Raw genomic sequence first — 57,374 nt, forward strand, 5'->3', positions numbered from 1 at the left:
GGGGGGGGCCCCCCGGGCCCCCCCCCCGGGGGCGGGCCCCCCCGGGGGGGGGGGGCGCCCCCCGGGGGGCCCCCCCCCCCCCCCGGGCCCCCCCGCCCCCCCCCCCGGGGGCCCCCCCCCCCCGGCTGTCCGTCGCGATGGCGGGACGTCGGGCGGTGGCGCCGGGATCAGGTGGCCCGACTGCGGTTGTACAGCGACTTGGCCCAGAAGAAGCAGCCGACGGTGATGACGACGCACCAGACGACCGCGATGATTCCGTTGGCGCCGATCCCGCTGCCGAGCAGCAGACCGCGAAGGGTCTCCATGACGGGCGTGAAGGGCTGGTAGTCGGCGAACCACCGGACCGGGGTCGGCATGGAGTCGGTGGGGACGAAGCCGCTGCCGAGGAACGGCAGCAGGATCAGCGGCATGGGCAGGTTGCTGGCCGTCTCGACACTCTCGCTCACCAGCCCGAGGGCCACCGACAGCCAGGTGAGCGCAAAGGTGATCATGGCGAGGACGCCGATCGCCGCGAGCCATTCGACCGGGTTGGCCGTGGGCCGGAACCCGACGAGCAGCGCCACGCCGATGACGGCTGCGAGGCTGAGCAGGGTCTGCACCAGGCTGCCCAGTACGTGGCCGGTGAGCACCGACGGTCGGAAGATCGCCATCGTCCGGAACCGGGCGATGATGCCCTCGGTCATGTCCATCGCGACCGAGATGGCGGTGCCCTGCGCCGCGCTGACCACCGTGATGAGCAGGATGCCGGGGGTGACGTAGTTGGCGTACTGGGAGCGGCCGCCGGACGGGCCGAGGCCGGCGCCGAGCGTGCCGCCGAAGACGTAGACGAAGAGCAACAGGATGATGATCGGGATGCCGATGAGCAGCATGGTCATCGACGGGTACCGCCGCATGTGCAGGAGGTTGCGTCGCAGCATGGTGCTCGAGTCGCGCACGGCGAGGGAGACGGTGCTCATCGCGCTGGAGCCCTTTCCTGGTCGGGTCGGCCGGCGCGGGAGTCCGGCTGGCCGGTGAGGGTGAGGAAGACGTCGTCGAGGTCGGGGGTGTGCACGGAGAGCCCGGCCACGCTGATCGAGGCACGGTCGAGGTGGTCGAGAAGCGAACGCAGCGACCCGACCCCGCCGTCGCTCGGCACCTGCAGGGTGAGCGCCGCGTCGTCCCGCTTGCCGGCGGCGAACGTACGGGCCGCCGAGTCGAGCCCGTCCTGGTCGGCGAACTGCAGCACCACGTGGCCACCCGGGATGAGCCGCTTGAGTTCACGCGGGGTGCCCTCGGCGATCAGCCGGCCATGGTCGAGGAACGCGACGCGGTCGGCGAGTTGGTCGGCCTCCTCCAGGTACTGGGTGGTGAGCAGGATGGTGACGCCCTCGGCGGCGAGCGCGCGGATGATGTGCCACATGGCCCGGCGGCTGCGCGGGTCGAGACCGGTGGTCGGCTCGTCGAGGAAGATCACGCGGGGCGCGCCGACCAGGGTCATCGCGAGGTCGAGCCTCCGCCGCATGCCCCCCGAGTACGTCGAGACCGGCTTGCCGGCCGCCTCGGTCAGGTCGAACTGGTCGAGCAGCTCGGTGATCCGTCGCCGGCCGGCACCCTTGTCCAGGTGACACAGGTCGGCCATCAGGTTGAGGTTCTCCCGGCCGGTGAGCAGGTTGTCGACGGCGGAGAACTGGCCGGTGACGCCGATCAGTTCGCGTACCGCGTCGGGCTCCCGCGTCAGGTCGTGGCCGAAGACGCGGGCGTGACCGCCGTCGGCGTTGATCAGGGTGGAGAGGATCTGCACAGTGGTGGTCTTGCCGGCGCCGTTGGGGCCGAGCAGCGCGAAGATCGTTCCCTCGCTGATCATCAGGTCGATGCCGTCCAGCACGACCTTGTCACCGTAGGACTTCCGCAGGTCGGTGGCGACGATTGCGGGCTTCGTGGAGCTGGTCATGGTCTCCTCTTTTGTGGTCGCGGTGCGGCGGGTCAGGCGCGGCGGATCATGATGTCGCCGTAGGAGGTGTTCGCCCGGACCTCGACCGTCTCGTCGGTCTGCGCCGGGCCGTCGGTCGTCTCCAGGGCGTTGTGGACGCGACCGTGCTTGGAACTGACGTCGAGCCAGGCGGCGGTCCCACGCCGGATGCCGACCTCGATCGCTCCGTAGGAGGTGTTCAGCTCGATCGCCCCCCGGACGACCTCACCCAGCCGGACGTTGCCGTAGGCGGTGCGGGCCGTCACCGAGGCCAACGGCGCGTCGAGGGTGATGTCGCCGTACGCGGTGTTGACCCGGACGTCGCCGCCACTGCGGCCGATCCAGCAGTCACCGGAGGAGTTCTTGATCTCGGCGGATCCGTCGACCGCCCCGATGCGGACCTTGCCGGAGGAGACCTTCACCCGGGCCGAGCCCGTGACCCGCTCCACCGCGACCTCGCCGTGGCTGCTGTCGATGTCCAACGGCCCGGTCTCGTCGAGCCGGATCCCGCTCCCGGTCTTGATCCGGCACTCGCCCAGCCGACCCTCGCAGCGGAACGCCGCCCAGGACGACTCGCCGTGCACTCGCGACCCGGCCGGCAGCTCGATCAGGACGTCGACCGACGGCCCGGAACCGAAGCCGTAGCGGCGCCAACCCTTCGACACCCTGATCAACAGTTGTCCTGCGGCGTACTCAACCGTGGTCTGTTCGGCGGCGCTCACGTCGGCCTTGCTCGACGGGTCGCGGGGCCGCACCGTCACCACGGTGTCGGTGCGGTCGGTCGCCTTGATCCAGACGTCTCCCACGGGCAGCTCGACCCGGACGGCGATGGGTTCTGGTGTGTCGAAAATTGGCATGGTGGTCTCCCGGAAGGTGGTCGGCGACTGTCGCCGCTGGTCAGCGGCGGGAAAACAAGGGGGTACGGAGAGTCAGCGGGCCCAGCCGGTGATGTGCTGGCCGGAGCGTGGCTCCACCCGGCGGGGCGGGCGACGCTCCGTCTCGCCGGCGCTGACGGCACCGGCGACGGCGCGCACCAGCCAGGCGTTGACCGAGAGCCCGGCCCGCCCGGCGGCCTCCTCGACGCTTGCCTTGAGGTGGTCGGGGAGTCGGAGGTTGATCCGCGAGGTGCCACCGTCCTCCCCCTCCGGCGCGGGGGCTGGCGTGGCGAGCGGCGGCGGGCCGCTGGCCTCACTCACCTCGTCGACGAGCGGGCTGGCCGGCGTCACCACGAAGTCCGGCTCGCGCCCGCGCAACCGGACGTGCACCGAACCCGGCGCGAGATCGCGGGTGATCTCGTCGGCGGCGTCGGACAGGGCCTCGAGCAACGTGAGACGGGTCGCCGCCTCCAGCTGGGCGAAGAGCCGCTCGGCCAGCATCCGGGCCTCGGGGTCGACCCCCTCCGCAGCGATGGCGAACTCGTCTCGCAGGTTCTCGACGTATGACCTGAGCTCCATGGCACCATCATGGCACCACTTTGGCTCAGAATGCAACAGGCGTGGCTCACAATGGTGCCGACCGATCAGTCCCGCCGCAGCACGCCGGGTGCTTCCAGCTCGCCGAACGTGCCCCGGACCAGGTGATTCGCCTCTGCCTGAGTCAGCCCGGAGGCCACCAGCAGGTCGCTGACGGTCGTCCGGACCTGCGCCACCACCACCGCCCCAGAGAAGCCGACCCCCTCCCGATAGGCCTCACCGGCCGTCCGGACCGCCCGCAGGGCCTGCTCACGTGCCCGGTTCGGCTCGACCGCGGCGGCGAACTGCCGCTTGAGCAAGCGGACGGCCTCGGCGAGATCGGCCACCGCCCTCGGCAGCGCGTCCGGGACCGGTTCACCGTCCTCGATCAGCGTCACCGACCGGCGGATCAGGGTCCCGCTGTTGCGCATCGCCCGATCGATCGGCTCTGCCGCCTGGGCGTACCGGCCCACCGGACCGTGCCGCTGTCGCCAGTGCACCGGCGACAGGACGCTGGCCTCCCGGGCGCCCTGGGTCGCCTCGACGAACGCCTGCAACCGGCCCTTGTTCTGCCGCAGTTCGCTCCGGGCGGTGCGGGCCCGATCAGCGTTTCGCTCGGCCAGGGCGCCGGCGGTCGCGTCGAGTTGGGTGAAGAGGAGATCCAACGCCGGCCGCGCGGCCCGGTTGAGCACCCGCAGCGGGTTCAGCGGCAGCAGCACGGTGGTGATCAGCAGCGCCAGACCGCCCCCGACGAGCGCGTCCACGAACCGAGGGATCTCCAGATCACGGATGGACGGACTGAGCGTGGCGATCAGCACCGCCGTCGCTCCGGCCTGGACCACCACCGCCGCACTACCCACGAGGAACAACGCGACCACGATCGCGAGCACGACGATCAAAACGAGTTGCCACCACCCGGTGCCGATCAGCAGGAGCAGCAGATCGCCGATCAGCACCCCCACGGCGACACCGATGATCAGCTCGACGGTACGGCGGAGCCGTTGGCCGACGGACGCGGCGAGAGTCGAGACCGCAGAGATCGGTGCGAAGATCGGCTGCGACACGTGCAACAGTTCGTGCGCCACGAACCACGCCAGCGCCGCGGCCAGACCGGCCTGCACAGCGAGCCCGGCGAAGGCCCGTACCCGACGCATCCGGTCGCGCAGCGTGGCCGTCGCGCGGTCCCAGAGCCGGACCACGATCGGAGCGCGGCCGTCCGCTCCGTGCCGACCGGCAGCGACCATGGCGGCACCTACCCCGCCAGCACCCGATCAATCCCCGAGCCGGTACGTCGACATCCCCGCCCGAGCGTGCGGTGCGCGGCGTCCAACGGCGCCCCTTGCCGACCCGGACGAACGGCGGCAAGCCCGCCGGAGAGTTCCACGGTGCGCGAGCGTCGACCACGACGAATGCCGTGGCCCCCTCGTGGCGCAGGCGGGCCGCGATTGAGGTCGTCCGGTTCGGGTAGACCGCGGTCTGCCGCCGTCCGGGTGGCGGCCCCGGCACGGCGGGCTGGCAGAGCTGGCCTCGGGTGGTTCGTGTGCCAGGGGGCTGCCGAGACGCCTCGGGGGGAACATTCGAATGGACCAGCGCGGTTGAGCGGGCCAGACACCACCGGCGGCTTCGTGGAGCTGCGGGTGCATGGCGTCTCCGGGGCGAACGCCGAAGAGGTGCTGGAGTTGCGGCAGGTCTCGCAGGTGGCGGGTGACCGCAACGGAGGCTTCTACCGGCCGCGCCCCCGGTACTCGGACACCACCGGCGCGCACGGGGTGACGCTTGAGGCGTACCGCTGGGGTGATCTGCCCTCCGGGACCGTGGTCCGCGCACTGGGGTTGGTCTTCCTGCTGCCGTTCATGCTTGTCAACGTGGCGATCTGGATGCGCCCCGCGAACTCCGGTTCCGAGGCGACGGTCCGGTCGCTGTGCCGGTTGCTGGCGCTCACGCTCACCGTGCTCTACGTGCTCGCCATCGCTGGCGTCGCCCTGGATCTCGTCGGCTGGAAGTGTCTGAACTCGGCGAACTGCCTCGCCGGACGCAGCTGGCTGTCCTGGTTGAGCGGCCGGTCGGTCGGGGTGCGACTGGCGGTGCTCGCGCTGGTCCCGGCCACCGCGATCGGCCTGATCTGGCGGATCAGCAACCGGCCGGGGCGGACGTTCGAGGCGTTTCGCGCACCCGAGCAGGTCTCCGGGCATCGGCTCGGCGCGGTCGGTCAGTGGGACGCCGAGCCGCTGGTCGGGCGGCTGCGCTCGATCCACGTCGCCGCCGCGTTCGCGACGCTGGACCTCACCCTGCTCCTGGCCCGGGTCGCCAGCGGTGCCAGCGCCATCGGCGTCGCGTTGACGGTGGCCACCGTGGCGGTCCTGGCCGCCTGCGTGGGATCGCTCTGCACTCCCCCGCTGATCGACCGGGCCGCGAGGGATCGGTTCCTCGACGGGATCACCCACGCGCTACGGTCCAGCGCCATCGTCCTGACCGTCCTCGTGTTGGTCTACGTGCTGGCCAGTCCGCAGTCGTGGGACGGACGCCGCGAGCTGCCCGGCTACGACCTGACCCTGGCCGGGCTGTTCCTCGCACAGACCACCCTGCTGGCCGCACTGGCCGTGGTGCTGCTCCGGCGCCGGGACCGGCAGCGAGGTGCGACGCCGCTGTTCGGGATGGGTGGGCTCGCGATCGCGGCCGCCGGGATCAGCGTGGCGGTGGCGTACTCCGCCGAGGTGGTCTACCGGGCGGCGGACTTCCTCGACCGGGACACGCCAACCGGTGCGGGCATCGCCGCCGGTCCACCCCGCGCGTACACGTGGGTGATCTTCGGCTTCCTGCGCGCGATCGTGGTCACGCTGGTCGTCGCCGGTCTGGTCGTCGTGATCTCCCGCCGGGGCCGGCGTCGCGACGCCGCGGCGATCGTCGCCCACGACTACCCGGACCCGCCGCCGGAGGCCAGGACCCGACTGCGGCAGGTCCGCGACGCGATAGCCCGGGCCCGGTTCACCGAGAAGCTGGTGCCGCTGGCGGTGCTCTTCGGCTGCCTCGCCGGCCTCGCCACGGCCAACACCACAATCGGTCTGCTGGGACAGTTCCCGAGCGACGCCGTCGAGGGAAACATCGGGTTGCCCGCGGACGTGGTCACCTTCGCCATCGCGTTCGGCAGTTGGCTGATCGCCGCGATCATCCTCGGCCTGATCGTCGGCAGCGTCTTCGCCTACCGGACCATCCCGTTCCGGCGGCACGTCGGCGTGCTCTGGGATCTCGGCACGTTCTGGCCCCGAGCCGCCCACCCCTTCGCACCGCCCTGCTACGCCGAACGCGCCGTGCCGGAGCTGACCCGCCGGATCACGTACCTCGTCGAGAGCGGCCATGCCGTGCTGCTCACCGGGCACAGCCACGGCTCGGTGCTGCTCGCCGCGACGGTGCTTCAACTGCCGCCGGAGGTCGGCAGCCGGGTCGCCCTGCTCACCCACGGGTCACCGCTGCGTCGCCTCTACGCGCGACTCTTCCCCGCCTACATCGACGATGCGGCACTGCACGACATCGGCCACCGGGTCGGTTGGCGGTGGGTGAACCTGTGGCGCGACACCGACCCGATCGGCGGCTGGGTCTTCTCCCCCCACCGGTCACCCCGGGCGGCTGCGGGAAGCGACCCGGCAGACCACGTTGATCGTCGACAACGCGATCCCCGGGACGTGGTGACGCCGGCCAGCGACAGCGTTCCCCCTCCGATCCACGGCCACTGGCCGGACGAGGCGGACGAGTCGTTCACCGCTGCGGTGCGGGAGTTGGTGCGGCGTCTCGGTGGACGGGCGGACCCACCCGTCGCGGCCGGGTAGCGGCCGGGTCACCCGGCCCGGGTACGCCAGTCGTCGAGGCTGGTGGCGGCGATGCGGACGCCGTCGCCGGGGACCAGCGAGCGTTCGCCGAGCGTGGCACCGAAGTACCGGGCACCCGGGTCGGCCACCACCGACCGGCGATCCTGCTGGGACGCGAGAATGGATCGGCCCAGTTCGTCGAGGCGGAACTGCTCCGGGCCAGCGATCTCGACCACCGCGTTTGTCGGCGCGTCGACCACGACCCCGGCCACCGCGGCCGCGACGTCGTCCGCCGCCATCGGTTGGATGAGGACCGGCGCGAGGTGCACGGTGTCGCCGTCCGTGGCGGCGTCGATGATCCCCTGGAGAAATTCGAAGAACTGCGTGGCGTGCACCACGGAGTACGGGATCCCGGCCGCGACGATGAGCTTCTCCTGGGCGACCTTCGCCCGCATGTACCCGCTGTCCGGGATCCGGTCGCACCCCACGATCGAGAGCGCCGCGTAGTGGCCCACCCCGGCCGCCGCCGCTGCGGCGAGGAGATTGCGGGTGGACGTCTCGAAGAACTCCAGCACGGCGGCGGCCTCGAACGACGGCGAATTCGACACGTCGACCACGACATCGGCACCGGCGAGTGCCTCGGCCACTCCCTCGCCGGTCAGTGTGTTGACGCCGGTCTTGGGTGACGCCGGCACCGCTTCGTGCCCCTGGGCACCGAGATTGTCCACGAGCTTGGAGCCGATGAGGCCGCTGCCACCGATGACGACGATCTTCATGGTCGAACACGTCCTGTCTGTGCTGGGTCTGCAACCGCTGCCCACCAGTAAGACGGAAACCGTGCACCGATGCAGGACAATCGCTTAAGAACAGTGCGACGAGAATCAGCCGGTTCCCCTGGAGGTCTGACGTGGCCGTGGTGTCCCATCCGGTGTTCGCGCGGGTGTACGAGAGGCTCAGCGTCGCCATGGACCGCGCCGGCACGGCGGAGTTCCGACGGGACCTGGTCGCTGGCCTGTCCGGCCGGGTGATCGAGATCGGCGCGGGCAACGGCAGGATGTTCGCCCACTATCCACCCGCGGTGACCGAGGTGGTCGCGGTCGAGCCGGAACGTCGACTGCGCGCCGCCGCCGAGCGGACGGCACCGAGCGCGCCGGTGCCGGTCACCGTCGTCGACGGTCTGGCGGACGCCCTGCCGGCAGGTGACGGCGAGTTCGACGCGGCCGTCGTCGCGCTCGTGTTGTGCACCGTGCCAAATCAGGCGAGCGCGCTCGCGGAGGTCAGCAGGGTGCTGCGGCCCGGCGGCCAGTTGCGCTTCTTCGAACACGTCGCCGCCGGGCAGGGCAGCCGCCTGCACCGGACCCAACGCCTGCTCGACGCGACACTGTGGCCCACGTTGTTCGCCGGCTGCCACACCAACCGCGACACCGTCGCCGCCATCGGTGCCGAAGGGTTCGTGATCGAGGAGCTGCGTCGGTTCCGCTTCCCGGCCACCAGCAACAGCCCATCCTCACCCTGCGTGCACGGCCGGGCGATCCGGCCCGCCGTAACGCATCAGCCCTGAGAACGACCGCCGGACTGCTGACGAAGACGGCTATCGATCCGACGCCATTCGTCCTCAGGCGACGTCGGGCGCATGCGGCAGCTGGCCGGTCACGCGGTTGAGGTCAACGTGAATGCGAATGAGTAGCACCGTTCCGCCTGTTCCTAATATGCCGTTCTGTACGCATGCGTGGCCCTGACGTGATGTGGTGGTGACCGCACTTTCTCAGTGCCAACCAGGCCGTATTCACGCAGGCCGTGGCCCCACCTGGCCCTCCTGCGAAGTAGTACCCACGGAGGGTGTTCTGTGACAGCAAAGCCTAATCATCATCGTCTTCGCCGACGGCTGCTGCCCGCGCTCGCGGCGTCCGCGGCAGCCGCCGTCGCCGTGGCCGCGACCCTCCTGCTGCTCGGCTCGACGCCGGCCAGTGCCGCCGATGCACCGGTAGGCCTGGGAACAGCGGGCAACTTCTCCGTCCTCGCCGGAGCCGAGCCGACAAACACCGGCCCGAGCTTTCTGGGTCAGAGCCTTGGACGATTCCCGGGAAACACCGCAGCAGGCTTCGGCACGGCAACCATCGGCGGTGAGGTCCACCTCGGTGACGCGGTCGCTCTCCAAGCCCAGAGTGACCTGACCATCGCCTTCAACGACGCCGCCGGGCGGACACCGTTCACCAACCTGCCCGCGGAGCTCGGCGGCAACACGCTCAACGCAGGTGTCTACCGAATCGGGGCCGCACAGCTGACCGGGGCGTTGACGCTCAACGGCCAGGGCGACCCGGCGGCCGTGTTCATCTTCCAGGTCGACTCCTCGCTGACGACGGCGTCGAACAGCAGCGTCGTCCTGATCAACGGCGCTTCGGCCTGCAACGTGTTCTGGAAGATCGGCAGTTCGGCGACGATCGGCACGGGGACCACATTCGTGGGCACCGTCATGGCCCAGGCGGCGATCACGATGGCCACGGGCGCGACCCTCCAGGGTCGTGCGCTGGCACGTACCGCCGCCGTCACTCTCGACACCAACGTCATCACCGCACCACTGTGCGCCGGGCCCACCGGTCCACCCGGACCGACCGGCCCTGCCGGACCGTCGGGACCGCCCGGCAGCCCCGGCGCACCCGGCAGCCCCGGCGCGCCCGGCGGCCCCGGCGCACCCGGCAGCCCCGGAGCGCCCGGCAGCCCCGGCGCACCCGGCAGTCCTGGCGCGCCCGGCGCACCTGGCCGACCGGGCGGTGGCGGCAAGCATCCCGTCCTGCCGGTGACCGGCGGTGGGGCGGTCCCCGCCATGACGGGCATCGGAAGTGCGCTTGTCGTGCTGGGCGCGTTCGCGTTCATCCTCGCCCGGCGGCGCACCCGCGAGTCCTGATCGGAGGCCCGACCGGTGAGCTGCCGGTCGGGCACCTTCGGGACTGACCGTGCACACCAACCGGCGGCCCACTCCCCAGCGGGGTGGGCCGACGGTTGGTGTGCCGGGTCAACCGGTCCGGACGCCGAGGGGACTGGGTCAGTCGGGGCTGCGCGACGACCAGCGGCGCTCAGACCAGTGATTGTGCACTGGCCTGGACGAGGCTGACGTGCCCAGAGGCTCTACGATGATCGGCTGAGCGGGTGACCTGGTCGAGTGGCCGTCACCGGGTCGGCAGGCCCGCCACCCAGTCATCCAGGCCCGCCGGGCCCGCGAACAGCACCACCGGCGGCCCGGCCGGGTCGGCCTGCCAGGCCCGCATTCGCCGCCGTTCCCGGCCGAACGCGGCGGCGTGCCAGACCAGGATCGAGTCCGGGGACAGCACACTGCCCAGTGATTCTCGGTTTCCGTTGCAGATCACCTCGCCGGTGCCCAGGCGACGCAGGGTGCGACGAAGCAACCACCAGAACGAGCGCCACCACGGGTAGTCCAGGGCCACCACCAGGTCGGCACGGGCCAGCGGCACGTCCCGCCATCCGTGGTACGCGCCGTCGAGGATCCAGCTGTCCCGCCGGCAGATCTCCTCGATGCGCCCGCGCTGCTGCGCGACCGGCACCTCGACCCACCCCGGCAGCCACAACAGGTCGTCCACCGGATACCACGGCAACCCGAGGCGCTCGGCCAGGCGCTCGGCGAGAGTGGACTTGCCCGAGCCGTGCACCCCGTAGACCAGGATGCGACGCGGTGCGGTCATCGCGGCAGCGTACGCCGCGACCGAAAATCGTTTGCCGTACGGGACGGGCTGCACGAGAGTGACGTCCATGACGTACTGACGGAACCACCCCGCGCACTCGCCCCCGGTGACACCTCCCGGAGGGCTGTGCTGTCGTCCGTTCCCGCGTCTGCGTGCGAAGTGAGTCTCCTTGTTGCAGCACCACTCCCCTCGGGAGTCCCTACCCCCGTCCACCCCGGCCACCGTCACGGTGTTCGCCTCACCCGCGAGCTGGATCGAGTCCGCCGCACTCGACCAGTGCCAGCAGGTTGCCGCCCTCGACGGCATGATCCACGTCGCGGCGATGCCGGATCTGCACCCCGGCAAGGGCGCGCCCATCGGTGCGGCCATGGCGTCGACGCTGCTCTACCCGTTCCTGGTGGGCTCCGACATCGGCTGCGGCATCGCCGTGTTCCCCATCAAGCTCAAGCGTGCCGTGCCGGAGCGCCTCGCCGCCCGGTTTCCGGACCTCGACCGCGCGTTGGACCGGGATCAGGACGCCGACGACCCGGCCTGGGCGGTCGTCCAGGGTGATGTTCCGGCCGGTCATCTGGACGGTCTCGGGACGGTTGGTCGTGGCAACCACTTCGTGGAGCTGGCCCGAGTCGACACGGTCCTCGACGTGCGCCACGCGAGTCGTCTCGGGCTCGACGCCGGCGATCTCGTGCTGATCGTGCACAGCGGTTCCCGTGGTCTGGGTGAACGGATTCTGCGGGCGCACACCGAGGTGCACGGCGCCGGGGCCGCTCCCGATCCGGCCGCCTACCTGACGAGGCACGACGACGCCGTGCGCTGGGGATCGCTCAACCGGCGGCTGCTGGCGGCCCGGGTCGCGTACGCGTTGGGCGCCGAACCCACCCCGCCGATCGTCGATCAGTGCCACAACCTGGTCGAGGTCTCCGACGGGGTCTACCTGCACCGCAAGGGCGCGGCGCCGGGCGACGGACGCGACGTCCTGGTCGCCGGCACCCGGGGCACGCCCTCCTACCTGGTGGCCGCCCACGCCGGGCCGGAGGCGAACCATTCGGTGGCGCACGGCGCCGGTCGCAAGATGTCGCGCGCCGACGCCCTGCGGCGGGGCCGGGCCAAGCACACGGTCGAGGAACTACGTCGCACGCCCGTGGGCTCGCTGGTGGTGTGCGGCGACCGCCAACTGCTGTTCGAGGAGGCGCCCACGGCGTACAAGCGCATCGAGCAGGTGATCGCCGATCTCGTCGAGCACCGGCTGGCCACCCCGGTGGTCAGCACGACTCCCCTGGTCAGCTACAAGACGCCCGATCTCGGGTCCGCCTCCCGCACTCAGCGGCGGGGTCACCGCGACGGACGGGGCCGGTCGTGAGCGTGCTCCTGCTGTTGTCCGCCGGGCGCGGCCCGAGTGAGTGCGCCTGGGCGCTGGCCCAGCTCCTGCATCGGCTGACCGGAGCGGGCACTCGCCAAGGTCTGACGATCGAACAGCTTCAGGTGACAGCCGGCGATCGGCCCGGCACCTACCGCTCGGCGCTCATCCGGATCACCGGCGCGGACGCCGAAGCGTTCGCAGCCTCGTGGACCGGCACGCTGTGCTGGCAGGCCCCGAGTCCGTACCGGGCGAGCACGGGCCGCAAGAACTGGTACGTCACCGCGCAACCGCCGTCACCCGACGCGGCGCCGACGCCGTTCGCCGAGGCGGACGTCGACATCGTCGGTTGCCGTACCGGCGGTCCGGGTGGTCAGCACCGCAACAAGGCCAGCACGGCGGTCCGCGCGACGCACCGCCCTTCGGGCCTCGTCGTCGTGGTGGACGAGGAGCGGCAGTTCAGCCTCAACCGCCGGATCGCCCTGCAACTGCTGCGCCAACGCGTCGAGCAGGGCGACGCGGCGGCCCGGAGTGCCGTCACCACCGCCCGGTGGCGGGTGCACGACGCCCTGGTGCGCGGCGACCCGGTGCGGATCGAGCGTCCACCGCCCCCGCGCCAGCGGGGGTAGCGCAGCCGATTCAGACCTCCAACACCGCCTTCGCGAAGGCTTCGGGTGCCTCCTGCGGCAGGTTGTGCCCGACCCCGCCGCCGACGGTCCGGTGCTCGTACTGCCCGGCGAACTGCTTGCCGTAGGTGGTCTGCGGCAGATGCGGCGCACCGTTGGCGTCGCCCTCCATGGTGATACTGGGGACCGTGATCTTCGGTTGCGTGGCCAGGCGCTGCTCCAGTTCGGCGTACTGCGCCTCCCCATCAGCGAGGGCCATCCGCCACCGGTAGTTGTGGATCACGACCTCGAGGTGGTCGGGGTTGTCGAACGATGCCGCGCTGCGGTCGAAGGTGGCGTCGTCGAACTTCCACTTCGGTGACGCGGTCTGCCAGATCAGCTTGTTGAAGTCGCGCCGATTCTTGTCGTAGCCTTCCCGCCCGCGTTCGGTGGCGAAGTAGTACTGGTACCACCACGCCAACTCCGCCTTCGGCGGCAACGGAGCCTTACCCGATTCCTGGCTGGCGATCAGGTAGCCGCTCACCGAGACCAGCCCCTGGCAGCGCTCGGGCCACAGCGCGGCCACGACGTCGGCCGTACGCGCACCCCAGTCGAACCCGGCCAGCTTCGCGCTGTCGATCTTCAGGACGTCCATGAGGGCGATGAGGTCGAGTCCCAGGGCCGCCGGTTCGCCGTTGCGCATGGTGTCGTCGGAGAGGAACCGGGTCGTGCCGAAGCCCCGCAGGTACGGCACGACGACCCGGTAGCCGGCGTCGGTGAGCAGCGGCACGACGTCGGCGAAGCTGTGGATGTCGTACGGCCAGCCGTGCAGGAGGATCACCGCGGGACCGTCGGACGGCCCAGCATCGACGTACCCGATGGTCAGGACCCCGGCGTCGACCTGTCGCACGTCACCGAACGATGCCCCCATGCCGGACCTCTCCTCGCGTTCTCACCCTCGGATGTGCTGACCACGCCCCAATCTAGGGACCCGCCGGCTGGCCGATCAGGGTTTGCCGGTGATCGGCCCCGGCCCGATCCGGACTGGCTAGGATGCACACAGCGTCGCCCCGCGCGACTCCGGGTGCGGAAACGACCGTAGGGTGATGGTATGGCTGAGCGACCTCTGACCCTGATGGCGGTGCACGCCCATCCCGACGACGAGGCGACGAGCACCGGTGGCATCCTTGCCCGCTACGCCGCGGAGGGGATCACGACGGTGCTGGTGACCTGCACCGACGGGCGGTGCGGCGACGGCCCGGGTGGGGTCAAGCCGGGTGAACCGAAGCACGATCCCGCCGCTGTCGTGGCGATGCGCCAGGCCGAGTTGGAGGCCAGCTGCGCGGTGTTGAGGGTCAGCCACCTGGAAACCCTCGGTTACGCCGACTCCGGCATGATGGGCTGGCCGACGAACGACCAGCCCGGCGCGTTCTGGACCACGCCGGTGGCGGAGGCGGCGGACCGCCTCGCCGAGCTGATCCGGCAGTACCAGCCCGACGTGATCGTCACGTACGACGAGAACGGCTTCTACGGCCACCCGGACCACATCCAGGCGCACCGGATCACCATGGCCGCCGTGGAGCTGACGGACACCCCCGCGAAGGTCTACTGGACCACGGTGCCGCGCACCGCGTTCGAGCAGTTCGGCCAGATCATGCAGGAGCTCGGCGTCGAGTGGGACGCACCGGCCCCGGGGGCGGAGCCGGAGCCGATGCCGCAGCTCGGCCTGCCCGACGACGAGATCAGCACGTGGGTGGACACGAGCAGCTTCGGGGCGCAGAAGTTCGACGCCCTGGCCACCCACGCCAGTCAGACCGAGAACATCTTCTTCCTGCAACTGGGTCGGGAGCGGTTCACGGAGCTGATGGGGGTGGAGACCTTCGTTCGGGTGCGGGACCGCACCGACGCGCCGATCCCCGAGGACGACCTGTTCGCCGGCCTGCGCTGACTGTGCGGCTGGCCTGGTCGGTCCGTAGGTGATGGGCTGATGTCGACGGCGGTGAGGGCTACCGACGCTCGGCGGCTCGCAGGCGGTCAGAGCACCTCGGCGCGGCGGGGTCGGCGGGAGATCGACAGCCACCCGAGGAAGCGGAGGTGCAGCGCTCGTACGTCGGGACGTGCGCCGAGGGCGTACAGGTCGTCGATCGCGTCTTGCAGGTTCGACGCCAGGTAGAACGAGAGGGCGATCGAGTGGCCGTAGAACTCGGTCGCGAGGTGTAGCTGCGCCGGGTTGCACGGCCAGGGCGCGGCGCAGTTGCGGCACAGCCACGCGGGGCGCATCGGGATATGGGCGCGGGCGACGCGAGAAGTCCAGCGGCGGGCGCGGCGATCGGCCGGTGACGGCAGGTTCGCGGCCGCCGACGGGCGACTACGCCATAGCCATCGATCGAGCGCTGAAGACCGGAGGAATATTCGGTCGGCTGCTCGATCGGCTCGCCGACCTTGACGCCGCGCCGCTCTGGCTGCGTGAGTGGATCACTTTCGAGCAGCAGGCCCGCACGTTGCGATGGTGTGAGGTCGCGTGGGTGCCGGGTCTCTTGCAGACCGAGGCGTACGCCCGTGCCGTGTTCGCCAGCGACGGCAGGGTTAGCGCCGAGGAGGTCGAGACGCGGGTAGCTGGAAGGCTTGCCCGGCAACAGATCCTCACCAGTGACGACCCACCGCACCTCGTCGCCGTCCTGGACGATGCCGTCCTTCGGCGTCCCGTCGGCGTCCCGTCGGCGGCGCGGCTGTGATGCGTGAGCAACTGTTCCACTTGGCGCAACTCAACCAGGACCGGCGACGGGTGAGAATCCATGTCGTTCCACGCGGGGTCGGCGCGTACGCTGGCCTCGACGGGCCCTTTGTCCTCGCGACCCTGCCGGGTTTGGTTGATGTGGGCTACCTCGACAACCGGCTCCGGGGTCAGGTGGTCGAGCGGACTGCCGAGGTAGCGGCCCTGCGTGAGCAGTGGGAAGCCATCCTCGCCGCGGCGCTGACCCTGCAACAGTCCACCGAGCTGATACCGGAAGTGGCAAAGTCATGGACCTGACCGGCGCACGCTGGCACAAGAGCACCCGCAGCGGCAGCAATCAAGGGGCCTGCGTAGAGGTCGCCGACAACCTTCCCGGCATTGTCGGCGTACGGGACTCGAAGGATCCGGCCGGGCCGGCGCTGGTCTTCGCGCCGGAGTCTTGGCGGGCCTTCGTTGGTCAGGTCGCCGAGAGGTCGTAAGCAACGCCAGACGACGACGCGCCCGCCCCCGATATCGGAGGCGGGCGCCTTACGTTGTGCGGAACGACGCGCCAGGCACAGCGCTATGTGTGCCCGAATCTGCACAGTCTGTTTGGCGTTCGGGTGAGTGGGCTCATCCGCCGAACGGATAGATCGACTGCACCGACTGGCATAGGCATGCACAGCCGGTCTCCGGAAGTTTCGCGGGCGTCTCCGGCGAGCCCCCGCAGGTCATATGACGAATTTCCGGAAGTTTTCAGCGTTGACGTCCAGACATCGACGGCCTTAACGTTTCGAGCAGGTTTCCGGTCACCGGCCGGAACTACCGACCCCCGGCCCCGAGCCGGGGCGCTCGATCGCCAACCCCGCTCTCCATCCGCCAACACCGGACCCGCACCTTGTTGATCGACACATATCGATCAAGGTCTGGAAAGGAAGGCACATGAAGCTGAGACAGTGGACCACCGTCGGCGTGGTCGCCGTCCTCACCGTTGCGGCGCTGAACACGGTGCCCGCCACCGCGAGCCGGCCGTACGACCCCACGGCGCAGAGCCTCGGCGCCCTCGGCCTGCGCCACGGCCTCCAGGTCGGCACCGCGGTCAACATGGATGCCCTCAACGACGCCGGTGACCCGCAGTACCGCGCGCTGGCCTCCTCGGAGTTCACCTCCGTCACCGCCGAGAACGTGATGAAGTGGGAGGTCCTGGAGCCCACCCGCGGCACCTACGACTGGGCCGCTGCCGACCAGCTCATCGATTTTGCCAAGCGCAACCGGCAGAGCGTCCGCGGCCACGTGCTGGTCTGGCACAACCAACTGCCCGGCTGGCTGACCAGCGGTGTCGCCGACGGCTCGATCAGCAAGCAGGAGCTGCGTGAGCTGCTGCGCAAGCACATCACCACTGTCGCCAACCGGTACCGGGGCAAGATCTGGCAGTGGGACGTGGTCAACGAGGCGGTCAGCGACCCCTGGGACACCCCGTCGACCCTGCACTACAAGGGCTTCTGGGCGGAGAACCTCGGGCCCGGCTACATCGCCGACGCGTTCCGCTGGGCGCGGGCGGCCGACCCCAAGGCTCTGCTGTTCTACAACGACTACAACATCGAGGCGTTCGGCTCCGGCAACCCGGCGGACGACAAGACCCAGTTCGTCTACGAGATGACCAGGGGGCTACTCGCCCAGGGTGTGCCGATCGACGGTGTCGGCGCCCAGGGTCACCTGGGCACCCAGTACGGCAACTTCGACACCCTCCAGGTGACCGCCGCGCTCAAGAAGTTCAGTGGGCTCGGCGTCGCCACCGCGTTCACCGAGGTCGACGTCCGCAGCCAGATGACGGCGGGTGTCCAGGCCGGCAACGCAGACGAGATCAACCCCCGGTTGCAGGCCTCGGCGGCGAACTCCAGCGTGCTGATGAAGGCGTGCCTCGCCGTCCGGAGCTGCCTGTCGTACACGGTCTGGGGCTTCAGCGACAGGCACTCCTGGGTGCCGGACTGGTTCGACGACCCGCCGGAGGGCCTCGCCACGATCTACGACGAGGACTACCAGCCCAAGCGGGCGTACCAGGAGCTGAAGTCGGACCTGATCCTCGCTGGACCGCCGTACGTCCAGCCGCGCAGCACTCCCCGACCACGCCGCTGACCCTCGGGTCGCGGCTCACTCGACGGCAGGTCCGTCGGCGTAGGGCCGTGTGGGGCACGGCGGAGCCCCACACGGCCGATACGTCACCACGGTCGTCGACGTTCGACTCACGTTCAGCCGCCTTGAGTGGCCGTACGGACGCCATTGGAGTATTGATGCCGGTTCTACCTGCTTATTGATGGTGTTGGTGTAACCATAGTGGGCGTGGGAACTGCGAAAACTGCCATGCCTGCGATCTCGCCGCTCACCGGCGATCCAATCAAGCGGGCCGATGCCGAAAAACTCGCGGGGGTGCTGAAGGCCTTCGCCGATCCGGCGCGACTGCGACTGCTCAGCCTGATCCAGTCCGCGCCCGAAGGTGAGGCGTCCGTCAGTGACCTCACCGGGGCGCTCAACCTGTCCCAGCCGACGGTGAGTCATCACCTGCGGATCCTCACCGAGGCCGGCCTACTCGAACGCGACAAGCGGGGGGTGTGGGCCTACTACCGCCTGGTGCCCGCCGCTATCGCACAGATCGCCGACCTGTTGACGCCGCCCCGAAAGCGAGCCACGAAGAAGACCCGCTGACCCCTCACATCCGCTCCGGGCAACGGACGCCGAGCAGGTGCAGCCCCTGCCGCAGCGTCCGGGCCGTCAACTCGGCCAGCAGCAGCCGGCTCTCCCGCAGCTCGTCCGGGGCCCGCAGCACCGGGCAGCGCTCGTAGAACGCGTTGAACGCGGTGGCGAGCCGGTGCAGGTAACCGGCGAGGTGATGAAACTCGAGGCTCCGCTCCACCTCGCCGACCACCGCGGCGAAGCCGAGCAGCTCGACCGCGAGCGCCCGCTCCGCCGGAGCCGTGAGCACGATGGGCGTGTCCGGCCGCGCGGTCGTCCCGGCGCGCCTGCACATCGACCGGATCCGGGCGTACACGTACTGGAGGTACGGCGCGGTGTTGCCCTCCAGGGCGAGCATCCGCTCCCAGTCCAGGACATAGTCCTTGGTCCGATCGGTGGACAGGTCGGCGTACTTCACCGCGCCGATCCCCACCGCGCGACCGATCTCGGCCGCGGCCTCGGCACCCAGCTCCGGGTTTCTCCGCCGGGCCAGGTCGGTGGCTCGGGTGACCGCCTCCTCCAGCAGGCCGACCAGCTTCACCGACTCGCCAGCCCGGCTGCGCAGCATCCGCCCGTCGGCGCCGAGGATCGACCCGAAGCCCAGATGCTCGGCCCGCACCGGCGGACCCAGCCAACCGGCCGCCCGGGCGACCGCGAACACCATCGCGAAGTGCTGCCGCTGCGGCAGCCCGACGACGTACAGCAAGCGGGTTGCGCCCAGTTCGCCGACACGCTGCCGTAGCGCGGCCAGATCAGTGGCCGGATAGCCGTACCCCCCGTCGCTCTTGCGCACGATGAGCGGCGTCGGCTCGCCGTCGCGGCCGCTGAACCCGGCCGGAAAGACGCAGTCGGCCCCGCCGCTGGGCGCCAGCATGCCCAACCGGTCCAGGTCGTCGACGACCCCCGCCAGCAGATCGTTGTAGGCGCTCTCGCCCCGAAAGTCGTCCTCGGACAACGTCACGTCGAGCAGGTCGTAGACGGTCAGGAAGTACCGCTCGGACTGCGCCACCAGCAGCCGCCACCACCGCAGCGTCTGCTCGTCGCCGCCCTGCAAGGCGACCACCCGCAGCCGCGAGCGGTCCCGGAACGTCTCGTCGGCGTCGAACTGCGCCCGCGCCGCCCGATAGAAGCCGTCCAGGTCACCCATCGACAACTCGTGCGCCGCCCCGGCCTCGCCGAGGTCGACCAGGTGCTCGATCAGCATGCCGAACGGTGTCCCCCAGTCACCCAGGTGGTTGACCCGCACCACCCGGTGCCCCAGCCAGTCCAGCAGTCGTACCGCCGCGTCGCCGATGACAGTGGAGCGAAGATGCCCGACGTGCATCTCCTTTGCCACGTTCGGCGCCGAATAGTCGACAACCACGGTCTGCGGGGCCGCCGTCACCGGCACGCCGAGCCGGGCGTCGCCGGCCAGCCCGGAGACCAGGTCGGCAAGTGCCGGGTCGGCGACGGTGAGGTTGAGAAACCCCGGCCCGGAGACCTCCGCCGACACGCAGACGTCATCGAGCACCGCGTGTGCCAGCACCTCGGCGGCGATGTCGCGCGGCGGACGGCCGAGCCGTCGGGCCAGCGCCAGCGCCGCGTCGGATTGGAAATCCGCTCGCGGGGAGCGCCGCACGAGCGGGTCGACCGGTCCGCCGGCCACCGCCGCGAACGCCGGTGCCAGTCGGTCGGACAACAATCTTTCAAGATCCATGAGTACGCCGATCTCACTCGGACCCGCGCTGTCAGGCGGGCCTCAGACGACAGGAGATGCGGGCGGACCGAGGACGACCAGCGCATGACCGGCGGCTCGATCCGCCGGTCGCAGGAAACAGGTCAGCGCGGGCGGGCGACGGATCGCCGGCGTCGCCGCGCACCGACCTGGACGTCACACGACGCTCCGGTGCACTTGGCGATCACGCTGGTCATCCGGGCAGCTTAGCGGGCCGGCGGGTGTGTCGACATCCCGATTACCACCGCTTAGTTCAGCGTCCGGCGCAGCGGACAGTCGTTTGGGACGGTGCGCCCCAGGGAACTGCCCCGACATCAACGAAGGGTGATCATGAGCCGACACACACCGCCACCACCGGCCCGTATGCGACGCGTGCCTGCGCTGATCCCACTCCTGGGCAGCATCGCACTTGCCACCGCCTGCACCACCACCGCGGACCCGCCCGCCTCGGCCCCGTCGAGTGCGGCGCCGACATCCGCGGCGGCAGCGGTGGACCCGACGGGCCAGCCCTCGCCGAGCGCGAGCGGCCCGACGACCATCCCGACGTCGGCCTTCGTCGAGCTGCCGACCGAGCTGCGGAAGTCTCCGCGCCGGACGGTGCCGGTCGAGCAGGCCCTGCCGAAGTTGTGTGCCGACGAGTTTGGCACCGGGGGCCGCCAGGTAACGGCGAGCGCCGCGATGACCGTCACCTACAAGGAGGCCGACGACAATCCCTCCAACACGCCACAGGGCATGATCCACCAGACCATCTTCACGTTCGACGGCACCGGCGCTGCGGACTACCTGGGGCGTCTCCGCACCGCCTTGGAGGCGTGTCCGTCCTACCAGCACGACGGGAGCCGGGCGACCGCCAAGAGCGAGGCTCTGCCCGGCGTCGGCGACGAAGCGCTGCTGCTGAACCTGACCTGGCCCGCGACCAGCATCGGCGGAGAACACACCGGCGGCAACGAGTCCAGCCAGATCGCGGTGGCCCGCGTCGACACGGTGGTGACGGTGTTCAACGACCAGGGGTGGGAGGGTTCCAGCGGGAATCCCGCCATCCTGGACCGCGTCGTCCGTGACGCTGTGCGGACCATCGACGCCTGGCAGGGGTAGTCCCACCACGGGCGCCGCGGCGCGGGGTTCGGCCCCCGGGTCTTCGGCGCGTTCCGCATCGTGACACGTTCGGTCGTGGCGATGCGCGCGCCGAAGACCCGTCGCCAGAACAAGCGCCAACTCCCCCGGTGCGATGATGCGGCCCGTGACCTCCGCACCCGCCGATCCGCTCGACCTGCACGGTGTGCGCCGTGCCTACGACACCGTCGCCGAGGACTACGCGACCCTTCTGCCGGACACCCGCGCCGAGACCCCACTCGACCTCGCCATGGTCGACGCGTTCGCCGAGGCAGTGACGTCGGGCGGCGACACCCGGGTCCTCGACGCCGGGTGCGGCCCGGGCCGGATGAGCAGGTACCTCACCGCTCGTGGGTGCCTGGTGCACGGGGTCGACCTGTCGCCGGGCATGATCGTCCGAGCGCGCCGTGACCACCCTGGCCTGATGTTCACCGTGGGCTCGTTGACCGCACTCCCCTACCCGGACGCCCAGTTCGCCGGCGTCCTGCTCTGGTACTCCACCATCCACACACCCCCTGCCGGGCAGGCACGCGTCTTCGCGGAAGCGGCCCGGGTCCTCCGACCCACGGGCCACCTGCTCGTCGGCTTCCAGGCCGGCGAAGGAACGCGTGACCTGTCGGCGCCCTACCGCCGCCACTTCGGCCACGAGATCCGCCTGGAGCGACACCGGTACACGGCGGACCAGGTCGCCGCCGAGATCGAGGCTGCCGGCCTGCGGGAGGAGTGCCGCCTGGTGCGACGGGCTCGGGGCACCGAGCGGGACGATCAGGCGTTCCTGCTGGCCACGGCACGTCGCGTCAGCGGGTGAAGGCCACGTACAGGCCGAGGGCGAGGTTCACCACCAGGATGATCGCGCCGACCACGGCGAACCAGCGTCGCCAGGCCGTGCACCGGACCGTCCGCTGGGACTCGGCGATGCCCGCTTCCTCCAGCCGGACCTCGGCGATCCTGTCCCGTTCCCTGGTGTCCCGACGATCCGTGGTCACACCGGCACTGACCAGGGCGACGTTGGCACGTAGTTCCTCGGTGAACGCCCGGAGTGCCGAAGCCATCGGTACGCCGAAGCCTAGCCCCCCGTTGGCCTACGGACGATCGCCCGAACCGGCGGGCACCTGCTCGGCGCCGGTTCGCAAGCTCGCCCTGATCAGCAGGCCAGCCCCTGAGCTTGCGTACTCCTCTCCGCGGTGCTTGATGCCCTCAATCCTCGTGCTGTTCGTCGAGGCGCGCTCGCAGCGCCGCCGCGATCTGGCCCGCCGCGACGATCTGCTCCGGCGTGAGGGCGTCGACGAAGAGCTCTCGGATGGCGCGCAGGTGGGGAAGTGTCGCGTTGCCGAACGCCTCGGCTCCGGCCGCGGTGAGCAGCACCTCCGCTCCCCGGGGGACGGTCGGGCACTCCTGGCGGCGGATGAGGCTGCGCCGCTCCATCCGCCCCAGGTGGTGGGAGAGCCGGCTGCGCTCCCAGCCGATGTGCGCCGCGAGCGCGGACGAGCGCATCGCCTGGTCCGGCGCCTCGCTGAGAGCGAGCAGGACGGCGTAGTCCCCGGTGGAGAGGGAGGAGTCACCCTGCAGGCGGGACTCCAGCCGGGCACTCAGCGCCGCCGTCGTCTCGATGAAGTTCCGCCAGATCCGCAGCTCCTCGGCCGTCGGCAGTTGGCGTCCTCCCCGCCGGGCAGGTGTGGTCTCCGTCATCTCATTCTCCCGGGAATTGACGTGTCAATCGCCAAGTTAGCATCATTGACACGTCAACCGGTAGGTCCGCTCCCGCGGGTCGCCGGCGGAAGCACCGAGGAGGACACGATGACAGCTACCGGATTCGAACTGGGGCTCAACTCGTTCGGGGAGGTGGCCACCGACGGCGACCGGATCCTGAGCGACGCCGAGACCGTACGACTCCTCGTGGACGAGGCACGACTCGCCGAGTCGGTCGGACTCGACGTGTTCAGCCTCGGCGAGCACTATCGGGAGGGCCACAACGACTCGGCGACGCCGGTGTTGCTCGCGGCGGCCGCGACGGCGACCGAGCGGATCCGCCTCGGCACCTCGGTGACCGTGCTCAGCACGAACGACCCGGTCCGCCTCTACCACGAGTTCTCCACGCTCGACGCCGTGTCCGACGGCCGCGCCCAGCTCGTCCTCGGACGCGCGTCGGCGACCGAGTCGTTCCCGCTGTTCGGCTACGACCTGGCCGACTACGAGCGGTTGTTCGAGGAGAAGCTCGACCTCTTCCTGCGGCTTCGGCGTGACGAAACGGTCACCTGGTCCGGAACTGTGCGAAGCCCTCTGACCGAACAGCGCCTGCACCCACGGATGCGGCCCGGTGGCATCCCGACGTGGATCGGCGTCGGGGGCAGCCCGAACTCGGTGGTCCGCGCCGCCCGGCACGGCCTCCCGCTCATGATGGCGATCATCGGTGGACGACCCCAACGGTTCGCCGGCCACGTCGACCTCTACACCAAAGCGCTCGACCAGTTCGGGCATACCCCGCAGCCAATCGGGCAGCACTCACTCGGCCTTGTCGCAGACACCGACGAGGAGGCGGTGGAGACGTGGTGGCGATACTGGCAGCCGGTCGCGGCGGCGCTCGCCGCGGAACGCGGCTTCTACAAACCGGACCGCGCACGCTACGAGGCCGAAATCGACCACGGGGCGCTCTTCGTCGGGTCACCCGAGACGGTGGCGCAGAAGATCGCCACGGTTGCCCGCGACCTGCGGCTGAACCGCTTCGACCTGAAGTACGACATCATGCACCTGCCCCGCGAGGCACGCGCGCGCACCATCCAACTGCTGGGCAGTGAGGTCGCGCCGCGGGTCCGGGAGCTGCTGGCGAAGGAGCCCACCCATGTCTGACCTCTTGTTCGGCCTCGACACGTTCGGCGACGTACCGTCCGACGACGCCGGCAAGCTCGTCTCCCACGCCGCGGCGATCCGTCAGGTGGTCGACGAGGCGGTGCTCGCCGACCAGCTCGGCGTCGACGTCATCGCGCTGGGCGAGCACCACCGGCCGGAGTACTCGGTGTCGACGCCGGAGACGGTGCTGGCGGGCATCGCCACCCGTACGTCCCGGATCCGGTTGGCCTCCGGGGTGACCGTGCTGAGCTCGGACGACCCGGTCCGGGTGTTCCAGCGGTTCGCCACGGTGGACGCGCTGTCACACGGCCGGGCCGAGGTCATCCTCGGTCGCGGCTCGTTCACCGAGTCGTTCCCCCTGTTCGGCTACGACCTGCGCGACTACGACACGCTGTTCGAGGAGAAGATCGAGCTGTTCGTCAAGCTGCTCGACGAGAAGCCGGTCACCTGGAACGGCACCCTGCGTGCCTCGCTGGAGAACGCCGACGTCTTTCCCAAGACCGAGTCGGGACACCTGAGCACCTGGGTCGGCGTGGGTGGCTCACCGCAGTCGGTCGTCCGCACCGCCCAGTACGGGCTCCCACTCATGCTCGCCATCATCGGCGGCGCCCCCGAGCGTTTCGCGCCGTACCTGGACCTCTACCGCAGGGCGGCCGAGCAGCTCGGTACGACCGCACACCCGGTCGGCATGCACTCGCCGGGCTTCGTCGCCGACACCGACGAGGAGGCGAAGGAGGTGTACTGGCCGCACTACCGGGTGATGCGCAACCGCATCGGCGCGCTGCGGGGCTGGCCACCGATCCGTCGCCAGGAGTTCGACTCCGAGGTGGAGAACGGCTCGCTCTACATCGGCTCACCCGAGACGGTGGCCCGTCGGATGGCACGCGCGATCCGCAGCCTCGGAGTCGGCCGGTTCGACCTCATCTACTCCGCCGGAGCGCAACCGGTGAGCGCCCGGATGCGAGCCGTGGAACTGTACGGCTCCCGGGTGATCCCCATGGTCCGCGAGCTGCTGGCCTGATCAACACATGAACCGAGAGGACGACATGTTCGACAACGACCGGCCCCAGACCCTTGGTGTGCTCGGGGCCGGCAAGGTGGGCACGGTGCTCGCCCGGCTCGCCGTCGCCGCCGGCTACCGCGTGCTGGTCGCCGGCTCCGGCGATCCGGCGAAGATCGCCCTCACCGTCGAGGTGCTCGCCCCGGGGGCGGCGGCCACCACGGCGGCCGACGCGGTGGCCGCCGCGGACATCGTGATCCTGGCCCTGCCGCTGGGCAAGTACCGCAGTGTTCCCGCCGAGGCGCTGCGCGGGAAGCTCGTCGTCGACGCGATGAACTACTGGTGGGAGATCGACGGCATCCGGGACGACCTCACCGACGCGCGTACCTCGTCGAGCGAGATCGTCCAGGCGTTCCTGCCCGGCTCCCGCGTCGTCAAGGCGTTCAACCACATGGGCTACCACGATCTCGAGGACGGGTCGCGGCCGACCGGAACGCCGGACCGCAAGGCCATCGCGATCGCCGGCGACGACGTCACGGACCTCGCCACGGTCGCGACTCTGGTGGACGCGCTGGGCTTCGATCCGGTCGTCGCCGGCCCTCTGGCCGAGGGCGTACGACTCGAACCCGGCAGTGAGTTGTTCGGGGCCAACGTCAGCGCCGACGAGGTGCGGGTCATGCTCGACCGCTTCGGAGAGTCCGAGCGTGGACGGACCATCGCCGCTGCCCGAGCGTCGGCATAACCGATCAGGAATCGAGAAGCCCGGCGGGCGTCGTCCGGCCTAACCTTTTCCCAGGTCGCGGCATGGTGCCGCACCTGATCGAGAGGGAGCCCGCGCATGTCCGCGAAGACCACCACGACCACGTCCGACGGTTTCAGCGCCGAGGAGCGGGCCGCGATGCAGGAGCGCGCCGCCGAACTGCGCGCCGAGGGCAAGAAGGGCGCGAAGAAGGCCGACGGGCTTCAGGCGCTCCTCGACCGGATCGCGCAGATGGAGCCGGACGACCGCGCGCTCGCCGAGCGCGTCCACGTGGCGGTGACCGCTGCCGCGCCTGAGCTGTCCCCGAAGACCTGGTACGGGATGCCTGCCTACGCGAACGCCGAAGGCAAGATCGTCGTCTTCTTCCAGGACTCCGGCAAGTTCAACTACCGGTACTCGACCCTGGGCTTCCAGGACGCGGCCAACCTCGACGACGGCGACCTGTGGCCGGTGGCGTACGCGCTGCAGAAGTGGAGCCCCGCGGTGGAGAAGAGGGTCGGCGAGCTGGTGCGGGCCGCGGTGTCCTGACCGTCGCCACCTATGGTTCGGGTATGTCGAGCACCGATCACGCGCTGGCGATCGCGGCGGTGGAAGCCGGAGCCGCGGTCGTCCGCTCGCACTACGGATCATCGCTGGCCCGTTTCATGAAGACCGCGGATGACTTCGCCACCACTGCGGACGTCGAGGCCGAGAAGGCCATCCTCGACGTCCTGCGCGCCGGACGTCCACACGACGGCGTGCTGGCGGAGGAGAGCGGGCGCACCGGCACCGGCGAGAACGGGCGTACGTGGCTGGTTGACCCGTTGTGCGGAACGTTGAACTATGCCGTGCGGACCATGCTGACCTCGGTCAACATCGCGCTACGGGCAGGGGCACGGGTCCGCGTGGCCGCCTCGGCGGACCCGTTCACCAACGAGGTGTTCTGGACCGACGGCTTCGCCGCGTATGCCCGGCGTGGTGGCGTCGACGAGCCACTCACCCCGTCGGCGGAGTCACGCCTTGTCGACGTCAATCTCGACCCACCGTTTCCCAACCGGCACGTCTTCCTCGCCGCCCGGATGCTCGCCGACGAGGGGTTCATCGAACAGTTCCGCCCCCGCGTCGTCTCCACCACGCTGGCCGTGGCCTGGGTGGCTGCCGGTCGCCGCGCCGGCTACGTGACGGATGGCGAGCACCTGTGCGACAGCGTCCACTTCGCGGCCGGAGTCGCCCTCGGTCAGGCGGCAGGTTGTGTGGTCACCGGGATCGACGGCAGGCCGGTTCACCCCGATGGGAGGGGTCTTGTCGTCGCCGCCGACGAGCGGACGCACGCTGCCCTCCTGGCTCTCATCAGGAACCAGCGGTGACCACCGGCCCGGCGGCCACCGCACGGCTGCCGACACGCCCTTGACCTGAAGCCGAGTTCAGGCTCTAGCGTCGCCCCTGTCGATCACGTTGCGGCCCGGAGGACGCACGGGCGGCGGAGTTTGTCCGGCCGGACGTTCGTCACCTCCGCACCGCTGTCGGAAGGACTCTGATGCACCTGCCACGCCCCCGTCGCCCACGCATTGTCGCGAGCGCACACTGCGATCTCCCCTGCGGCGTCTACGACCCGGCCCAGGCCCGGATCGAAGCCGAGTCGATCAAGGCGATCGCCGAGAAGTACCAGGCCAGCACCGATCCGGAGTTCCGGACGCGGTCGCTGATCATCAAGGAGCAGCGCGCCGAACTGGTCAAGCACCACCTCTGGGTCCTGTGGACCGACTACTTCAAGGCACCACACTTCGAGCGCTACCCCGAGCTGCACGGCCTCTTCAACGAGGCCACCAAGCTGGCCGGCGCCGGCGGCGCGAAGGGAAACGCCGACCCGGCGGCCGCGGAGCAGTTGCTCGGAAAGATCGAGGAGATCTCGAAGATCTTCTGGGAGACCAAGCAGGGCTGACCAACCGCCGAGGTACGCGGCGGAGGCTCCCGCATGGGCGCCCTGCCGGCGCTCGCGGGCGGGCTGGAGCGGCAGGGTTTCGCCGCTCCCGCCCGCGCCGGCTGCTAGCTGGCGTACAACTCGAACTCGCCGACCCGCGCTCGTTGGCTGGCCGACGGTGCTGCCGGTCCGGCGGCGGGTTACCGGCGGGCGTCGCCCGGGTCGGGTTCACCGTCGGCGGGGCCGCCTCCGACGAGCACCGACTCCTGACCCTCCTGCCGACCCTCCTGGCGGGCGCGGGCGAGCAGCCCGGCCAGCCGACGTCGGCGGTGACGGACCGCCGCCCGCAGACCGACGAGCAGTACGGCGAGGAGACCCAGCAGCGCGAGCTGTGCCCAGGGGACGACCCAGGTGGTGACGGTGGCCGACACCGGTCGGAGGTCCGCGCCGGCCTGCCCGTCGCCGAGCAGGGCCGGTGACGTGGTGACTGTCGTGCGGAGGCGTCCCAGCGCCCAGACGCCGTCGGCGCGGGTCGCCATCTCCCGGCTGCCGCCCGGAAGCAACTCCTCGACCGCACTTGTGGCGTCGTGGCTGGTCCGGCCGAAGAGGTTAGACACCGCCACCCGGCTCGTCCCGCTGACCCAGACGTTGCCGTCGTTGCCGACGGTGTAGCGGACCCGGAGCGTGCCACCGCCGAACGGATTCCACGACGGCGTGTACCTCGCGGTGAGGCCCTGAACGGGCAGGGTCGCCTGGACGGTCCCGTTGACCCGGACCATGACCCGGAAGCCCACCCGGCTCTCGACGTTGACCGTGCCACCGGTGCTGGTGACGGTCGCCGCGATGCCGGCCGGGTGGTCCCCCGGCGCGGCACCCTTGGGCACCGTGATCGTGAACGGCACCACCCTCGTCTCGCCGGGGCCGACGGTGACCTTCTGCTGCACATCGATCCAGGTGCCACCGTCGACCGAGGGGCGGTCGGACGAGAGCATGTTGAAGCGACCCTTGTCGGTGAGGTAGCCGTCGGCGGCCTTCAGCGAGAAGGCGACCGCGTTCCGGCTGAAGTTGCGGACCGCCAGATGCTCGGTCACGACCTGCCCCGGGTCGAGGCTGGCGTTGATCCACCGGCGTTGGTCGGGGCCGCTCGGGGTGGCCGGCTGGACCGTCCAGGTCAGCGCCTTCGGGTCTGGTTCCGCCGCCGCCACGGCCGGCGCGGCCGTCACCGCGAGGGTCACGACGGCGAGGACGGTGAGCACCCGGCGCAGCGGGGGAACGGTCATGACGATGAGCCCTTCGGCAGGGGGTGTGGCGGGGGCCCGGTCCGGACCCCCGCCACAGCACTACTCGAACAGTGAGAGCGTGAGCGTCGAGCTGTACGCGCCGGCGGCGACCTCCGCCGGGGTACGCAGGTACAGGTCGGCGTTGACGGAGTACGAGTCGCTGGCCACGGCCTCGGAGTCGAAGGCCGAGACCAGCAGCTCCTGGTCGACGAGGCCGACGTTGTTGCCCGGCTGAGTCGCCTCGTCCAACGCGGTCACCACCTCCTCGCCCTCAGTGACCAGGCCGGTCTCCCCGCCGTCGAGCAGCCGGGGCTTCCAGCCGAGGTGGTCGGCGGTGATCGGCGCCTGGCCGGAGCTGCCCGCGAAGTCGGTCGCGCTGCCGAGCACCGCCCAGCTGGCACCGTCAGGAACCTCGTCGGCGACGCGGGTGTCGGTGACCGTCACCGTCGGCAGCGTACCGACGAACTGGCGCACCAGCAGGGTCGAGCCGTCCTCGGACAGCGCGACGGCGTCGCCTGCGACGGACAGGGCGAGGACGCCCGGTTCCCTGATCTCGTCGATGTCGACAGTGACCCGCACGCTGGCGTCGTCGTCCGGCTCGGCCAGGGCGGGCGACGGCAGCACCGCGGCCCCGACCAGCACCGCGCCGACGGCACCGGCCGCGAGCAACTGCCGCCGTTTGTCTGTGTTCATGTGGTCTCCGTTCTCAGCCATCAAGGGTTATCCGCCGCAGGTGCCGGCGGGATGTTGCACGGTGCGGACGGTCGTCACGTCCTGTCCACCCACCGCCCCGGTCACCCGGACCGTCGCCGAACCCGCGGGCACCGAGACGGCACGCGTGCTGAACGACTGGTACGCGTTCGCATTCGGCGCGACGGCCGCGAACGAGCGCTCGCCGTACGGGGTCTCCAGAGCGATCGCCACCGGCGCGTCATGGTCGTTGCGGGCCTGCACGGCCACGTGGACCTTGCCGCCCACGCACCGCGCCGACGCGGTGGCCGTGACGGGTAGTTCGAGGGTGGCCGCCTGGAAGGCCCAGTTGTCGATCTCGAAGAGGTCGACGCCCGCCGGGCCGGTGTAGGTGAAGTAGACGTCGTGCACGCCGCTGACGCCGGCAAGCTGGGCGGTCACCTCCGCCCACTGGCCGACCGGCGTGTCGACCGCGACCGTGCCGACAACGGGACCGGTGGCGCTGTCCAGGCGGACCTGGATCTGCCCGCCGGCGGCGAGCGCCCGCACCTTCGCCGTCACGCTCTGCGCGCCGCTGTCGGCGAAGTCCACCGACGACAGCGCAATCCAGTCACCGTTGTCGATGTCGCGGACCACCAGGTTCGGTGCCGCGCCGCCGAACTGGGCGGAGCTGCCGTCGACAGTCGTGGTCGCGACACCCTTGCTCCAGCCGAAGGTCTCGGCCTCGAAGACGCGGTACGGGTCGAAGTCGCGGACCTGGTTCACCCCGGCGTAGGTGCCGACGACCTGCTGGATCGTGCCGTCCGGGTTGAAGGCCAGTTCCTGGATGTGCGGGCTGCGGTACCCCTGGGTCGTGTTTCCGTTGATGCGCTTGTTCAACGTCGGCGCGTGGTAGGTGAAGTAGTGCTTGCCCTCGAACTCGAACACCGACTGGTGGTTGTTGCCGCCGGTGCCGCTGCCGAAGAACTGCGACTGGTTCGGGAAGAGCACGCCGGCATAGGTCTCCTTCGGCCACGACATCGGGCCATCGGAGATCATGTAACCGATCTGGCCACCACCGGGGTAGCCGGGCAGCGGCTGCTGGCTGCCACCGAAGTCGTTACCGCCGAAGTGCGACGAGTACGAGAAGTAGTACCTGCCCTGCCGCTTGAAGACGTGACCCGCCTCGAACGCGACCGGGGCGTCGACCACCGCGGCCGTCCCCTGGGTCGCGACCATGGTGTCGTCGAGTTCGATCGCCCGGATGTTCTTCGGGTTGTTGAAGCGCTCGGCCGGCGGCATGCTCGTCGACGCGGGGCCACCACCGAAGTAGAGGTATGGCTGGCCGTCGTCGTCCACGAACGGGGCCGGGTCGAACTTCCACGCGACGCTCTCGGCACCGGGGGTGCGACCGTCGATCAGCGTGCTGGTGCGCTCGCTGGTCCACGGGCCGAGTGGCGACGCACCCGTGATCACGTTGCTGGAGCCACCGCCGTTGGCGTAGTAGAGGAAGAACTTCTCCACGCCGTTCACCACCTTCTTGGTGATGCCCGGAGCCCACGAGTTGGCGGTGAACGGGGCCACCCCGTTCGGGCCGGCGACCTGGATCTCACCGTGGTCGGTCCAGTTCACCAGGTCCGCCGAGGAGATCACCGTGATCTGGTTGATGTCGCCGTAGTTGATCCCCGGCGAGACGCCCGTGGTCGGGTTCGGGGCGTAGCCCTGGGTGTCGTTCGTCATGTACATGTACACCCGGCCGTCGTGCACGAGGCCGAAGCCGTCGGCGCCGAACTTGTGCCCGATCAACGGGTTGTGCTCCCCGGGCAGCTTCCCGACGACCTCGATCGTTTTCGATGCCGGCGCGGGCGGCGCCGCGCCGACCACCGACACGTCGTCGAGTGTGAAGTCCATGAGGTGCAGGTCCGGGTCGGTGGCCGGGGTGGCCGTCCAGGGGGTCTCGAAGAACAGCCGCGCCGTCGACACGGTCTGCGTCGCCGGGATCGTGAACGTCCCGTTGAACTGCGCCCACTGACCCTTCGTCGCCGTCACGCTGACGAGGTTGGTGTAGGTGCCGCCGCCGTAGTGCATGGTGGCGAAGAACTGCTTGGTGGCCGGCCCGCTCGCGTTCTCGTACCTGATGCGGGCCGTCAGGGTGTAGGCCTGGCCGGCCTGCACCTTGCCGCTGAGGTCCTGCATCGGCCCGGATCCGGTCGTCGCCCGGCCGGTCACGAGCGCGGCGTTCGCACCGGCGTAGGCAGCCGCGGTGGCCGACAACTGCGCGCCGTCGCTGGCGTTTGCGTTGTTGACGAACCAGTTGGCCAGGCCGTCCTCGAACCCGCCGTTGACGATGAGATTCGTGTCGGCGGCCTGGACCGGCGCCGCCCCGGTGGCGAACCCTGCGGCCAGCATCAGGCCGACCGTCGCGATCGCGGCGACCCGTCCTCGGGTCGCGCGTCGCATTCGTTGTTCCACGAAACGTCCTCCTTCATCTCTGACGTGCGGTCATCGGTGTGCGGGGGATCGGTGGTGGTAGGTGGTCCGGACATCAGGGGTCGACCGCCGCCACCGGCTCGACCACGGCCGGGGGCGCGGGACAGGTCGCTGTTCCGCGCCGCACGGCCGGTCGCCGGTGGTGCTGGTCGGCGAGCCGAGGGCTCGTGGTGGGGTTATTCGCCGCAGGCGGTGGCGGGGTACTGAGCGGAGTGGACGGTGGTGACGTCCCGGCCGGCGACCGCTCCGGTGGCCCGGACCGTCACCGAGCCGGCCGGCACCGCCGCCGCGCGCGTGGGGAACGACTGGTAGACGTTGGCCCCGGGCGCCACGGTCGCGAACGACCTGTTCCCGTACGGGGTCTCCAGGGTGATCCCGACCGGTCCGCCCGAGTCGTTGCGCACCCGCACCGCCACGTACGCCTTGCCAGCCAGACACCGCACCTCGGCGCTGGCCGGGACCGGCAGTGCCGCGAGCACGCCGAGCCGGGCCAGTTGGTAGCTGAGCGCGCGCTCCGGGGCGTCGATCTGGTTCTGGGTGCCGAACTGTCCAGCCCGTGCCGACGTCGCCGCCGCGAGTGCGGACTGCGTCGCGGCCCAGGCGTCGGGCGGGTAGTGGCGCGCGTCGAGCGTGTGCGCGTGGGCGATGGCCGCGTCGAGGGCGACGGTGTCCAGCGGCCGGGCCTGGGCGGTCAGCGTGTCGCTGAGCAGGTAGTTGTCGAAGTCGACGTGCCCGCCGGTCTCCTGCGTCGCATAGGTGAACAGCCCGACCCGGTGACCCATGAAGTGGGCGAGGCTGCCGTCCAGCGTCTGCGGGCCGACCCGGTTGCCGAGCCGGGTCCACATCAACCCGTCCAGGCTGTAGTAGAACGTCGTCCACAACTGGCCGACCGGTGAGGCGAAGTCGAGGTCCGCCTTCACGTGCACCTCGGTCGCGCCGTCTCCCAACGCCACCGTGGTGCCCGGCACGAAGTTCTCCACCGTCGCCTGGTCCACCTCGACAGCGAACGGCTGCGACCGGTTGACGACGCCGAGGGTGTTCACACCATCGACGCGCTTGACCGCCAGGTACGAGAATCCGCGGTTGTAGGCGGCCAGGCCGGCGACGTCACCGTTGCGCATCGCGGAGATGTCCATCCGGGTCTGCACCGACTGCCGTGGCCCGAACGTGCGCTGCGAGAGGGTGTTGCGGGCCTCCTCGAACCAGGCCAGCTCGGCCCGGTTGGACAGCTTCGTGTAGACGTACTGGCCGGTGACCACCTTGCCGGCGGTCAACCGCAGCCAGCCGTCGCGGTCGGTGAGCGACCAGTACCTGTTGTCCGGTGCGTGGTTCCACTCCCACGCCAGGTCCAGTCGTGAGCCGTTGGGGGCGATCTCCGCCGGGTCGAGCGGCGCGGGGACCGTCCACTGCTCGTCCTGGTACGCCTTGTGCGGCGCGTCGTTGGCGAAGTCGTCCGAGGCGACGATGCTCTTCTGCCGCTCGAAGACCTCCTCGGCCGGGCTGAGCCGGATCGGCTTGTCGAACAGGCCGTTGACCGGCACGACCCCGTTGGTGCCGAAGGTCGGCCAGCCGTCCTGCCAGGTGGCGGGGATGAGCGCCGGGATCCGCCCGATCGGGAACGTGTCCCGGAAGAACATGCCGTGCCAGTCGGTCCGGCCGTCGGTGCGGCTGATCGGCACCAGGCTGCCCTGTGCGAAGCCGTTGGAGTTGAGTACGCCACGCGCCTCGTAGGTGTTGACTCCGCCGGCCGAGGTGTAGCGCCCGAGCAGGTCCTTCGACCGGAACATCACGACCTGGCGTCCCTGCCCGGACGGCCAGGTGATGATGACGGCGTAGTACCAGCCATCGATGTGGTAGACCTGCGCGCCCTCGAACAGCCCGCCGATGAACGGCTGCCCGGCGTAGTTGTTCGCGGTGAAGATGTTCGGGTAGTCCTGCGCGACGGACGTCAGGTCGGCGTTGAGGCGTACCGCGCTGGTGCCGCCGGAGCCGTAGAAGATGTACGGCGTGCCGTCGACGTCGAAGAAGAGCGACGGGTCGTGCAGACCACGGCCGAGGGCGGTGCGCTGCCACGCGCCGTTCTCGATGTCGTCGGTGCGGTAGAGGTACGCCCCGTTGAGGTTGTTGGTGTTGAAGACGGCGTAGTACATGCCGTCGCGGTAGCGCAGCGACGACGCCCACTGGCCCTGGCCGTACGAGTTCTGGCCGTTGCGCAGCGAGAACGAGTCGCCGATGCTCGCCCGGTCGAAGACGTAGTTGACGATCTCCCAGTTGACCAGGTCGTACGACTTCATGATCGGCGCGCCTGGGCTCAGGTGCATCGTGGTGCTGATCATGTAGTACAGGTCGCGGCCCTCGTCGTTTTCGGCGGCGGGCACCCGCTCGACGCTGATGTCCGGCACGTCGGCGTTGAGCAGCGGCACCGAGTAGGTGCCGGCGCCGGTGTCGGTCGAGGTGTACGACGAGCGGGGCGACCACGGGTCGGCGGCCTGCGCGGCGGCGGGTGTGACCACCAGGCCCGCTGCGACGAGGACGGCGATGGATGCGAACGTGCGCAGCCGGCCGGGTGCCCGGGTGTGGACTGTGGAGCCGGGTCGGGTCATCGCGTCGGCGAGGTGGTCGAGCACTGTGTGCAGGCTGACCGGCAGCAATCTGCGGATGAGGCTGGAAGCTCGCAGGCGGATCGACACGGCCAAGGTGGACTCCAGACGCGAGAGCGGCGTGGAACCCATCGTGTTATCGCTAACAATGCCTGTCAAGAGCATCAATGAAACCTGCCCGAAGTATCCCCGTAACACCGCGCACCGGACGGACGGCTGTCTCGGCGGTGCCGCTGTGCACACCATGCGAATCCGGGCCGGGGCGAGAGCGCCCCAGCCCGGATCCGGTGCCATCCGACGTTACGTCAGCTGCGTACCGTCCACCGCTGGTTGGTGCCACCGCTGCAGGCCCAGAGGATCAACTTCGTGCCGTTCGCCGTCGCGGCGCCGTTCGCGTCGAGGCAGAGACCCGACTGCACTCCCGTGATGGTGCCGTTGGAGTTGATGTTCCACTGCTGGTTGACACCACCGTTGCAGTCCCAGATCACCACCTTCGTGCCGTTGACGGTGCCCTGGCCGGAGGCGTCCAGGCACTTGGTGCCATAGATCATGAGCTGCCGGCTCGCGGTGTGGGTCCACCGCTGGTTGGCGACGTTACTGATGCAGTCCCAGATCTGGGCCTGCGTGCCGTTGACGGTGCTGGAGTCGCCGATCTCGGCGCAGCGGCCCGACTGAGCGCCCACGAGCTGCACGTTCGTCGGGTTGGTGCTGCCACCGCTCTGCGGACCGGCCGTGTTGATCACCGTCTGCGCGCCCGACGGCCAGTTGCCGCCGCTGACCGTGACGTTGTTGTTGACGACGTTGCCGCGGTCACCGTTCGTCACGTTCGTGCCGCTGCTTGTCGACCAGTTGTTGGTGACCGTGAAGTTGCCCATGTTCTCGGCGTAGTAGTAGTTGGCGGTGGCCCAGGTGCCGGTGGAGGAGAACACGTTGTTGCGGGCGGTGTAGTAGCGCGAACCCTCGTCGAAGTAGAGCCCGAACCAGCCGTTGGTCCGCAGGCAGTAGTTCTCGGCGATCAACCCGCCCGGGTTCGCCGACAGCGAGTAGATGCACCCGCCGTCGGTCATCTGCTGCATGACGTCGTGCACGTAGTTGCCGATGACCTGGTTGTTGGCCGCGGTGGTCGCCGTGGAGTACCGCGGCTGGTAGTTGTACAGGCCACGGTTGGCGTAGTGCTGGCTGCCGCCGGCGTCGTTGGCGCCCCAGCCGTAGCCGATCGACAGGCCCGTGTACGGCATGTTGTAGACCTCGTTGTGCGACACCAGCGAGGTGTTCACGTAGGTGGTCAGGATCGAGACGACGCCCCGGTACTCCAGACCCAGGTCGTGCACCTTGTTGTTGCTGATCGTGACGTTGCGGTTGACCATCCGCTGGTCGCTCGGGTGGTGGGCGTCGGCGCGCACGCCGCCGACCACGACGCCACCGGCCGAGTTGCGGGCGATCTCGGAGCGGGTGACGGTGATGTTGTTGGCGGCCAGGCCGACACCGCTGGCGTGGGCGTTGGCGTCGTTGCCGATGCCGATGGCCGTCTGCCCCAGGTTGACGAACTGGGAGTCGCTGAAGCTGATGGTGTTCGCGGCGGAGACCTGCACGGCGGCGGGCATCTGCGCCCAGCTCGGGCGGGTGGCCTCGAACAGCGAGCAGCCCTCCTGGCAGGAGGTCAGCGCGTCGGACGGACGGGCCCAGGTGCCGACGATGTGCGCGCCGGTCTGCTGGTCGGCGAAGCCGTTGCTGCTGCTCGGGCCGAGCCAGCTGGTGCCGGTGAAGGTGATCCCGCTGAACGAGATGTGGTGCGCGGGCGCGTCAAGGGTGCCGCCGACGTTGACCAGGGACTGCAGCTGCGGCAGCTCCACGCTGACGGTGCTCATGTTCTGCCCGGCGAGCGGGATGTAGTTGAGCTGGCCGCTGCCGGGGTTGAGATACCACTCCCCCGCCGAGTCCAGGAACTCGTACGCGTTGGCCAGGTAGAACGGACCCGCGCGGTGCGGGCGGGACAACGTGTCGAACCCGAAGGTGTTGTTGTTCCAGGCGGGCTGCTGCATCGTCAGGAAGTTGCCGCTGATGCTCTGCACCGGCGAGTACCTGTCGGTGAACGACCCGACGCTCTCCACCTCGACCCGGTTCTGGTTGCCGAGGTTGTTGAGGTAGTTGAGCGCGCTGTTGCTGAACCGCATCCCGGACGTGGTGAAGGTGAAGTCGGCGCGGTTCACGGCGGTGCGTGCCCGGGTGGCGATGGCCCCGTTGACGTAGAGCTGACGGGAGTCGAGGCCGGCGGGCACGTTGGCCCGCCAGATGTTCTTCCCGGAGTCGACGAGCGACCAGCCGGTGACCGCGCGGGCACCGGTGATCGACGGACGGGCGCCGGCGGCCGCCCGCCAGATCACCTGGTAGCCGTTGTTGCCAGAGTCGGCCGCGGTCAGCCGCATCGGCGACGACAGCCGGTACGCGCCGTCGGCCAGCTCCACGACGATGTCACCGGACATCGTGGTATTGGCTGCCCGCACGGCGGTCTGCGCGGCGGACAGCGAACACGGCTGGCTGGCCGAGCAACTGGTGCCGGTGCCGGACGGCGACGCATAGAGGGTGGTGGTGGCCGCGAGCGCGGGGGACGCTGAGGCGGTCACCGCGACCAGCGCGGTCAACGCTGACGCGGCGGCGCCGGCCAACAGCCGCCGCAGCGGTGGAACGGACGAGACAGACACGGGGACGGTGCTCCTGACTCTAGTGGGGGGTGGTGGGCAGAGCCCGGGGGCCGGGACCTCGGTGGGTGGGGGCGGTCACCCGAGGATCTCCCGGAGAAAGCGCAGGCCGTCCGTGGCGAGACGGTCCTGTGAGGGTGCCAACGGACGCCAGATCGCCGCGGCGGTCGCGATGGTCTCGTTCTCCGCCGTGAACGACTCGATGCAGACCGCGCCCTGGTAACCGGTGTCCCGCAGGACGGCGAAGAAGCGGGGCCAGTCGAAGTGGTCCGCACCGGGTGCGCCCCGGTTGGAGCCGCTGACCTGCACATGCTTGATGTGCGGGCCAGCGACCGCGAGAGCCGCGTAGGGGTCGGCCTCCTCGATGTTCATGTGGTACGTGTCGATCATGATGCCGACACTCGACGGAAGTCCGTCGATCAACTCGACAGTCTGCTCGATCGTGTTGACGACGCTCGTCTCGTAGCGGTTGAGCGCCTCGACACCGATGCTCACGCCGTGCTCGCCCGCCAGTTCGGCCACCGGCGTCAGAGCCTTCCGGAAGTCCGCGTAGCAGGCCGCGCGAGCCGCCGGCGACATCCGCCAGGTGCGGCCGACCGAGGCGTACACGGGGCCGCCGACGCATCCAGCGCCGACGGCCGCCGCGTCTGCCACACACGTCATCAGGTACGCCACCGTCGACTCGACGACCGCTGGCGCGGCGTTCACCAGGTCCCGACCGGGCGGGGTGACCGCGCAGACACCGGCGGCGACGAGGCCGTGCTCGGCCAGCAGGTCCCGGGTGCGGACCGGGTCCCAGTCGCCGGGCTGCTCGATCGGCAACTCGACCGCGTCGAAGCCGAACGACGCGATCCGCGGGATCAGTTCGGCCAGGGCCTCGTCATCGACCGGCGAGGCCCACACCCACGGGTTGACGCCGATGGCGTACATCTGCTCCTACTTCCAGCGCTGCGGGTAGCCGGGCAGGTCGGTGCAGCCGCACATCGCGTAGTGCAGCGGCGGCATGTTCGCGTCGAGGTACGTGTCCAGGTTGTCCTGGGTGACGGTCGGCTGCGGCAGCTTCCACGGGTTGGAGACCTGCTCGCCGTCGAGGATCCGCAGCGCCGCGATGATCGGCGTACGCCACTGGTAGGTCGGGTACGTCGGCGCGATCGCGGTGAGGTTCTTGTCCTTCCAGATCTTCAGGAAGTCGAGTTGGTCCTCGCCGTTCATCGGCGGAACGGGCTTGCCCGCGTCCTGGAACGCCTCGACCGCCGCGACGGCCGTCGCTCCGGCGTCCATCCAGATACCGTCGATCGTGCCGTACCGCTGGATGTAGTCGTCGACGATCTTCTTGGTCTTGGCCGGGTCGCCGTCGGTGAACTCGACACCCACGACGTCGACCTTCGCCTTGTCGAACGCCACCTTCGCCGCCGACCAGCGGGTCTCCAGGACGTCCACACCCGGCAGGATGCGCAGGGCGAGGACCTTACCTCCGGGCTTCATCTTCTGACTGACGAAATCGGCGCCGACGTGGCCGAACCCGTAGCCGCCGATGGGGTTGATGAACGTCACCGGGCACTTCGTGTTGACACCACGGTCGAAGACGACGACCGGCAGCCCCGCCTTACAGGCCGCCTCGACGGCCGGGGTCAGCGTTGCGGTGGTGTTCGGCGAGACGATCAGCGCGTCACAGCCCTTGCCGAGCAGGTCGTTGATGTCCGCGATCTGCTTCTGGTCCTTGCCTTCGGCGTCGACGTGCACGAACTCCTTGATGCGGCTCTTCTGCGCCTCGACCTCGGCCTGCATGGTCTTGAACCCGACCTGCCGCCACGGATTGTTCAGCGCCGCGTTCGAGAAGCAGATCTTGTGCGGGCCGCTCTTCTTGAACTTGGCGGTGTCCACCAGCTTCGGGTTGAGCACCTGCTCCCACGGCTTGTCGGCGGGACCCGTCGGGGTCGCGGTGAGCAGTGCGAGCTCGGCATCGTAGTCGGCTTGCACGAAGAACTTCGACTGCTCCCCGGTGCCCGAGCCGGCGGCGGTGGAGGCACCGCCCGAGGGGCTCGCGGAGGGCTCGTCGGTGGCACAGGCGGTGAGGGACAGCAGGGTGACAGCGGCCAAGGCCGCCATGGAACGTCGCACTATGGATTCCCCTTTATCTGGACGAAGAACGCGTTGCCGAGACCGCCACGGCGAGCAGGATGATCCCGCCCTGGACGGTCGACCTGAGGGCGCCGGAGACGCCGTAGAAATTCATGAGGGCGAACAGCAGCTCGAGGGTCAGCGCACCGAGCATCGCGCCGACGACCGAACCACGACCCCCGCCGAGTGCGACGCCACCGAGGACGACAGCGGTGATCGCACCGAACTCCAGGCCGGCGCCGGCCTGGAACGACACGCCGCTGTAGCCGCCCAGCAGGATCGCCGCGGCCGCCGCCGCGAGGCCGCTGAGGATGAAGGCGATCGTGCGGGTACGCCAGACGCGAACGCCGCTCAGCTCGGCGGTGCGCGGATTGTCGCCGACGGCAACAAGCGTCCGGCCGAAGTCGGACCGCATCAGCAGCACGGCCACCACCGCCAGGGCCACCAGGACCAGCAACGCGAACGGCACGCGACCGAGCACCGGCACGTCCTCGAAGGCCCGCCGACCGAACCGCCGGAACTCCTCGGAGAGGCCACCCTTCGGGGCGCCGTCGGACCACAGGTAGACCGCGCCGACCAGGATCAGGAACATGCCGAGGGTGGTGATGAACGACGGCACCCGCAGCCGTGTCGTGATCAGGCCGTTGACCAGCCCGACGAGCGCACCAAAGGCGAGCAGGAGCAGCACCACGGGCCAGGTACGCGCCGGGTCGCCGTCGATGAGCCGGGCGGCGACGACCACCTGCGCGGTGACCAGGGAGCCGACCGAGAGGTCGAATTCGCCGGAGACGATCACGAAGTACTGGCCGGCGGCGAGCAGGATGATCGGCGCCGAACGCCCGAGGAACGACATCAGCGACGGAGGGGAGAGGAAGTCGGGCTGTCGAATGCCGACGAGGACCACCAACACCGCGAGAATCGCGAGGATCGGCAGGATGCCACCGGGACGGACCCGCGGAAGACGCAGCGGCAGCGTACGGCGCTGAACGGTCTGCATGACTAGGCAGCCGCCTTTCGCATGGCCCGGCGGGCGTAGACGGCGACCGCGGCGATGATGATCGCGCCCCGGATCACCTGCTTGAAGAAGGCGTCGACCTCCAACTGGTTGAAGATCGCGTCGATGCTGGCGAGCAGCAACACACCCCCGACCGTGCCGATGACGCCACCGCGCCCACCGGCGAGGGCGGTGCCGCCGATCACCACCGCGGCTATCGACTCCAGGTCGTAGAGGCCCTCGGTGCCAACCCGGGGCGCGCCCGAGCCGAGGCGACTGGCGAGGTAGATGCCGGCGAGCCCGGCACACATCGAGCACAGCACGTGGGCGGTGACCAGGACCCGGTCGTTGCGGACGCCGGAGAGCCGAGCCACCTCCGGGTCCCCGCCGACGGCGACCAGGTGGTGACCGAAGCGGGTCTTCGAGAGCGCGAACCAGGCCGCCGCGGTCACGGCAACCAACAGCAGGAACGACACCGGCACCGGCCCGATGCGCTGGTAGCCGAGCGCCTGCACCAGCGAGGGCGCGGTGGTGCCGGCCGGCCCGTCGTAGCCGTTGTCGAGGTAGCCCTTGAGCAGCAGCCCGACGCCGAGGGTCGCGATGAACGCGTTGACCCGGAGTTTGGTGACGAGGAGCCCGTTGAACAGCCCGATGCCGGCGCTGACGACGAGGACCAGGCCGATCGCCGGCAGCACCGCGCCGTCGCTGCCGTTCATCGTCTCGGCGGCGACGAGGGTGCTGAGGCTGATCACGTACGCCACCGACAGGTCGAGCGACCCTCCCAGGATGACCAATGTCTGGCCGACGGCGACGAGCCCGAGGCCGGCCGCCACGTGCAGCAGACTCACCGTCGTGCTCTGGTTGAAGAGCTGGCCACCGTCGACGAGGACGACAAGCCAGCCGACCGCGAGGGTGAGGGTCAGGGCCACGAAGACGCCCGGTACGGGGCGGCGGGCCGGCAGGAGCGACAGGGCGCTCATGCGGCGGCCTCCTGCACGGCCCCGATCGCCAGGGTGACGACGTCCTCCTCGCTCGCGCCCGCGGGCAACTCGCCCGCGACGCGGCCGTCCCGCATGACGATGATGCGGTCACTCATGCCCAGCAGCTCCGGCAGATCGGACGAGATCATCAACACGGCCGCACCGTCGCGGGCGAGGCGGCGGACGAGGTCGTGGATGGCCGACTTCGCGCCCACGTCGATGCCGCGGGTCGGCTCGTCGAAGAGCAGGATCCGCGGGTTGAGCGCGAGCCAGCGGGCCAGCACGACCTTCTGCTGATTGCCGCCGGACAGGAACCGGATCTCCTGGTCGTCGCCCGCACCACGGACCTCCACTGCATTGAGCAACTCGCGCACCCGAACGGTCCGGGCCGCGCGGCCGGACCGGGCCGCGAAGACGGCCCGACTGGCGAGCAGCGCGTTGTCGAGGACCGACTGCCGGGGGACGATCCCCTCGCCCTTGCGGTCCTCGGTGACGTAGGCGATGCCGGCCCGCATCGCGGTGCGCGGTGAGCGCAGTCGGACCGGCCGGTCGTCGAGCGTGACGTCGCCGGTCGTGAACGGCGACACCCCGAAGATCGCACGGGCCAGCGCCGACCGCCCGGAGCCCTGGAGGCCGCCGATGCCGAGCACCTCGCCGGCGCGCAACTGGAGGTTGATGTCACTCAACTTCCGGTTGCCCACGTCGCGAAGGTTGAGCCGCACCGGACCCCGGTCCTCGGGGGCGGCCCGGTCCGGGTAGTAGCTGGACAGTTCCCGGCCGACCATGTGCCGCACCAACTCGTCGCCGGTGGTGTTCGCGGTGTCCACGGTGGTCACTCGGCGGCCGTCCTTGAGGACCGTGATCCGACTGGACAGGTCGAAGACCTCGGCGAGCCGGTGTGAGACGTACAGCAGGCCGATGCCCCGCTCCTGGAGTCGGCGCACCAACCCGTAGAGCAGCTCGACCTCGTGGTCGGCGAGCGCCGCGGTCGGCTCGTCCATGATGAGCAGCCGCGCGTCCAGGGCGAGCGCCTTGGCGATCTCGACGACCTGTTGCTGGGCGACGCCGAGCTGCCCCACCCGGGCGTCGGCGGGCAACGTGGTCTCCCCGATCGAGGCGAGCAGGCGCGTGGTGCGGTCGAGCATCTCCCGACGGTCGACCAGCCCGCGCCGGACCGGCTCGTGGCCCAGGTAGACGTTCTCCGCCACGGTGCGCTCCGGCAGCAGGTTGAACTCCTGGTGGATGATGCCGACGCCGGCCCGCTGGGCGTCGCGTGGACCACGGAACGTACGCGACTCACCGGCGAACTCGACGGTGCCCTCATCCGGGGCGTACCCGCCCGAGACGATCTTCATGAGGGTCGACTTGCCGGCACCGTTCTCACCGACAACGGCGTGGACCTCGCCCGGCATGACATCGAGGTCGACCCCGTCGAGAACGCGTACCCCGAGGAATGACTTGCCGATGCCCCGGAGGGTGAGCAGCGGCGACGGCGGCGGATCTGACATCCCGAAAGCCCTCACAGATAGTAGTCATCAACATGGTGCACAGGCCGGCGTCCGACCCGCTCGCGGCCGGACCAGGAACTTTCGCAGCCAGCCGCGGAGACTTCCGTTTTTATGTTGCGAACATTCTCTTGACATCGACGAAACATCACACGTATGAAGAACATAGATGTTTGGATGCAGGTCCGCAATCCTCGACCGGGGCTGATTGCCAGGGCCGTCACTCGGCCGGCAGCGACGCCGTGCGCGAGAGATTCGGACATGGCCGTCGTCATCAGGGCAAGACGTCGGACGTCACCCCATTCATTGACAGCCGTTAATCTCTAGCTCATCCTGACCTTGTGGACCACGGGACACGAACCACAGCCGCCATCACCCTCTGTGATGTCCCGCGGGTCTGACTGCCGTTTCGGCGAACGGCACGAGGACAGACCAAACGCTCTCGTGCCCACCCGTGCGACCAGGCACAACCTGACGCAGGGTGAGCCCGTGGGCGCACTCGGAGTTGCCCGTCCAACCTAGGAGACGCCATGCGTCGTAATACGATGATCATCTCGGTGATCGCGGGCCTGTTACTGGCTCTCGGACTCGCACCACCGGCGTCGGCTGCCCCCGCCTTCCGCGCCCTGGTGTTCAGCAAGACCACCGGCTACCGGCACGACTCGATCCCCGCCGGGATCGCGATGCTCCAGCAGCAGGCCACCGCGAACAACTTCGAGGTGGTGGCCACCGAGGACTCGAGCGTCTTCACCGCTGCCAACCTGGCGACCTTCGACGTCATCGTGATGCTCCAGACCTCCGGCATGGTCTGGACCTCGGCCGCCCAGCGCCAGGCGGTGGAGGGCTACCTCGCCAGCGGTAAGGGCATCGTGGCCATCCACAACGCCACCGACATGGGCATCGACACCGAATACCCGTGGTGGGACAACACCATCAACGGCGGCGCCCACATGCCGGAGCACTCCCCCGGCGTGCTGCCCGGCACCGCCATCGTCGCCGACAAGCAGCACCCGTCGACGGCCGGTCTGCCAGACCGGTGGAACCGCAGCGAGGAGTGGTACAACTTCGACTCCAACCCGCGGGGCAAGGTGCACGTGCTGGTGACCGCCGACGAGCGCACCTACAACCCCGGCTCCCGGGCGATGGGCCCGGACCACCCGATCTCCTGGTGTCGCAACACCGGCGGCGGGCGGGTGTGGGCCACCGCGATGGGCCACGCGATCGCCTCCTACAGCGAGACGAACTTCCAGAACCACGTCCTCGGTGGCATCAAGTGGGCCGCCGGCAACCTTCCCGGTGACTGCGGCGGCACCGTCTGGAGCAACTTCGAGAAGCGCACCCTGGACGACAACACCGTCGACCCGATGGCGATGGCGGTGGCCCCGGACGGGCGGGTGTTCTACGCCCAGCGCGGCGGGCAGCTGAAGATCTTCAAGCCCTCCACCAACAGCACGGTGACCGCCGGCACGCTGAGCGTCTACACCGGCGGTGAGGACGGCCTCACCGGCATGGCGCTGGACCCCAACTTCGCCACCAACGGGTACGTGTACCTGTACCACTCGCCGGCGAGCAGCTCGACCGACGTCAACCGCGTCTCCCGCTTCACGATGAGCGGCGACACGCTGAACACGTCCAGCGGCGTGACGATCATCGACATCCCGGCGTACCGGGACCGGACGTTCCCGGAGCCCGGTCACACCGGCGGTTACATCGAGTTCGGTCCGGACGGCAACCTCTTCATCGGCACCGGTGACGACACGCCCCCGAACCTCGACCCGAACTGGCAGGGCTACGCCCCGCTGGACTGGCGCTCGGGCAAGTCCAACCTGGACGCCGCCCGCAGCGCGGGCAACACCAACGACCTGCGCGGCAAGCTGCTGCGGATCCGCCCCGGAGCCAGCGGCAGCTACACCATCCCGAGCGGCAACCTCTACCCCCAGGGCACGGCGCAGACCAAGCCGGAGATCTACGCCATGGGCTTCCGCAACCCGTTCCGCTTCTCGATCGACCCCGCCAACGGCTGGGTCTACCTGGCCGACTACGGGCCGGACCGCAACCCGCCCACCACCAACCGTGGTCCCGAGGGCCTGGTCGAGCTCAACGTGATCAAGACGCCCGGCAACTACGGCTGGCCGTTCTGCCACGGCAACAACCAGCCCTACGCCCCGTACAACCCGGACACCGGCGTCGTCGGCTCGAAGTTCAACTGCTCGGCACCTGTCAACAACTCACCCAACAACACCGGACTGACCAGCCTGAAGCCGGTCGTCATGCCGAACATCTGGTACGGCTACCCCACCTCGACGACCTTCCCGGAGCTTGGCTCCGGCGGCTCCGCCCCGATGGGCGGCCCGGTCTACCGCTACGACGCGTCGAACCCGTCCCAGACGAAGTTCCCGTCCTACTACGACGGCGTGCACTTCTTCTACGAGTGGTCGCGCAACTACATCAAGGAGGTGCACTTCGACTCCTCCTCGGCGGTGACCCGCACCAACCCGTTCCTGCCCAGCGGTGGGTTCAACAAGCCGATGGACATGGAGTTCGGCAAGGACGGCTCGCTCTACCTGTTGGAGTGGGGCACCAACTTCGGTGGCGGCAACAGCGACTCCGGGCTCTACCGGATCGACTACATCCAGGGCGGCCGGTCACCGATCGTCAAGGCCACCGGCACACCCACCAGCGGCTCCTCGCCGCTGACCGTCCAGTTCAGCAGCGCGGGCACGTCCGACCCGGACGGCAACACGCTGAGCTACCTGTGGACGTTCGGCGACGGCACCACCTCGACGGCGGCGAACCCGTCGAAGACGTACACCTCCAACGGCAACTACACGGCCCAGTTGAAGGTCACCGACAGCACCGGTAAGACCGGCTTCGCCAACGTCCCGATCACCGTCGGCAACAGCGCCCCGGTGGTCACCATCACCACACCGGGCAACGGAGGCATGCTGACCTTCGGTGACAAGGTGTCCTACCAGATCACGGTGACCGATCCGGACGGCGGCACTGTCGACTGTTCGAAGGTCATCCTCAACCCGGCGCTGGGTCACGACGACCACGCGCACGAGACCACCGAATACCCGGGCTGCTCGGGCACCATCTCCACCGACCTGCTCGGTGGGCACCCCGATGGCGCCAACCTGTTCTACGTGCTGAACGCGCGGTACACCGACAACGGCGGCTCGGGGGGCGGGTCCCCGCTCACCGGCACCGCGCAGGCGATCCTGCAGCCGAAGCACAAGCAGTCGGAGTACTTCAGCAGCCAGTCCGGCATCCGGGTCGTCGACCAGGCGGCGGCGGAGAGCACCAAGCGCATCGGTGACATCTCCACCAACGACTGGATCGCGTTCAGCCCGATGAACCTGTCGGGCATCTCGACGGTCAGCTACCGGGTCTCGTCGCCATCCGGTGGCGGATCGATCGAGCTGCGCGCCGGTTCGCCGACCGGCACCCTGCTGGCCACCACCACGGTGCCCAGTACGGGCGGCTGGGACAACTACCAGTCCACGACTCCGGTGAGCGTCGCCGCGCTCAGCGGGACGCAGACGCTCTACATGGTGTTCAAGAACGCCAGCAACTCGTTCGATCTCGACTCGCACACCTTCGGCGGGAACGGCATCGGGACACCCGGCACCGGCACCGGCGGCGGCCTGGCGGGCAAGACCTACACGGTCACGGCGCAGCACAGCAACAAGCTGATGGACGTCAGCGGTGTCTCCACCGCCGACGGCGCCCAGATCACCCAGTGGGCGTCCACCGGTGGCAACAACCAGAGGTGGCAGGCCGTCGACGCCGGTAACGGCGCGCTCAACCTCAAGGCGGTGCACAGCGGCAAGTGCGTCGAGGTGGTCGGAAGCTCGACCGCGGCGGGTGCCTTCCTCCAGCAGGCCACCTGCAACAACGGCAACCAGCAGAAGTTCACCGCCACCGCGACGGGAACCTCCGGCGTGTACACGGTGAAGAGTGTGCTGAGCGGCCTCTGCCTGGACGTCAACGGTGCTTCCACGGCCGACGGCGCCCGGGTGTTGCAGTGGAACTGCACCAGCGCGGCCAACCAGCAGTGGCGGTTCACCGCAGTGTGACCTGCCGCTGTCGCGGTAACAGATGACGTCCCGGTCGGGACCGGTGTCCGGAAATCGGAGCCGGTCCCGGCCGGGACGTTTTTGTCAGTTCGGTTGGTCCGCCGTGCCCGGTCCGGGCGCCACGGCGAGCAACCCGGCCGCCGTCAGGGCGCCCCACAACTCCTCCGGTACGGCGACGTCGGACCGTCGTACCGTCTCGGTCACCTGCGCCTCGGTGCGGACGCCGACCACCGTCGACACCACGGCCGGATGCCTGCGGACGAAGGCGAGTGCCGCCTGCGGCAGGGTCACCCCGTACGTCTCGCAGACCGCGGCGATCCGCCGCGCCCGCTCGATCACCTCGGGTGGGGCCTGCTGGTAGTTGTAGACGGCGTCGGCCGGCGGCTGGTCCCGCGACAGCAACCCCGAGTTGTAGACGCCCGCGATGACCACGCCCACCCCCCGGTTCTCCGCGATCGGCAACAGCTCGTCCGCCGCACCCTGTTCGAGCAGGGTGTACCGCCCGGCGCACATCATCACGTCGACGTCGGTCTCCCGGATGAACCGCGCCAGCATCGCCGACTGGTTCATCCCGGCGCCGATGGCACCCACGACGCCCTGGTCACGCAGGTCGAGCAGGGCCGGCACGGCCTCGTGCGCGGCCTGCTCCCAATGCTCGTCGGGGTCGTGCAGGTAGACGATGTCGATCCGGTCCAGCCCGCTGCGCTCGAGGCTGGCCTCGATCGAGCGAAGAACGCCGTCGCGGCTGAAGTCCCACACCCGGCGGTGGCTCGCGGGAACGTCGAACCCCTCGGAGTCCCGCTGGTGCGCGTTCTCGGGTGACGGCACCAGCAGTCGTCCGACCTTCGTCGACACGACGTACTCGTCGCGCGGCCGCTGACCCAACGCGGCGCCGAGGCGGCGTTCGGACAGCCCGAGTCCGTAGTGCGGCGCAGTGTCGTAGTACCGGACGCCCGCCGCCCACGCCGCGTCGACCGCCGCGGCGAACTCCTCGTCCGTCGTCGCCCGATACAGGTTTCCGCCCTGGGCCGCGCCGAACCCCAGCTCGGTGAGACGCACCTGCGGGCGACGCGGCAGCGCTCGCGTCCTCATGACGCCGCCAGCCCGGGCACCCGACGAACGGGCTCGCCACCGCGGCTCACCAGGGGCACCGGCCCGCCCGTCATCGGCCCATCCAACCGCCGTCGACGGGTAGCACGACCCCGTTGACATAGTCCGACGCCGAGGACGCCAGGAACACCGTGGCACCGCCGAGATCGTCGGCGCGACCCCACCGGGCCGCCGGGATCCGGGCGAGGATCGCCTGGTTGCGGTCGGGGTCGTCGCGCAGCGCCTGGGTGTTGTCAGTGGCGATGTAGCCGGGGGCGATGGCGTTGACGTTCACCCCTCGGGCCGCCCACTCGTTGGCCAGCGCCTTGGTGAGCCCGGCGATGCCCGACTTCGACGCGGCGTAGCCGGGGACGGTGATGCCGCCCTGGAAACTCAACAGCGAGGCAGTGAAGATGATCTTCCCACGGCCTCGCTCCACCATCGTCCGGCCGATCTCCCGGCTCAGGACGAACTGGCTGCTGAGGTTCACCTCGATGACGTGGTCCCACATCTCGTCCGGGTGCTCGGCGGCCGGGGTGCGGGCGATCGTGCCGCCGTTGTTCACCAGGATGTCGATCGGTCCGAGCGCGGTGAGATCCCGGGCCAACTGATGTACGGCCGTCCGGTCGCCGAGGTCGGCACGCAGCGCGGTGAACTGGCGGCCGGCGGCGCGCACCCGGCGTTCGACCTCACTGCCATCCGATTCGAGCTGAGCGGAGACGCCCACGATGTCGGCGCCGGCCAGCGCCAGGGCCTCGGCCATGGCGAGGCCGATGCCGCGCCGGGCGCCGGTGACCACGGCGACGCGTCCGGACAGGTCGAAAAGGGCCGTCACTGGTTTCCCTCCCGCAGATCGAGCAGCACCTTCATCACGCCGCCACCCTCCAGGGCCGCGAAGGCGGCGCTGGCCGCCTCGACCGGCTCCACCCGGGAGATGAGCTGTCGCGCCGGGATCTCGCCCGAGGCGACCAACCGGATCGCCTCCACCATGTCGTCGCGCTGGTACAACCGCGCGCCGAGCAGTTCCAGCTCACGCCAGAAGAACCGGTGCAGGTTGACCTCGCGGGGCCGGGGGTGGATCGCCACCATCACCAGCCGACCGCGGGTGGTGAGGACGTCGACCGCGGTGGTGACGCCGCCGGCGGAGCCGGACACCTCGAAGGCGATGTCGGCGCCCGCGCCGTTGGTGCGCTCGTTGACAAGTGCCACGACGTCCGTCGCGCCCGGGTCGACGGCCTCGATCCCGATCCCGGCCGCCACCTCCCGACGGAACGGATCCGGCTCGACGAGGAGCACCCGCGCGCCGCGACCCTGCGCGACGACGGCGATGAGCGCCCCCACCGGCCCACCGCCGACCACGACCACCTGGTCGTCGGCCGTCACGTTCCCCCGTCGGACGTCGTGCACGGCGACCGCGACCGGCTCGACGAGCGCCGCGTGGTCCAGCGGCAGATCCTCCGGGAGCGGCAGGACCAGCTCCGCCGGCACGGTCCAGTAGGACTGCATGGCACCCGGCGAGTCGATGCCGAGGAAGTTCATGGCGTGACACACGTGGGAGTGCCCGCGCTGGCAGGCAGCGCACGTTCCGCACGGCCGGGTCGGCAGCACGGTGACGGGCTGCCCGATGCTCCAGCCGGTGGTGTCCGGCCCGACGGCCGCGATCCGGCCGGACATCTCGTGCCCGATGATCGCGGAGTCACCGACCCGAGCGTCCATGTCGCCGTGGTAGATGTGCAGGTCGGTGCCGCAGATTCCGGTGTACGCCACCTCGATCCGCACCTGGCCGGGACCCGGCGGGACCGGGTCGCGCTCCTCGATTCCGAGGTCTCGCGCCCCCCGGTAGACGACTGCCTTCATCGATCCTCCGTCTCGACGGCCGGCACGTCGTTCGTGCCGACCGGACATGGCCGTGGGTGCACCGCGATGGCGGTGCACCCACGCGTTCCCTGTTTCTGGCGGTCAGCTCAGTGCCGCCCGGTGGGCGACACCTCGTTGCGGTAGTTCAGCGGCACGACGGGCACCTGGCGGGCGGGGACGACCCCGTCGATTCCGCCCAGCAGCCGTCGACCGGCCCGTTCCGGCCGGACGTTGGGGCTCTCGGCCGTCTGCGCCTGCGGGCGGTGGTTGGCCGTCCGGATCCGCTCCTCGTCGATGCGGACACCCAGCCCGGGTGCGTCGCCGAGAATGAAGGCGCCGTCCTCGACGTGCAGGTCGACGGAGACGCCGACCGGCGGGTGCAGGTCCTGCAACTCACTCGTCAGGTGGTTCGGCACCGAGGTCGCGGCGTGCAGCAGCCCGATCGGGCTGTTGCCGATCGGGCTGACCGGCAGGTCGTAGGCGTGCGCCAGGGCGGACGCCCGCAGGAAGTGGGTGACCCCCCAGACGGCGGCCATCTGGACGACGTCGACCGCGCCGGCGGCGAGCAGCGGACGGTACTGTTCGAGCCCGGTGAGATTCTCCCCGGTGGCGACCGACGCGCAGACTCCCCGGCTGACAGCGGCGAGGCCCTCGGCGTCCCAGCGTCGGACGGGCTCCTCGATCCAGATGAGGTCGAGGGAGCGTTCGAGTTCGCAGACGTGCCGGACGGCCTGCTTGCGCGTCCAGGCCTCGTTGACGTCGAGCATGAGACCCGGTCGCCGGCCGTGCCCCGCCTCGGTCAGGACCTCCTTGACCAGGGTGAGGCGGTGCCGGTCGCGCTCGATGTCGAGGCCGCCCTTGAGCTTCGCGGCACGCAGGCCGTGACTGGCGTAGACCTCGTACTCCGCGACGAGTTCGTCGTCGGTGAGCCCGATGTCCAGGCCGGACGCGTAGGCGTTGACCCGCCGGTCACGTCCGCCCAGCAGCCGCCACAGCGGCTCGCCGGCGGCCTGCGCCTTGATGTCCCAGAGTGCGGTGTCCAGTGCGCCGATGGTGCCGAACACCGGGCCGGCGTGGCCCGCCTTGAAGGTGTGCCGCAACATGCGGTCGTACAGGGTCGTCACGGCACGGGGGTCTTCGCCCTCGATAGCTGCGAAGATCCGCTCGATCTCGACGTGCGGCCCGAGGCCGACTCCCGAGACGCCCTCGTCGGTGTCGACGATGACGATCGAGACCGGAACCACCCCGTCGGGGAACACGCCGTTGGCATCGCCGACGGGCCGCCCCCATTCCTGGACCGTGGTGAGCGTCCGATATCCCGTGATCCGCATGTCAACCCTTCGTGGAACCGGCGGCTACACCGTCGGCAATTTGGCGCTGGAGGAACAGGTAAACCAACAGGACGGGTATGGCGGCGATCAGCACCCCGGAGGCGAACGTGGGGATGTTGTCCGAGTACTGCCCCCGCAACGAGGTCACCCCGATCATGAGCGTCCGGTGATCGGCCGAGGGCATCATCACCAGCGCCATCAGGACGTCATTCCAGCAGAACAGGGCGTTGAGGATGCCGACCGACAGCAGTGCCGGGGTGCCCAGCGGCAACATGATCCGGCGGTACACGCCGTACACGGTGTTGCCGTCGATCCGTGCCGCGTCGATGATCTCCGGTGGGATGCCCCGGTAGTAGCTCGTCATCAGGAACACGGTGAAGGGCAGGAACTGGGCCACGTAGACGAGGATCAGACCGGGGTACGTGTCGATCAGCGCCGTGTCGGCCATGATCCGGGACAGCGGCACCATGATCACCTGGAACGGGATGAAGAGCCCCGCGAGGCAACCCAGGAACAGCGCCGACGAGCCACGGAACCGCAGCTGGCTCAGCGCGAAGCCGGCCATCGAACCGAGCAGGAGCAGCAGCAGTACCGACACCGTCACCACGAACAGCGAGTTGACGAAGTAGCGGCCCATGCCGACGCTGTTCCACGCCGTGCTGATGTTCTCCCAGCGCAGGGCGTCGGTCAGGGAGAACCGGTCGAGGATGTAGTCACGGCGGGTCTTCATCGCGACGTTGGCGGTGAAGAGCAGTGGGTAGATCGTCGCCAGCGCGAGTAGTGACATGGGGATGGCGAGCAGCCACCATCCCAGGCGGGCCCGAGACATCAATCCTCCTTTCCGGATCGTTCGAGCAACTTGATCTGCAACAGCCCCACCACGAGCATGATCATGAACAGGATCGTCGACGCGGCCGACGCGAGAGCGGGACGGTTCATCTGACCCTGCTGCTTCCAGATGTAGAACTCCGGCAGGTACGTCGACCCCTCCGGCCCGCCGCTGGTCATGACGTAGAGCAGCCCGAACATCGAGGTCAGCATCCCGATCATCGTGGTCACGAAGACGAACTGGATGGTGCGCGAGAGGGCCGGCACGATCACGTGCCAGACCACCTGGCGTAGCGACGCCCCGTCGACGCGGGCGGCGTCCAGCAGCGCGGGGTCCAGCGTGGCGAAGCCGGAGAGGAACACCACCAGGGCCATTCCGAAGGTGGCCCAGATGTGCACGCCCACCACCATGAACATCGCGATGTCCGGGTCACCGAGCCAGTCCACCGCAGTGACGCCGAACGACCCGAGGATGGCGTTGAGAGGGCCGTCGAAAGCGAGCAACAGGTTGAAGATCGCGCCGACGATGACCGGCGAGAGCACCGCGGGGAAGAAGTACACGCTGCGGTAGAAGCGGTGGCCGGGCACCCGCAGGTAGATGAACGTCGCGAGCAGGCCGGGGATGGCCACCGCTACCGGGAGCAACAGCACCAGCAGCCCGACGTTGCTCAGCGCGGTCCGGAACAGCGGGTCGTGGAACAGCTCGCGGTAGTTGCCGAACCCGACAGCGGTCCCGTTCTGCGCACCGTCGCCGGTGAAGGAGAAGTTGACGCCGAGGAGCAGCGGATAGAGCCGCAGCACCACGATGATCAGGATGGCCGGAGCGACAAGGATGTAGGGAGCGAAGCGTTCGGCCCGCAGGCCGCCGCGGGTGCGACGAGGCTGCGCACCATGCCGATGGGTGGCGGGGGTAGGCCCCGCCCCGCCGGCCCGTCCGGCCTGAGCCAGACGGACCGACGGTTGCGTGTTTCCAATTGACACGAGGGTCAGCCCGCCTGGTCGGAAGCGGCCAACTGCTTCACCACCTCGTCGACGCTGATCGAACCGCTGAGCAGCTGCTGGGAGAGGCGCCCCATCAGGTCCAGCGTCTTCGAGGAGAGCGCCACGTGCAGCGCGGGCTTGCCGCTCTTCAGCTCGCCGACGATCGTGGAGACCGCGGGCCCGCCCGCGGACACGTCGATGGTGGTGTCGGCGGCGATCGCGCCGGCGTCGGCGTAGAAGGCCTTCAAAGCGTCGGCCGAGCTCAGGGAGCGCGCCAGGTCGGCGGCCACCTTCGGGTCCTTCGTCCACTTGGCGACCGCGTAGCCGATGCCACCGTCGTACGGAAGGCTCGGGGTGGTGCCAGCGGTGACGACCGGGGCCTTCATGACGCCGAGCTTCTCCGGGGTGAGGAACTCGTTGAAGTCCTGCCAGTGCCCCACGTCCGACATCAGACCCATGACGTGCGCGGCCTTACCGGACTGGAAGAGCGCGAAGGAGTCGTTGAACATGGCGGTCGAGTTGGCCCCGTCGCTGTTCATCTTCTTGTCACCGGTCTCCTTCCAGAGCTGGAAGATCCGCTTGACGTTGGGGGAGTTCCAGTCGCGCTTGCCGGTGATCCAGGCGTCGTACTCCGCGGCGGTGAGGGTGACCGACCCCATGCTGGAGAGCCAGAACTGGATGCCGACGCCCTCCTTGTTGCCGAGGGCGAAGCACTTGGAGCCGGCCTTGGAGATGGCGGCGCAGTCGGCGACGAACTTGTCCCAGGTGGCGGCGGGGGTCGCCGGGTCGAGGCCGGCCTTGCGGTAGACCTCCTTGTTGTAGTAGATCGGGTAGCCCTGGAGCGTCACCGGGACGCCGTAGACCTTGCCGTCCTTGGTGAACGCCTCCCAACCGGCCAGCCGCTGCTTGTCCTCGGCCACGTAGTCGGTGATCGGCACCAGCGCGTCAACCCGGTCGCGAATCTGGCCACCGCCGTTGAACAGCATGACGTCCGGGCCCTTGCCGGACTGGATCGCCGCACCGAGCAGCGTGTAGTACTGGTCGAAGGGCTGCGCTACGAACTCGACCTCAACCTTTGGGTGCTTCTTCTTGAAGTCGGCCTTAGCCTTGTCCAGATAGGATTTGGCGAACGGCTCGCCGGACTTCCAGTCCCACACGACGAGCTTGCTGTCCGACCCGCTTGACGAGCTTGAATCGCTAGCACTTCCACAACCGGCCAGGGCCAGGCCCACAACGAGGACGGCCGAATATATTGCGCGCTGTCTCATCAGTTGTCACCTCAGAAAGTGGGGGTGGCCGGCGGACGCGCCGCCGTGCCAATGTTGCCCGGAACGTAACTCGTATGACGTGTGACGTCAATACTCAGCCGTACACTGAGCCAGACGTCGTGCCACGGCGAGCCTTTCGGAGGGGACATGACGCCATCGCAGGAGACGGCCCTGAACAGCCCGGTGACACCGGCGTGGGTGCGTCGACCGACCAACCTGGCCCGCGCGGTCACCGCCGAACTGGTGGAGCGCATCGTACGCGGTGTGCACCCGTCCGGGACGTCCCTACCGCCCGAGCCGATCCTCTGCGAGACCTTCTCGGTGAGCCGGACCGTCGTCCGGGAGGCGGTCAAGATCCTTCAGGAGAAGGGGTTGGTGCAGGTGCGCCAGGGTGCCGGGACCATGGTCACCCCCGCGGCGCAGTGGGACATGCTCGACGAACTCGTCCTCGGGGCCACCATCGCCCAGGACGACAGCCTCGCCATCCTCGACGATCTCGTCGTCACCCGGCGGGTGCTGGAAGCCGACATGGCGAACGTCGCCGCCCGGCTCGCCGACGCGCAGACCATCGACCGGCTGAGCGCCATGGTCGACCGGATGGACCAGCTCGTCGACGACCACGTCACCTACCACGAGCACGACCGGGCCTTCCACGACGCGATCATGCAGACGTCCGGTAACCGCATCGCTCGCGGCGTCGTGCGAGCATTGGAGAGTCAGGTCATCAACACCGCCCGCTACATGGGCCGGACCGAACGCTCCCTGTGCGTGGCGTCCAACCGGGGCCACCGGCGCATCTACGAGCGCATCGCCGCGCACGACTCCGAGGGTGCCGCCGCGGCGATGTTCACCCACATCACCGAGGCCTGGTTGGTCCGCCGCAGCGGCTCCGGCAAGCCGGTTCGTCTGCAACGCTGACCGGCCGGACGACGAAGCGGCGCCCACCCCCGAGGTACGGGAGCAGGCGCCGCCAGCGGCCGACCAGGTCGGCAGGGCCGGTCAGGAGAACTGCGCGAAGAACCTCCAGATCTCGCCCTTCGTCCAGGTCGTGATGCCGCTCTCGGCATAGGTGCCGTCGACCGGGCCGGGCATGTGACCGTTGTCGTACGCGGCCCACTGCACCGGGTAACCGGCCCGGCAGCCCGAGTACGTGGTCGTGACGTGCGTGCGGCTGCCGGCCGCCGGCTCGCGCGGGCTCTGCGCGGTACAGCCGTTGTTCCGGACGAACGTGTCGCGCAACGCCCGGCCACCGGAGATGCCCAGGACGTTGTCCGAGATGCCGTGCAGCCCGAAGTACGCGATGGGCTGCGTACCGCCACTGCAACCGCTGATCTGCCCACCGGAGATGACCGCGACGGCGCGGAAGACGTTGGCCCGCGCGCAGGCCACGGCGTAGCTCATGCCGCCACCCCAGCTGAAGCCGAGGGCGAACCGCTGCCTCGGGTTGACGCAGAGGCTGCTCTCGATCCGGCTGATCATGTCATCGACGAAGACGATGTCCTCACCGCCGGCGTTGCCCCAGCCGTTGCCGAACCCCTGGGGCGCGACCAGGATCGCGCTGTTGTTCGACTGCTCCTGCTGCCCGTAGTAGGACCACGGGGTCCCGCTGGTGCCGCCGGAGGCGATCTCCTGCATCGTGCCGCCGCGCCAGTGGAACGCGAAGATCAGCCGGTAGGGGTTGCTGTTGTTGTAGTTGGCGGGCACCCGCAGGATGAAGGTGCGGGTCTTGCCGTTGCTCTGGATCGTGTGCGTGCCGCTGGCCAGCGTCGGCGCCTTGCCGCACCCGCTGCCACCCGACGGCGGCGGGTTGCTGCCGTCCGTGCGGACGAGCTGCCACTGCTGGTTGGTGCCGTTCCAGTCGTCGTACTGCACGATGTTGCCACCGTCGGCGGTGGAGGCGCCCTGCACCTCCATCACCTTGTTGCTGTTGCGGTTGATCAGCCGGACGTAGCCGCCGTCCGAGTCGGCCAACCGGAACTGCTGGTTGGTGCCGTTGTTGTCGGACCACTGCACGATCGCCCCGCCGTCGGCGGTCGAGCGGCCGCTGACGTCGAGAACCTTGCCGGAGTGCCGGGACTTCACCCGGTAGAAGCCGTCACCGGAGTCGACGAACTGCCACTGCTGGTTCACGCCGTTGTTGCGCGTCCACTGGCTGATCCGGGCGCCGTCGGTGGTGGCCGAGGAGACCAGATCCAACGCCTTGCCGCTGTTGCGGTTGACCAGGACGTACCAGGCACTGGTGTCCACCGTCGCCGCCGCCGCGGGCGCCGCGTTGACCGCGACGAGTGTGCCGGCCGCCATGAGCGCGGCCGCCGCGGCGGCCAACCCTGACCGCCAACGACGTCTCGGTGGAGAGGCGGGACGAACCTCACCGATGGACTTCATGGTCCACTCCTTCGATCGGGGTCACCCACGAGCAGAACGCGCGCGCGTGCCCTGGGGTGTGCCAGCGTCTGGTGGTGGCGTCGGCACGTCGGGGGTACGCGGGCGGGTTGCGGCCGCCGGAACACGCGCCCGGCCAGGCCAGCGATCGACCTTGTCGCCGCGCCGCCCGCGTCTGGGAAATTAGCGCTAACGACGTCATACGTCAAACGACCGACGTCTATCGGAACCGCTGTCCGACACGGCCACGACGGCCGCCAGCAGGGGCTCGGGTGGCTGGCGAAACCCACAGCCTCGGCGGCCCGGGGACGACCTGACGCCTGTCCTGTTATCGCTCACAGTCGATGGACGAGGTTCGCTGACGGTCGTAGCGGCCCGCCCCGATGGATGGGGCGGGCCGCTACGGTGTCCCACTAGTTCATGACTGTCGTCATCCGATGCGGACGAGTTGCCACTGCTGGTTGGTGCCGCCCCAGTCGGCGTACTGGACGATGTTTCCTCCGTCGGCGGTGGACGCGCCCTGCACCTCGACGGCCTTGCCGCTGTTGCGGTTGATCAGGCGCTGGTAACCGTCGGCCGACTGGG

51 protein-coding genes and 1 pseudogene (1 of these 52 cut by a window edge) are annotated in these 57,374 nt (G+C 69.7%); 21 read left to right on the forward strand and 31 right to left on the reverse strand.

The genetic code is table 11. The features are described from left to right. Window positions 1-167: 167 nt before the first annotated feature. The 5 genes from ACFYPM_RS30160 to ACFYPM_RS30180 form a co-directional block, all read right to left on the reverse strand. The gene (locus ACFYPM_RS30160) at window positions 168-956 is read right to left on the reverse strand and encodes an ABC transporter permease (protein WP_387204128.1); all 789 of its coding nucleotides are present in this window, start codon (window positions 954-956) and stop codon (window positions 168-170) included. Next, on the reverse strand, window positions 953-1,930 hold the full coding sequence (locus ACFYPM_RS30165) for an ATP-binding cassette domain-containing protein (RefSeq protein ID WP_387204131.1): 978 nt from the start codon (window positions 1,928-1,930) through the stop codon (window positions 953-955). The genes ACFYPM_RS30160 and ACFYPM_RS30165 overlap by 4 nt, the downstream gene beginning before the upstream one ends. Before the next feature lie 32 nt (window positions 1,931-1,962). Next, the gene (locus tag ACFYPM_RS30170; protein ID WP_387204134.1) at window positions 1,963-2,805 is read right to left on the reverse strand and encodes a DUF4097 domain-containing protein; all 843 of its coding nucleotides are present in this window, start codon (window positions 2,803-2,805) and stop codon (window positions 1,963-1,965) included. A 72-nt stretch (window positions 2,806-2,877) separates the two neighbouring features. Further along, a complete protein-coding gene (locus ACFYPM_RS30175; RefSeq protein ID WP_387204137.1) occupies window positions 2,878-3,402 on the reverse strand; it encodes a hypothetical protein in 525 nt (174 codons plus the stop codon). Window positions 3,403-3,467: 65 nt separating this feature from the next. Then, the gene (locus ACFYPM_RS30180) at window positions 3,468-4,643 is read right to left on the reverse strand and encodes an FUSC family protein (protein WP_387204140.1); all 1,176 of its coding nucleotides are present in this window, start codon (window positions 4,641-4,643) and stop codon (window positions 3,468-3,470) included. Window positions 4,644-4,994: 351 nt separating this feature from the next. On the opposite strand from ACFYPM_RS30180, the gene ACFYPM_RS30185 reads away from it, so the two are divergent. Then, window positions 4,995-7,223: a hypothetical protein gene (locus tag ACFYPM_RS30185; RefSeq protein ID WP_387204143.1), complete on the forward strand. Its 2,229-nt coding sequence runs from the start codon at window positions 4,995-4,997 to the stop codon at window positions 7,221-7,223. Window positions 7,224-7,231: 8 nt separating this feature from the next. Here ACFYPM_RS30185 and ACFYPM_RS30190 read toward each other — a convergent pair whose 3' ends face one another. Further along, complete coding sequence (locus ACFYPM_RS30190; RefSeq protein WP_387204146.1) at window positions 7,232-7,978, reverse strand: SDR family oxidoreductase; 747 nt, start codon at window positions 7,976-7,978, stop codon at window positions 7,232-7,234. Window positions 7,979-8,109: 131 nt separating this feature from the next. On the opposite strand from ACFYPM_RS30190, the gene ACFYPM_RS30195 reads away from it, so the two are divergent. Continuing rightward, the gene (locus ACFYPM_RS30195) at window positions 8,110-8,763 is read left to right on the forward strand and encodes a class I SAM-dependent methyltransferase (protein ID WP_387204150.1); all 654 of its coding nucleotides are present in this window, start codon (window positions 8,110-8,112) and stop codon (window positions 8,761-8,763) included. A 285-nt stretch (window positions 8,764-9,048) separates the two neighbouring features. After that, window positions 9,049-10,107 (forward strand): ice-binding family protein, encoded by a 1,059-nt coding sequence (locus ACFYPM_RS30200; protein WP_387204153.1) that lies wholly within the window; start codon window positions 9,049-9,051, stop codon window positions 10,105-10,107. A gap of 262 nt (window positions 10,108-10,369) precedes the next feature. Here the strand turns inward: ACFYPM_RS30200 and ACFYPM_RS30205 are convergent, their stop codons facing one another. Beyond that, the gene (locus ACFYPM_RS30205; protein ID WP_387204156.1) at window positions 10,370-10,900 is read right to left on the reverse strand and encodes an AAA family ATPase; all 531 of its coding nucleotides are present in this window, start codon (window positions 10,898-10,900) and stop codon (window positions 10,370-10,372) included. Between the two features lie 169 nt (window positions 10,901-11,069). Here ACFYPM_RS30205 and ACFYPM_RS30210 point away from each other — a divergent pair, with 169 nt between their 5' ends. Further along, a complete protein-coding gene (locus ACFYPM_RS30210; protein ID WP_387204159.1) occupies window positions 11,070-12,257 on the forward strand; it encodes an RNA ligase RtcB family protein in 1,188 nt (395 codons plus the stop codon). Beyond that, complete coding sequence (prfH, locus tag ACFYPM_RS30215) at window positions 12,254-12,883, forward strand: peptide chain release factor H (RefSeq protein ID WP_387204162.1); 630 nt, start codon at window positions 12,254-12,256, stop codon at window positions 12,881-12,883. The genes ACFYPM_RS30210 and prfH overlap by 4 nt, the downstream gene beginning before the upstream one ends. Window positions 12,884-12,893: 10 nt before the next feature. On the opposite strand, the gene ACFYPM_RS30220 is transcribed toward prfH, so the two are convergent. Further along, window positions 12,894-13,790, reverse strand: a complete 897-nt coding sequence (locus tag ACFYPM_RS30220) for an alpha/beta fold hydrolase (protein WP_387204165.1) — start codon at window positions 13,788-13,790, stop codon at window positions 12,894-12,896. Between the two features lie 180 nt (window positions 13,791-13,970). Between ACFYPM_RS30220 and ACFYPM_RS30225 the strand changes: the two genes are divergently transcribed. Then, window positions 13,971-14,807, forward strand: coding sequence for a PIG-L family deacetylase (locus ACFYPM_RS30225; RefSeq protein WP_387204168.1), 837 nt, complete (start codon window positions 13,971-13,973; stop codon window positions 14,805-14,807). An 86-nt stretch (window positions 14,808-14,893) separates the two neighbouring features. Here the strand turns inward: ACFYPM_RS30225 and ACFYPM_RS30230 are convergent, their stop codons facing one another. Next, the gene (locus ACFYPM_RS30230) at window positions 14,894-15,139 is read right to left on the reverse strand and encodes a hypothetical protein (protein ID WP_387204171.1); all 246 of its coding nucleotides are present in this window, start codon (window positions 15,137-15,139) and stop codon (window positions 14,894-14,896) included. 56 nt (window positions 15,140-15,195) lie between these two features. Here ACFYPM_RS30230 and ACFYPM_RS30235 point away from each other — a divergent pair, with 56 nt between their 5' ends. The 5 genes from ACFYPM_RS30235 to ACFYPM_RS30255 all read left to right on the forward strand — a co-directional run bounded on the left by ACFYPM_RS30235 (window position 15,196) and on the right by ACFYPM_RS30255 (window position 18,275). After that, window positions 15,196-15,594, forward strand: coding sequence for a DUF5753 domain-containing protein (locus ACFYPM_RS30235; protein WP_387204174.1), 399 nt, complete (start codon window positions 15,196-15,198; stop codon window positions 15,592-15,594). After that, the gene (locus ACFYPM_RS30240; RefSeq protein ID WP_387204177.1) at window positions 15,594-15,890 is read left to right on the forward strand and encodes a Scr1 family TA system antitoxin-like transcriptional regulator; all 297 of its coding nucleotides are present in this window, start codon (window positions 15,594-15,596) and stop codon (window positions 15,888-15,890) included. Before ACFYPM_RS30235 ends, ACFYPM_RS30240 begins: the two co-directional genes overlap by 1 nt. After that, window positions 15,881-16,072 carry a DUF397 domain-containing protein gene (locus ACFYPM_RS30245; RefSeq protein ID WP_387204180.1) on the forward strand — a complete coding sequence of 64 codons (192 nt, stop codon included), beginning with the start codon at window positions 15,881-15,883 and terminating at the stop codon, window positions 16,070-16,072. Before ACFYPM_RS30240 ends, ACFYPM_RS30245 begins: the two co-directional genes overlap by 10 nt. A gap of 442 nt (window positions 16,073-16,514) precedes the next feature. After that, a complete protein-coding gene (locus ACFYPM_RS30250) occupies window positions 16,515-17,708 on the forward strand; it encodes an endo-1,4-beta-xylanase (protein WP_387204182.1) in 1,194 nt (397 codons plus the stop codon). Between the two features lie 225 nt (window positions 17,709-17,933). Then, the gene (locus ACFYPM_RS30255; protein WP_204946206.1) at window positions 17,934-18,275 is read left to right on the forward strand and encodes a helix-turn-helix transcriptional regulator; all 342 of its coding nucleotides are present in this window, start codon (window positions 17,934-17,936) and stop codon (window positions 18,273-18,275) included. Between the two features lie 4 nt (window positions 18,276-18,279). Here the strand turns inward: ACFYPM_RS30255 and argS are convergent, their stop codons facing one another. Then, window positions 18,280-19,998, reverse strand: a complete 1,719-nt coding sequence (argS, locus tag ACFYPM_RS30260; protein ID WP_387204186.1) for an arginine--tRNA ligase — start codon at window positions 19,996-19,998, stop codon at window positions 18,280-18,282. 390 nt (window positions 19,999-20,388) lie between these two features. Here argS and ACFYPM_RS30265 point away from each other — a divergent pair, with 390 nt between their 5' ends. After that, window positions 20,389-21,111 carry a hypothetical protein gene (locus ACFYPM_RS30265; RefSeq protein WP_387204189.1) on the forward strand — a complete coding sequence of 241 codons (723 nt, stop codon included), beginning with the start codon at window positions 20,389-20,391 and terminating at the stop codon, window positions 21,109-21,111. A 136-nt stretch (window positions 21,112-21,247) separates the two neighbouring features. Then, window positions 21,248-21,937 (forward strand): class I SAM-dependent DNA methyltransferase, encoded by a 690-nt coding sequence (locus ACFYPM_RS30270; RefSeq protein ID WP_387204276.1) that lies wholly within the window; start codon window positions 21,248-21,250, stop codon window positions 21,935-21,937. On the opposite strand, the gene ACFYPM_RS30275 is transcribed toward ACFYPM_RS30270, so the two are convergent. Both ACFYPM_RS30275 and ACFYPM_RS30280 read right to left on the reverse strand, forming a co-directional pair. After that, window positions 21,927-22,181 (reverse strand): hypothetical protein, encoded by a 255-nt coding sequence (locus ACFYPM_RS30275; protein ID WP_387204192.1) that lies wholly within the window; start codon window positions 22,179-22,181, stop codon window positions 21,927-21,929. The two genes, ACFYPM_RS30270 and ACFYPM_RS30275, sit on opposite strands and share 11 nt — an antisense overlap. A 145-nt stretch (window positions 22,182-22,326) precedes the next feature. Continuing rightward, entirely contained in the window at window positions 22,327-22,818 is a 492-nt protein-coding gene (locus tag ACFYPM_RS30280; protein WP_387204195.1) for a MarR family winged helix-turn-helix transcriptional regulator, read from the reverse strand. A gap of 108 nt (window positions 22,819-22,926) precedes the next feature. On the opposite strand from ACFYPM_RS30280, the gene ACFYPM_RS30285 reads away from it, so the two are divergent. From ACFYPM_RS30285 to sodN, 6 genes are all read left to right on the forward strand, one after another. Beyond that, the gene (locus ACFYPM_RS30285; RefSeq protein WP_387204198.1) at window positions 22,927-23,976 is read left to right on the forward strand and encodes an LLM class flavin-dependent oxidoreductase; all 1,050 of its coding nucleotides are present in this window, start codon (window positions 22,927-22,929) and stop codon (window positions 23,974-23,976) included. Then, on the forward strand, window positions 23,969-24,997 hold the full coding sequence (locus ACFYPM_RS30290; RefSeq protein WP_387204202.1) for an LLM class flavin-dependent oxidoreductase: 1,029 nt from the start codon (window positions 23,969-23,971) through the stop codon (window positions 24,995-24,997). Before ACFYPM_RS30285 ends, ACFYPM_RS30290 begins: the two co-directional genes overlap by 8 nt. A 7-nt stretch (window positions 24,998-25,004) precedes the next feature. Next, the gene (locus ACFYPM_RS30295) at window positions 25,005-25,718 is read left to right on the forward strand and encodes an NADPH-dependent F420 reductase (protein WP_387204205.1); all 714 of its coding nucleotides are present in this window, start codon (window positions 25,005-25,007) and stop codon (window positions 25,716-25,718) included. Window positions 25,719-25,814: 96 nt separating this feature from the next. After that, window positions 25,815-26,264 carry an iron chaperone gene (locus ACFYPM_RS30300; RefSeq protein ID WP_387204208.1) on the forward strand — a complete coding sequence of 150 codons (450 nt, stop codon included), beginning with the start codon at window positions 25,815-25,817 and terminating at the stop codon, window positions 26,262-26,264. Between the two features lie 23 nt (window positions 26,265-26,287). Then, entirely contained in the window at window positions 26,288-27,082 is a 795-nt protein-coding gene (locus ACFYPM_RS30305) for an inositol monophosphatase family protein (RefSeq protein ID WP_387204211.1), read from the forward strand. A 170-nt stretch (window positions 27,083-27,252) separates the two neighbouring features. Beyond that, window positions 27,253-27,657, forward strand: a complete 405-nt coding sequence (gene sodN, locus ACFYPM_RS30310) for a superoxide dismutase, Ni (protein WP_387204214.1) — start codon at window positions 27,253-27,255, stop codon at window positions 27,655-27,657. Between the two features lie 179 nt (window positions 27,658-27,836). On the opposite strand, the gene ACFYPM_RS30315 is transcribed toward sodN, so the two are convergent. From ACFYPM_RS30315 to ACFYPM_RS30360, 10 genes are all read right to left on the reverse strand, one after another. Then, a complete protein-coding gene (locus tag ACFYPM_RS30315) occupies window positions 27,837-28,916 on the reverse strand; it encodes a hypothetical protein (protein ID WP_387204217.1) in 1,080 nt (359 codons plus the stop codon). A 60-nt stretch (window positions 28,917-28,976) separates the two neighbouring features. Further along, window positions 28,977-29,609, reverse strand: a complete 633-nt coding sequence (locus ACFYPM_RS30320) for a hypothetical protein (protein ID WP_387204220.1) — start codon at window positions 29,607-29,609, stop codon at window positions 28,977-28,979. Window positions 29,610-29,636: 27 nt separating this feature from the next. After that, complete coding sequence (locus ACFYPM_RS30325) at window positions 29,637-32,057, reverse strand: family 43 glycosylhydrolase (protein WP_387204223.1); 2,421 nt, start codon at window positions 32,055-32,057, stop codon at window positions 29,637-29,639. A 194-nt stretch (window positions 32,058-32,251) separates the two neighbouring features. Further along, window positions 32,252-34,807, reverse strand: a complete 2,556-nt coding sequence (locus ACFYPM_RS30330; RefSeq protein ID WP_387204226.1) for a glycoside hydrolase 43 family protein — start codon at window positions 34,805-34,807, stop codon at window positions 32,252-32,254. Between the two features lie 173 nt (window positions 34,808-34,980). Then, the gene (locus ACFYPM_RS30335; protein WP_387204229.1) at window positions 34,981-37,377 is read right to left on the reverse strand and encodes a ricin-type beta-trefoil lectin domain protein; all 2,397 of its coding nucleotides are present in this window, start codon (window positions 37,375-37,377) and stop codon (window positions 34,981-34,983) included. Window positions 37,378-37,452: 75 nt separating this feature from the next. Continuing rightward, on the reverse strand, window positions 37,453-38,304 hold the full coding sequence (locus ACFYPM_RS30340; protein ID WP_387204231.1) for a sugar phosphate isomerase/epimerase family protein: 852 nt from the start codon (window positions 38,302-38,304) through the stop codon (window positions 37,453-37,455). Window positions 38,305-38,310: 6 nt separating this feature from the next. Further along, a complete protein-coding gene (locus ACFYPM_RS30345; RefSeq protein ID WP_387204234.1) occupies window positions 38,311-39,495 on the reverse strand; it encodes an ABC transporter substrate-binding protein in 1,185 nt (394 codons plus the stop codon). 13 nt (window positions 39,496-39,508) lie between these two features. Next, window positions 39,509-40,492 (reverse strand): ABC transporter permease, encoded by a 984-nt coding sequence (locus tag ACFYPM_RS30350; RefSeq protein WP_387204237.1) that lies wholly within the window; start codon window positions 40,490-40,492, stop codon window positions 39,509-39,511. Between the two features lie 2 nt (window positions 40,493-40,494). Next, complete coding sequence (locus ACFYPM_RS30355) at window positions 40,495-41,469, reverse strand: ABC transporter permease (RefSeq protein ID WP_387204240.1); 975 nt, start codon at window positions 41,467-41,469, stop codon at window positions 40,495-40,497. Continuing rightward, entirely contained in the window at window positions 41,466-42,977 is a 1,512-nt protein-coding gene (locus tag ACFYPM_RS30360; RefSeq protein WP_387204243.1) for a sugar ABC transporter ATP-binding protein, read from the reverse strand. Before ACFYPM_RS30360 ends, ACFYPM_RS30355 begins: the two co-directional genes overlap by 4 nt. A gap of 527 nt (window positions 42,978-43,504) precedes the next feature. Between ACFYPM_RS30360 and ACFYPM_RS30365 the strand changes: the two genes are divergently transcribed. Next, window positions 43,505-47,053 carry a ThuA domain-containing protein gene (locus tag ACFYPM_RS30365; RefSeq protein WP_387204246.1) on the forward strand — a complete coding sequence of 1,183 codons (3,549 nt, stop codon included), beginning with the start codon at window positions 43,505-43,507 and terminating at the stop codon, window positions 47,051-47,053. 84 nt (window positions 47,054-47,137) lie between these two features. Here ACFYPM_RS30365 and ACFYPM_RS30370 read toward each other — a convergent pair whose 3' ends face one another. From ACFYPM_RS30370 to ACFYPM_RS30400, 7 genes are all read right to left on the reverse strand, one after another. After that, entirely contained in the window at window positions 47,138-48,145 is a 1,008-nt protein-coding gene (locus tag ACFYPM_RS30370; protein WP_387204249.1) for an aldo/keto reductase, read from the reverse strand. A gap of 70 nt (window positions 48,146-48,215) precedes the next feature. Continuing rightward, window positions 48,216-48,977 carry an SDR family NAD(P)-dependent oxidoreductase gene (locus tag ACFYPM_RS30375; protein ID WP_387204252.1) on the reverse strand — a complete coding sequence of 254 codons (762 nt, stop codon included), beginning with the start codon at window positions 48,975-48,977 and terminating at the stop codon, window positions 48,216-48,218. Next, window positions 48,974-49,999, reverse strand: a complete 1,026-nt coding sequence (locus ACFYPM_RS30380; RefSeq protein WP_387204255.1) for a zinc-binding dehydrogenase — start codon at window positions 49,997-49,999, stop codon at window positions 48,974-48,976. The genes ACFYPM_RS30375 and ACFYPM_RS30380 overlap by 4 nt, the downstream gene beginning before the upstream one ends. A gap of 107 nt (window positions 50,000-50,106) precedes the next feature. Beyond that, window positions 50,107-51,330: a mandelate racemase/muconate lactonizing enzyme family protein gene (locus tag ACFYPM_RS30385; protein WP_357254358.1), complete on the reverse strand. Its 1,224-nt coding sequence runs from the start codon at window positions 51,328-51,330 to the stop codon at window positions 50,107-50,109. A gap of 1 nt (window position 51,331) precedes the next feature. Then, complete coding sequence (locus ACFYPM_RS30390; RefSeq protein WP_387204259.1) at window positions 51,332-52,159, reverse strand: carbohydrate ABC transporter permease; 828 nt, start codon at window positions 52,157-52,159, stop codon at window positions 51,332-51,334. Then, window positions 52,159-52,962: a carbohydrate ABC transporter permease gene (locus ACFYPM_RS30395; protein WP_387204262.1), complete on the reverse strand. Its 804-nt coding sequence runs from the start codon at window positions 52,960-52,962 to the stop codon at window positions 52,159-52,161. The genes ACFYPM_RS30390 and ACFYPM_RS30395 overlap by 1 nt, the downstream gene beginning before the upstream one ends. Before the next feature lie 182 nt (window positions 52,963-53,144). After that, a complete protein-coding gene (locus ACFYPM_RS30400) occupies window positions 53,145-54,296 on the reverse strand; it encodes an ABC transporter substrate-binding protein (protein ID WP_387204265.1) in 1,152 nt (383 codons plus the stop codon). 258 nt (window positions 54,297-54,554) lie between these two features. On the opposite strand from ACFYPM_RS30400, the gene ACFYPM_RS30405 reads away from it, so the two are divergent. Further along, complete coding sequence (locus ACFYPM_RS30405; RefSeq protein ID WP_387204268.1) at window positions 54,555-55,325, forward strand: FadR/GntR family transcriptional regulator; 771 nt, start codon at window positions 54,555-54,557, stop codon at window positions 55,323-55,325. 81 nt (window positions 55,326-55,406) lie between these two features. Here the strand turns inward: ACFYPM_RS30405 and ACFYPM_RS30410 are convergent, their stop codons facing one another. Beyond that, the gene (locus tag ACFYPM_RS30410) at window positions 55,407-56,792 is read right to left on the reverse strand and encodes an RICIN domain-containing protein (protein WP_387204271.1); all 1,386 of its coding nucleotides are present in this window, start codon (window positions 56,790-56,792) and stop codon (window positions 55,407-55,409) included. Between the two features lie 433 nt (window positions 56,793-57,225). Next, window positions 57,226-57,374: pseudogene (locus ACFYPM_RS30415) on the reverse strand (RICIN domain-containing protein) (its annotated part continues 337 nt past the right edge of the window); the annotation flags it as partial.

The sequence above is a fragment of the Micromonospora sp. NPDC005203 genome (genome assembly GCF_042872705.1).
In the GTDB taxonomy this organism is placed as follows: Bacteria; Actinomycetota; Actinomycetes; order Mycobacteriales; family Micromonosporaceae; genus Micromonospora.

Coding starts and splice junctions, on each gene's coding strand:
- ACFYPM_RS30160 (WP_387204128.1), bottom strand. CDS start 956: ATGAGCACCGTCTCCCTCGCCGTGCGCGACTCGAGCACCATGCTGCGA.
- ACFYPM_RS30165 (WP_387204131.1), bottom strand. CDS start 1,930: ATGACCAGCTCCACGAAGCCCGCAATCGTCGCCACCGACCTGCGGAAG.
- ACFYPM_RS30170 (WP_387204134.1), bottom strand. CDS start 2,805: ATGCCAATTTTCGACACACCAGAACCCATCGCCGTCCGGGTCGAGCTG.
- ACFYPM_RS30175 (WP_387204137.1), bottom strand. CDS start 3,402: ATGGAGCTCAGGTCATACGTCGAGAACCTGCGAGACGAGTTCGCCATC.
- ACFYPM_RS30180 (WP_387204140.1), bottom strand. CDS start 4,643: ATGGTCGCTGCCGGTCGGCACGGAGCGGACGGCCGCGCTCCGATCGTG.
- ACFYPM_RS30190 (WP_387204146.1), bottom strand. CDS start 7,978: ATGAAGATCGTCGTCATCGGTGGCAGCGGCCTCATCGGCTCCAAGCTC.
- ACFYPM_RS30205 (WP_387204156.1), bottom strand. CDS start 10,900: ATGACCGCACCGCGTCGCATCCTGGTCTACGGGGTGCACGGCTCGGGC.
- ACFYPM_RS30220 (WP_387204165.1), bottom strand. CDS start 13,790: ATGGGGGCATCGTTCGGTGACGTGCGACAGGTCGACGCCGGGGTCCTG.
- ACFYPM_RS30225 (WP_387204168.1), top strand. CDS start 13,971: ATGGCTGAGCGACCTCTGACCCTGATGGCGGTGCACGCCCATCCCGAC.
- ACFYPM_RS30230 (WP_387204171.1), bottom strand. CDS start 15,139: ATGCGCCCCGCGTGGCTGTGCCGCAACTGCGCCGCGCCCTGGCCGTGC.
- ACFYPM_RS30240 (WP_387204177.1), top strand. CDS start 15,594: ATGCGTGAGCAACTGTTCCACTTGGCGCAACTCAACCAGGACCGGCGA.
- ACFYPM_RS30245 (WP_387204180.1), top strand. CDS start 15,881: ATGGACCTGACCGGCGCACGCTGGCACAAGAGCACCCGCAGCGGCAGC.
- ACFYPM_RS30250 (WP_387204182.1), top strand. CDS start 16,515: ATGAAGCTGAGACAGTGGACCACCGTCGGCGTGGTCGCCGTCCTCACC.
- ACFYPM_RS30255 (WP_204946206.1), top strand. CDS start 17,934: ATGCCTGCGATCTCGCCGCTCACCGGCGATCCAATCAAGCGGGCCGAT.
- argS (WP_387204186.1), bottom strand. CDS start 19,998: ATGGATCTTGAAAGATTGTTGTCCGACCGACTGGCACCGGCGTTCGCG.
- ACFYPM_RS30270 (WP_387204276.1), top strand. CDS start 21,248: ATGCGGCCCGTGACCTCCGCACCCGCCGATCCGCTCGACCTGCACGGT.
- ACFYPM_RS30275 (WP_387204192.1), bottom strand. CDS start 22,181: ATGGCTTCGGCACTCCGGGCGTTCACCGAGGAACTACGTGCCAACGTC.
- ACFYPM_RS30280 (WP_387204195.1), bottom strand. CDS start 22,818: ATGACGGAGACCACACCTGCCCGGCGGGGAGGACGCCAACTGCCGACG.
- ACFYPM_RS30285 (WP_387204198.1), top strand. CDS start 22,927: ATGACAGCTACCGGATTCGAACTGGGGCTCAACTCGTTCGGGGAGGTG.
- ACFYPM_RS30290 (WP_387204202.1), top strand. CDS start 23,969: ATGTCTGACCTCTTGTTCGGCCTCGACACGTTCGGCGACGTACCGTCC.
- ACFYPM_RS30295 (WP_387204205.1), top strand. CDS start 25,005: ATGAACCGAGAGGACGACATGTTCGACAACGACCGGCCCCAGACCCTT.
- ACFYPM_RS30300 (WP_387204208.1), top strand. CDS start 25,815: ATGTCCGCGAAGACCACCACGACCACGTCCGACGGTTTCAGCGCCGAG.
- ACFYPM_RS30305 (WP_387204211.1), top strand. CDS start 26,288: ATGTCGAGCACCGATCACGCGCTGGCGATCGCGGCGGTGGAAGCCGGA.
- sodN (WP_387204214.1), top strand. CDS start 27,253: ATGCACCTGCCACGCCCCCGTCGCCCACGCATTGTCGCGAGCGCACAC.
- ACFYPM_RS30315 (WP_387204217.1), bottom strand. CDS start 28,916: ATGACCGTTCCCCCGCTGCGCCGGGTGCTCACCGTCCTCGCCGTCGTG.
- ACFYPM_RS30320 (WP_387204220.1), bottom strand. CDS start 29,609: ATGAACACAGACAAACGGCGGCAGTTGCTCGCGGCCGGTGCCGTCGGC.
- ACFYPM_RS30330 (WP_387204226.1), bottom strand. CDS start 34,807: ATGGGTTCCACGCCGCTCTCGCGTCTGGAGTCCACCTTGGCCGTGTCG.
- ACFYPM_RS30340 (WP_387204231.1), bottom strand. CDS start 38,304: ATGTACGCCATCGGCGTCAACCCGTGGGTGTGGGCCTCGCCGGTCGAT.
- ACFYPM_RS30350 (WP_387204237.1), bottom strand. CDS start 40,492: ATGCAGACCGTTCAGCGCCGTACGCTGCCGCTGCGTCTTCCGCGGGTC.
- ACFYPM_RS30355 (WP_387204240.1), bottom strand. CDS start 41,469: ATGAGCGCCCTGTCGCTCCTGCCGGCCCGCCGCCCCGTACCGGGCGTC.
- ACFYPM_RS30360 (WP_387204243.1), bottom strand. CDS start 42,977: ATGTCAGATCCGCCGCCGTCGCCGCTGCTCACCCTCCGGGGCATCGGC.
- ACFYPM_RS30365 (WP_387204246.1), top strand. CDS start 43,505: ATGCGTCGTAATACGATGATCATCTCGGTGATCGCGGGCCTGTTACTG.
- ACFYPM_RS30370 (WP_387204249.1), bottom strand. CDS start 48,145: ATGAGGACGCGAGCGCTGCCGCGTCGCCCGCAGGTGCGTCTCACCGAG.
- ACFYPM_RS30380 (WP_387204255.1), bottom strand. CDS start 49,999: ATGAAGGCAGTCGTCTACCGGGGGGCGCGAGACCTCGGAATCGAGGAG.
- ACFYPM_RS30385 (WP_357254358.1), bottom strand. CDS start 51,330: ATGCGGATCACGGGATATCGGACGCTCACCACGGTCCAGGAATGGGGG.
- ACFYPM_RS30390 (WP_387204259.1), bottom strand. CDS start 52,159: ATGTCTCGGGCCCGCCTGGGATGGTGGCTGCTCGCCATCCCCATGTCA.
- ACFYPM_RS30405 (WP_387204268.1), top strand. CDS start 54,555: ATGACGCCATCGCAGGAGACGGCCCTGAACAGCCCGGTGACACCGGCG.
- ACFYPM_RS30410 (WP_387204271.1), bottom strand. CDS start 56,792: ATGAAGTCCATCGGTGAGGTTCGTCCCGCCTCTCCACCGAGACGTCGT.